The 52,902-nt window shown below is 60.7% G+C and carries 66 protein-coding genes; 4 read left to right on the forward strand and 62 right to left on the reverse strand.

The annotated features are described in order from the left end of the window. Positions 1-206 precede the first annotated feature (206 nt). On the forward strand, positions 207-794 hold the full coding sequence (locus SB772_RS10505; protein ID WP_410833189.1) for a YSC84-related protein: 588 nt from the start codon (positions 207-209) through the stop codon (positions 792-794). A 231-nt stretch (positions 795-1,025) separates the two neighbouring features. Here SB772_RS10505 and SB772_RS10510 read toward each other — a convergent pair whose 3' ends face one another. The 15 genes from SB772_RS10510 to SB772_RS10580 all read right to left on the reverse strand — a co-directional run bounded on the left by SB772_RS10510 (position 1,026) and on the right by SB772_RS10580 (position 14,051). Beyond that, complete coding sequence (locus tag SB772_RS10510) at positions 1,026-2,093, reverse strand: glycosyltransferase family 4 protein (RefSeq protein ID WP_410833190.1); 1,068 nt, start codon at positions 2,091-2,093, stop codon at positions 1,026-1,028. Positions 2,094-2,347: 254 nt separating this feature from the next. Next, positions 2,348-3,514, reverse strand: coding sequence for an AAA family ATPase (locus tag SB772_RS10515; RefSeq protein ID WP_410833191.1), 1,167 nt, complete (start codon positions 3,512-3,514; stop codon positions 2,348-2,350). 67 nt (positions 3,515-3,581) lie between these two features. After that, complete coding sequence (gene otsA, locus SB772_RS10520; RefSeq protein WP_410833192.1) at positions 3,582-4,994, reverse strand: alpha,alpha-trehalose-phosphate synthase (UDP-forming); 1,413 nt, start codon at positions 4,992-4,994, stop codon at positions 3,582-3,584. 287 nt (positions 4,995-5,281) lie between these two features. Continuing rightward, on the reverse strand, positions 5,282-6,505 hold the full coding sequence (locus tag SB772_RS10525) for a mechanosensitive ion channel family protein (protein WP_410833193.1): 1,224 nt from the start codon (positions 6,503-6,505) through the stop codon (positions 5,282-5,284). Positions 6,506-6,619: 114 nt separating this feature from the next. Then, entirely contained in the window at positions 6,620-6,976 is a 357-nt protein-coding gene (locus SB772_RS10530) for a Rap1a/Tai family immunity protein (protein WP_410833194.1), read from the reverse strand. A 226-nt stretch (positions 6,977-7,202) separates the two neighbouring features. Beyond that, positions 7,203-7,943 (reverse strand): ankyrin repeat domain-containing protein, encoded by a 741-nt coding sequence (locus tag SB772_RS10535; RefSeq protein WP_410833195.1) that lies wholly within the window; start codon positions 7,941-7,943, stop codon positions 7,203-7,205. A gap of 52 nt (positions 7,944-7,995) precedes the next feature. After that, entirely contained in the window at positions 7,996-8,787 is a 792-nt protein-coding gene (locus tag SB772_RS10540) for a TatD family hydrolase (RefSeq protein WP_410833196.1), read from the reverse strand. Positions 8,788-8,821: 34 nt separating this feature from the next. Beyond that, a complete protein-coding gene (locus tag SB772_RS10545; RefSeq protein ID WP_410833197.1) occupies positions 8,822-9,337 on the reverse strand; it encodes a GNAT family N-acetyltransferase in 516 nt (171 codons plus the stop codon). Between the two features lie 82 nt (positions 9,338-9,419). Next, positions 9,420-10,463, reverse strand: coding sequence for a DNA polymerase III subunit delta' (locus tag SB772_RS10550; RefSeq protein WP_410833198.1), 1,044 nt, complete (start codon positions 10,461-10,463; stop codon positions 9,420-9,422). A gap of 95 nt (positions 10,464-10,558) precedes the next feature. Beyond that, positions 10,559-11,179, reverse strand: coding sequence for a dTMP kinase (gene tmk / locus SB772_RS10555; protein WP_410833379.1), 621 nt, complete (start codon positions 11,177-11,179; stop codon positions 10,559-10,561). Further along, positions 11,179-12,189 carry an endolytic transglycosylase MltG gene (mltG, locus tag SB772_RS10560; protein WP_410833199.1) on the reverse strand — a complete coding sequence of 337 codons (1,011 nt, stop codon included), beginning with the start codon at positions 12,187-12,189 and terminating at the stop codon, positions 11,179-11,181. Before mltG ends, tmk begins: the two co-directional genes overlap by 1 nt. A gap of 162 nt (positions 12,190-12,351) precedes the next feature. Further along, entirely contained in the window at positions 12,352-12,657 is a 306-nt protein-coding gene (locus SB772_RS10565; RefSeq protein WP_410833200.1) for a hypothetical protein, read from the reverse strand. A gap of 5 nt (positions 12,658-12,662) precedes the next feature. Beyond that, positions 12,663-13,244: a hypothetical protein gene (locus SB772_RS10570; protein WP_410833201.1), complete on the reverse strand. Its 582-nt coding sequence runs from the start codon at positions 13,242-13,244 to the stop codon at positions 12,663-12,665. Between the two features lies 1 nt (position 13,245). Further along, positions 13,246-13,728, reverse strand: a complete 483-nt coding sequence (locus SB772_RS10575; RefSeq protein ID WP_410833202.1) for a glycoside hydrolase family 108 protein — start codon at positions 13,726-13,728, stop codon at positions 13,246-13,248. Continuing rightward, entirely contained in the window at positions 13,725-14,051 is a 327-nt protein-coding gene (locus SB772_RS10580) for a hypothetical protein (RefSeq protein WP_410833203.1), read from the reverse strand. The genes SB772_RS10575 and SB772_RS10580 overlap by 4 nt, the downstream gene beginning before the upstream one ends. A 238-nt stretch (positions 14,052-14,289) precedes the next feature. Here SB772_RS10580 and SB772_RS10585 point away from each other — a divergent pair, with 238 nt between their 5' ends. Further along, complete coding sequence (locus tag SB772_RS10585) at positions 14,290-15,561, forward strand: hypothetical protein (RefSeq protein WP_410833204.1); 1,272 nt, start codon at positions 14,290-14,292, stop codon at positions 15,559-15,561. On the opposite strand, the gene SB772_RS10590 is transcribed toward SB772_RS10585, so the two are convergent. Continuing rightward, positions 15,551-17,074: a hypothetical protein gene (locus SB772_RS10590; protein ID WP_410833205.1), complete on the reverse strand. Its 1,524-nt coding sequence runs from the start codon at positions 17,072-17,074 to the stop codon at positions 15,551-15,553. The genes SB772_RS10585 and SB772_RS10590 overlap by 11 nt on opposite strands. 179 nt (positions 17,075-17,253) lie before the next feature. On the opposite strand from SB772_RS10590, the gene SB772_RS10595 reads away from it, so the two are divergent. Continuing rightward, complete coding sequence (locus SB772_RS10595; RefSeq protein ID WP_410833206.1) at positions 17,254-18,360, forward strand: acyltransferase family protein; 1,107 nt, start codon at positions 17,254-17,256, stop codon at positions 18,358-18,360. Positions 18,361-18,407: 47 nt separating this feature from the next. Here the strand turns inward: SB772_RS10595 and SB772_RS10600 are convergent, their stop codons facing one another. The 46 genes from SB772_RS10600 to SB772_RS10825 all read right to left on the reverse strand — a co-directional run bounded on the left by SB772_RS10600 (position 18,408) and on the right by SB772_RS10825 (position 51,750). Continuing rightward, positions 18,408-19,214 (reverse strand): hypothetical protein, encoded by an 807-nt coding sequence (locus SB772_RS10600; protein ID WP_410833207.1) that lies wholly within the window; start codon positions 19,212-19,214, stop codon positions 18,408-18,410. Positions 19,215-19,217: 3 nt separating this feature from the next. Beyond that, positions 19,218-21,077, reverse strand: a complete 1,860-nt coding sequence (locus SB772_RS10605; protein ID WP_410833208.1) for a hypothetical protein — start codon at positions 21,075-21,077, stop codon at positions 19,218-19,220. Positions 21,078-21,149: 72 nt separating this feature from the next. After that, positions 21,150-21,545: a hypothetical protein gene (locus SB772_RS10610; protein ID WP_410833209.1), complete on the reverse strand. Its 396-nt coding sequence runs from the start codon at positions 21,543-21,545 to the stop codon at positions 21,150-21,152. Between the two features lie 73 nt (positions 21,546-21,618). Continuing rightward, positions 21,619-21,807 (reverse strand): hypothetical protein, encoded by a 189-nt coding sequence (locus SB772_RS10615; RefSeq protein ID WP_410833210.1) that lies wholly within the window; start codon positions 21,805-21,807, stop codon positions 21,619-21,621. After that, positions 21,804-22,190 carry a hypothetical protein gene (locus SB772_RS10620; RefSeq protein WP_410833211.1) on the reverse strand — a complete coding sequence of 129 codons (387 nt, stop codon included), beginning with the start codon at positions 22,188-22,190 and terminating at the stop codon, positions 21,804-21,806. Before SB772_RS10620 ends, SB772_RS10615 begins: the two co-directional genes overlap by 4 nt. Beyond that, positions 22,187-25,489: a host specificity protein J gene (locus SB772_RS10625; RefSeq protein WP_410833212.1), complete on the reverse strand. Its 3,303-nt coding sequence runs from the start codon at positions 25,487-25,489 to the stop codon at positions 22,187-22,189. The genes SB772_RS10620 and SB772_RS10625 overlap by 4 nt, the downstream gene beginning before the upstream one ends. Before the next feature lies 1 nt (position 25,490). After that, the gene (locus SB772_RS10630; protein WP_410833213.1) at positions 25,491-26,069 is read right to left on the reverse strand and encodes a tail assembly protein; all 579 of its coding nucleotides are present in this window, start codon (positions 26,067-26,069) and stop codon (positions 25,491-25,493) included. Continuing rightward, complete coding sequence (locus SB772_RS10635) at positions 26,066-26,815, reverse strand: C40 family peptidase (protein WP_410833214.1); 750 nt, start codon at positions 26,813-26,815, stop codon at positions 26,066-26,068. The genes SB772_RS10630 and SB772_RS10635 overlap by 4 nt, the downstream gene beginning before the upstream one ends. Beyond that, a complete protein-coding gene (locus SB772_RS10640; RefSeq protein WP_410833215.1) occupies positions 26,815-27,495 on the reverse strand; it encodes a phage minor tail protein L in 681 nt (226 codons plus the stop codon). The genes SB772_RS10635 and SB772_RS10640 overlap by 1 nt, the downstream gene beginning before the upstream one ends. Before the next feature lie 3 nt (positions 27,496-27,498). Then, positions 27,499-27,837: a phage tail protein gene (locus tag SB772_RS10645; protein WP_410833216.1), complete on the reverse strand. Its 339-nt coding sequence runs from the start codon at positions 27,835-27,837 to the stop codon at positions 27,499-27,501. Further along, a complete protein-coding gene (locus SB772_RS10650; RefSeq protein ID WP_410833217.1) occupies positions 27,837-31,079 on the reverse strand; it encodes a phage tail tape measure protein in 3,243 nt (1,080 codons plus the stop codon). The genes SB772_RS10645 and SB772_RS10650 overlap by 1 nt, the downstream gene beginning before the upstream one ends. Beyond that, on the reverse strand, positions 31,072-31,506 hold the full coding sequence (locus tag SB772_RS10655; RefSeq protein ID WP_410833218.1) for an HK97-gp10 family putative phage morphogenesis protein: 435 nt from the start codon (positions 31,504-31,506) through the stop codon (positions 31,072-31,074). The genes SB772_RS10650 and SB772_RS10655 overlap by 8 nt, the downstream gene beginning before the upstream one ends. A 2-nt stretch (positions 31,507-31,508) precedes the next feature. Further along, positions 31,509-31,757: a hypothetical protein gene (locus SB772_RS10660; RefSeq protein ID WP_410833219.1), complete on the reverse strand. Its 249-nt coding sequence runs from the start codon at positions 31,755-31,757 to the stop codon at positions 31,509-31,511. 44 nt (positions 31,758-31,801) lie between these two features. Further along, a complete protein-coding gene (locus tag SB772_RS10665) occupies positions 31,802-32,221 on the reverse strand; it encodes a hypothetical protein (RefSeq protein WP_410833220.1) in 420 nt (139 codons plus the stop codon). Positions 32,222-32,265: 44 nt separating this feature from the next. Further along, positions 32,266-32,901 (reverse strand): ubiquitin-activating E1 FCCH domain-containing protein, encoded by a 636-nt coding sequence (locus SB772_RS10670; protein ID WP_410833221.1) that lies wholly within the window; start codon positions 32,899-32,901, stop codon positions 32,266-32,268. Positions 32,902-32,969: 68 nt separating this feature from the next. After that, a complete protein-coding gene (locus SB772_RS10675; RefSeq protein WP_410833222.1) occupies positions 32,970-33,371 on the reverse strand; it encodes a DUF3168 domain-containing protein in 402 nt (133 codons plus the stop codon). Then, positions 33,364-33,729, reverse strand: a complete 366-nt coding sequence (locus SB772_RS10680) for a phage head closure protein (RefSeq protein ID WP_410833223.1) — start codon at positions 33,727-33,729, stop codon at positions 33,364-33,366. The genes SB772_RS10675 and SB772_RS10680 overlap by 8 nt, the downstream gene beginning before the upstream one ends. A gap of 16 nt (positions 33,730-33,745) precedes the next feature. Further along, positions 33,746-34,351, reverse strand: coding sequence for a head-tail connector protein (locus SB772_RS10685; RefSeq protein WP_410833224.1), 606 nt, complete (start codon positions 34,349-34,351; stop codon positions 33,746-33,748). Between the two features lie 54 nt (positions 34,352-34,405). Beyond that, positions 34,406-34,855 carry a hypothetical protein gene (locus SB772_RS10690; RefSeq protein ID WP_410833225.1) on the reverse strand — a complete coding sequence of 150 codons (450 nt, stop codon included), beginning with the start codon at positions 34,853-34,855 and terminating at the stop codon, positions 34,406-34,408. Between the two features lie 67 nt (positions 34,856-34,922). Then, a complete protein-coding gene (locus SB772_RS10695; RefSeq protein WP_410833226.1) occupies positions 34,923-36,314 on the reverse strand; it encodes a phage major capsid protein in 1,392 nt (463 codons plus the stop codon). A 159-nt stretch (positions 36,315-36,473) separates the two neighbouring features. Continuing rightward, entirely contained in the window at positions 36,474-37,175 is a 702-nt protein-coding gene (locus SB772_RS10700) for a S49 family peptidase (protein WP_410833227.1), read from the reverse strand. Between the two features lie 206 nt (positions 37,176-37,381). Next, on the reverse strand, positions 37,382-38,863 hold the full coding sequence (locus SB772_RS10705) for a phage portal protein (RefSeq protein WP_410833228.1): 1,482 nt from the start codon (positions 38,861-38,863) through the stop codon (positions 37,382-37,384). Beyond that, positions 38,863-39,057 carry a hypothetical protein gene (locus SB772_RS10710; RefSeq protein ID WP_410833229.1) on the reverse strand — a complete coding sequence of 65 codons (195 nt, stop codon included), beginning with the start codon at positions 39,055-39,057 and terminating at the stop codon, positions 38,863-38,865. Before SB772_RS10710 ends, SB772_RS10705 begins: the two co-directional genes overlap by 1 nt. Before the next feature lie 3 nt (positions 39,058-39,060). Continuing rightward, positions 39,061-40,731, reverse strand: coding sequence for a terminase large subunit (locus SB772_RS10715; RefSeq protein WP_410833230.1), 1,671 nt, complete (start codon positions 40,729-40,731; stop codon positions 39,061-39,063). A gap of 4 nt (positions 40,732-40,735) precedes the next feature. Continuing rightward, the gene (locus tag SB772_RS10720; protein ID WP_410833231.1) at positions 40,736-41,059 is read right to left on the reverse strand and encodes a hypothetical protein; all 324 of its coding nucleotides are present in this window, start codon (positions 41,057-41,059) and stop codon (positions 40,736-40,738) included. Between the two features lie 319 nt (positions 41,060-41,378). Next, positions 41,379-41,699, reverse strand: a complete 321-nt coding sequence (locus tag SB772_RS10725; RefSeq protein WP_410833232.1) for an HNH endonuclease — start codon at positions 41,697-41,699, stop codon at positions 41,379-41,381. Positions 41,700-42,210: 511 nt separating this feature from the next. Then, positions 42,211-43,299, reverse strand: coding sequence for a tyrosine-type recombinase/integrase (locus SB772_RS10730; protein ID WP_410833233.1), 1,089 nt, complete (start codon positions 43,297-43,299; stop codon positions 42,211-42,213). Positions 43,300-43,314: 15 nt separating this feature from the next. Next, positions 43,315-44,031: a hypothetical protein gene (locus tag SB772_RS10735; RefSeq protein ID WP_410833234.1), complete on the reverse strand. Its 717-nt coding sequence runs from the start codon at positions 44,029-44,031 to the stop codon at positions 43,315-43,317. A gap of 167 nt (positions 44,032-44,198) precedes the next feature. Continuing rightward, positions 44,199-44,816 carry a hypothetical protein gene (locus tag SB772_RS10740; RefSeq protein ID WP_410833235.1) on the reverse strand — a complete coding sequence of 206 codons (618 nt, stop codon included), beginning with the start codon at positions 44,814-44,816 and terminating at the stop codon, positions 44,199-44,201. After that, positions 44,809-45,273, reverse strand: coding sequence for a hypothetical protein (locus tag SB772_RS10745; protein WP_410833236.1), 465 nt, complete (start codon positions 45,271-45,273; stop codon positions 44,809-44,811). Before SB772_RS10745 ends, SB772_RS10740 begins: the two co-directional genes overlap by 8 nt. Continuing rightward, on the reverse strand, positions 45,267-45,614 hold the full coding sequence (locus SB772_RS10750; protein WP_410833237.1) for a hypothetical protein: 348 nt from the start codon (positions 45,612-45,614) through the stop codon (positions 45,267-45,269). Before SB772_RS10750 ends, SB772_RS10745 begins: the two co-directional genes overlap by 7 nt. Before the next feature lie 12 nt (positions 45,615-45,626). Then, positions 45,627-45,854, reverse strand: coding sequence for a hypothetical protein (locus tag SB772_RS10755; protein WP_410833238.1), 228 nt, complete (start codon positions 45,852-45,854; stop codon positions 45,627-45,629). Between the two features lie 25 nt (positions 45,855-45,879). Then, positions 45,880-46,434, reverse strand: coding sequence for a hypothetical protein (locus SB772_RS10760; protein WP_410833239.1), 555 nt, complete (start codon positions 46,432-46,434; stop codon positions 45,880-45,882). A gap of 22 nt (positions 46,435-46,456) precedes the next feature. After that, on the reverse strand, positions 46,457-46,642 hold the full coding sequence (locus tag SB772_RS10765) for a hypothetical protein (RefSeq protein WP_410833240.1): 186 nt from the start codon (positions 46,640-46,642) through the stop codon (positions 46,457-46,459). Continuing rightward, positions 46,639-46,830: a hypothetical protein gene (locus tag SB772_RS10770; protein ID WP_410833241.1), complete on the reverse strand. Its 192-nt coding sequence runs from the start codon at positions 46,828-46,830 to the stop codon at positions 46,639-46,641. Before SB772_RS10770 ends, SB772_RS10765 begins: the two co-directional genes overlap by 4 nt. Continuing rightward, positions 46,827-47,099 (reverse strand): hypothetical protein, encoded by a 273-nt coding sequence (locus tag SB772_RS10775; protein ID WP_410833242.1) that lies wholly within the window; start codon positions 47,097-47,099, stop codon positions 46,827-46,829. Before SB772_RS10775 ends, SB772_RS10770 begins: the two co-directional genes overlap by 4 nt. Next, on the reverse strand, positions 47,096-47,809 hold the full coding sequence (locus tag SB772_RS10780) for a phage antirepressor KilAC domain-containing protein (RefSeq protein ID WP_410833243.1): 714 nt from the start codon (positions 47,807-47,809) through the stop codon (positions 47,096-47,098). The genes SB772_RS10775 and SB772_RS10780 overlap by 4 nt, the downstream gene beginning before the upstream one ends. Beyond that, positions 47,806-48,918 carry a hypothetical protein gene (locus SB772_RS10785; protein WP_410833244.1) on the reverse strand — a complete coding sequence of 371 codons (1,113 nt, stop codon included), beginning with the start codon at positions 48,916-48,918 and terminating at the stop codon, positions 47,806-47,808. The genes SB772_RS10780 and SB772_RS10785 overlap by 4 nt, the downstream gene beginning before the upstream one ends. A gap of 37 nt (positions 48,919-48,955) precedes the next feature. Continuing rightward, positions 48,956-49,306, reverse strand: coding sequence for a hypothetical protein (locus tag SB772_RS10790; protein WP_410833245.1), 351 nt, complete (start codon positions 49,304-49,306; stop codon positions 48,956-48,958). Positions 49,307-49,414: 108 nt separating this feature from the next. Beyond that, complete coding sequence (locus SB772_RS10795) at positions 49,415-49,681, reverse strand: helix-turn-helix domain-containing protein (RefSeq protein ID WP_410833246.1); 267 nt, start codon at positions 49,679-49,681, stop codon at positions 49,415-49,417. Positions 49,682-49,745: 64 nt separating this feature from the next. Further along, complete coding sequence (locus SB772_RS10800; protein ID WP_410833247.1) at positions 49,746-50,063, reverse strand: hypothetical protein; 318 nt, start codon at positions 50,061-50,063, stop codon at positions 49,746-49,748. Then, positions 50,060-50,329, reverse strand: a complete 270-nt coding sequence (locus tag SB772_RS10805) for a helix-turn-helix domain-containing protein (RefSeq protein ID WP_410833248.1) — start codon at positions 50,327-50,329, stop codon at positions 50,060-50,062. The genes SB772_RS10800 and SB772_RS10805 overlap by 4 nt, the downstream gene beginning before the upstream one ends. Positions 50,330-50,333: 4 nt before the next feature. Next, positions 50,334-50,489 (reverse strand): hypothetical protein, encoded by a 156-nt coding sequence (locus SB772_RS10810; protein ID WP_410833249.1) that lies wholly within the window; start codon positions 50,487-50,489, stop codon positions 50,334-50,336. A 199-nt stretch (positions 50,490-50,688) separates the two neighbouring features. Continuing rightward, entirely contained in the window at positions 50,689-51,057 is a 369-nt protein-coding gene (locus SB772_RS10815) for a hypothetical protein (RefSeq protein WP_410833250.1), read from the reverse strand. Between the two features lie 171 nt (positions 51,058-51,228). Continuing rightward, positions 51,229-51,525 (reverse strand): hypothetical protein, encoded by a 297-nt coding sequence (locus tag SB772_RS10820; RefSeq protein WP_410833251.1) that lies wholly within the window; start codon positions 51,523-51,525, stop codon positions 51,229-51,231. Beyond that, positions 51,526-51,750 carry a hypothetical protein gene (locus SB772_RS10825; RefSeq protein WP_410833252.1) on the reverse strand — a complete coding sequence of 75 codons (225 nt, stop codon included), beginning with the start codon at positions 51,748-51,750 and terminating at the stop codon, positions 51,526-51,528. A 69-nt stretch (positions 51,751-51,819) separates the two neighbouring features. Between SB772_RS10825 and SB772_RS10830 the strand changes: the two genes are divergently transcribed. Then, complete coding sequence (locus tag SB772_RS10830) at positions 51,820-52,359, forward strand: helix-turn-helix domain-containing protein (protein WP_410833253.1); 540 nt, start codon at positions 51,820-51,822, stop codon at positions 52,357-52,359. Positions 52,360-52,902: the final 543 nt, after the last annotated feature.

Raw genomic sequence — 52,902 nt, forward strand, 5'->3', positions numbered from 1 at the left:
ACGCGCTGTCCAGGCGGATTTAAACGCTCGCTTACGGTCGGTCAAATTTACAGCACAGAGCCTTGCAATTCGGCGCAAAGCCCCGCCACATAAGGCTTTTGGCGACACCCTCATGCATACCCTTTACGCTTGCCTGTGATATAACAGAAAGGCAACCCGGCAACACGTACGGGGGTTGCGCCCAGGAACCATGATGGAGAAAAACGATGCAAAGACGAAACTTCATGCTGAAGACCACCGCTGCGCTCGCTCTCGGAGGCCTTGCACTCACCGGTTGCACGACGAGCGGGAGTAGCCATGACACATCCTCCACTGACGTATCCAAACGCAAGTCGATCGATGCCAGCGTCGACGGCACCATGTCCCGGCTGTTCACCACGGTGACGGGTTCGCGCGAACTCGTGTCGAAAGCGCGCGGCGTGCTGGTGTTCCCGTCGGTGCTGCAAGCAGGCTTCATCGTCGGCGGCCAGTATGGCGAAGGCGCGCTGCGCGTGGGCGGCGGCACGGTCGGCTACTACAGCACGGTTTCCGGTTCGCTCGGTCTGCAGGCCGGTGCGCAGTCGAAGGCCATCGTCTTCCTGTTCATGACGCAGGACTCGCTCGACAAATTCCGCAATTCGGACGGCTGGGCGGTAGGCGGCGACGCATCCGTCGCGCTGGTGAAGATGGGCGCGAACGGCGCGATCGACTCGACCACGGCGACAGCGCCGGTCGAAGTGTTCGTGCTGACCAATGCCGGCCTGATGGCCGATGTGTCGCTCCAGGGCACCAAGGTATCGCGCCTGAAGATTTAAGCGCGCTGCCGGTCCGCGGCGTCTGGGGTCTGTGTTCCATCCGCTGGTTTCGCACGCAGCGGTGGCCGGGGTTGGGCGCAGTCCGCGTTTCATCAGGCAGACACGGGGTTGCGTGCCTGATGCGCACAACGGCAATAAAAAACGGCGATGCGTGCTGCACCGCCGTTCTTTTTTACGCTACCGCCGCCTCGACTCAATACAATTCGACGCGACTCAACGCAAGAACGCAAGTCAGCTCCCCGACGTATCGATCACCTTGAAGCGCGAGCGTTTTTGCGCGCGAATCACCGATTGATACGCGTCCACGTACTGCTGCGCCATCCGGTGCGACGTAAAGCGTTCCTCGAAGCGTTGCCGAACGCCCGTCCGCGGCACCTTATGCAGCCGATTCACCGCCGCCACCGCGCCGATCTCGTCCTCGACGATGAAGCCCGTCACGCCGTCGTCCAGCACTTCGGGCACCGAGCCGCGATTGAACGCGATCACCGGCGTGCCGCACGCCATCGCCTCGATCATCACCAGACCGAACGGCTCCGGCCAGTCGATCGGGAATAGCAGCGCATGCGCGCCGGACAGGAATTCCGCCTTCTGGTTATCCGCGATTTCGCCGATGTACTCGACGTACGGCAGGTCCAGCAAAGGCCGGATGTCGCGTTCGAAGTACTCATGGTCGGCGGCATCGACTTTCGCGGCAATGCGAATCTGCATCCCGCAGCGGCCGGCAATCCGGATCGCCGTGTCGACACGCTTTTCCGGCGAGATCCGGCCGAGAAACGCGAGGTATTTCTGCTCGACCGGTTGCGGCGTGTAGAGGTGCTCCGGCAAGCCGTGATAGACGGTGGTAAGCCACCTGGCCTGCGGCAACGGATGACGCTGCGCGTTAGAAATCGAGATCACCGGCGCGGTGTTGAAGGTGTCGAACACCGGTTGCTGCTCGGGCAAATCGAGGCGGCCGTGCATCGTCGTGACGAACGGCGTGTCCTGGCGCTTGAAGACCGAAAACGAGTAGTAATCGAGGTGGAAATGCAGCACGTCGAAATCTTCGGCCTGACGGCGCACCAATTCCATCAACAGCATATGGGGCGCGATGCGGTCGCGAATGCCCGGGTCCAGACGCAGCGCGCGCGGCCACACCGGTTCGAGCTTCGCGCTGGTGACGGAGTCGCCGCTCGCGAACAGCGTCACGTCATGGCCGAGATCGACCAGCGCCTCGGTGATGTACGATACGACGCGCTCCGTGCCGCCGTATAGCTTCGGCGGCACCGATTCGGTCAAGGGGGCGATCTGCGCAATCTTCATTTTTTGTCTCCGTGAACTGGCGGCTTTAGCCGCCTTTCGGCCTGCAGCGGTGCGCATGACGGGCACCTTGGCGACGCTGGGTATGGCTGCGCCGGTACCGCGATCGACGCAACGGACGCCGCGCGTCCACCTGCACCTTCCGCATCGGAACATTATTCACCAGGATGGAACGAAAAGCCCTTGGCCTTTCAATTCCTCGGCGCTGTTACATTCACTTACATCCGGCGCCGCGCCTTTTATGCGCGTCATGCCCGTTATCGTGCCGGCCACTTCCACGCCGGCAGGTCGCGATCGTCCGCATCCGCGATACGCGTGGCGCCGAAGTGTTTTTCGAGCACGATCGACTGACTCCCGTCCTCCCGTTCGAGCGCCGCGATCAACCGCGCCGCATGCGATACCACCAGCACCTGGGAATGCGCACTAGCCCGCGCGATCAGGCGCGCGAGCGCCGGCAGCAGATCCGGATGCAGACTCGTCTCCGGTTCATTGAGCACCAGCAGCGCGGGCGGACGCGGCGTCAACAGCGCCGCGACCAGCAGCAGATACCGCAAGGTGCCGTCCGACAGCTCGGCGCCCTTCAGCGGCCGCAGCAGGCCGTGCTGCTGCATCGTCACTTCGAAGCGGCCGTCCTGGGTGGCGATGTCGAGACGCGAACCCGGGAAAGCGTCGTCGATGGCCGCATCCAGCGCGGCCGGATCGCCGATCTCGCGAATGGTTTGCAAGGCGGCCGCGAGGTCCGCGCCGTCATTGGACAGCACCGGGGTGTGCGTGCCGATCTGCGGCAAGCGCACCGCTGCTTCGGCATCCGTGCGGAAATGGTCGTAGAAACGCCACGAGCGGATCTGCTCGCGCACCGTGATCATCTCCGGCGCGGTACGCGGGTCGGAGAACTCCGTCATCATGCTGTCGAAGCTCGCGACGGGCTGCGCAATGGTCAGCCAGTCGCGTTCGTCATCGCGCGTATGAATCGCCGGACCGCGCCGGTCGACCAGCAGCGCCGACGGCCGCAACACGGGACCGCTCCAGATGCACTCGCGCTTGATCGTGGGATCGAGCGGGAACCGCGTGGCCCCATCGAGTGGCGGCAAGCCCAGATCGATCGCATAGCCGAATTCATCGCCGGAAAAACCGAGCCGCAAACTCACCGGTTCCTTGCGGCGCGTGCCTTCCACCGCGAATTCGCCAGTCAGCATCGCGCGCGAAAAACGTTCGGGCCCGGCCCATAAAGTCGATTGCAGGCCACCCTCGCGCGCCAGCGACGTAATCACGCCGCCGCGCGCGGTCTCAGCCAGCAGCCGCAGCGCGCGATACACGCTCGATTTGCCGCTGCCGTTCGCGCCCGTAATCACATTCAGGCGGCCGAGCGGCACGATCAACTCGCGCAGCGACCGGTATCCCGCGATAGCTAAAGTGGTCAACATGCCGCCGCCCATGGGTCAAGCGCGCGCCGCGGCACGCCCGGTAACGCAACCTCGTTCATACGCACCATCAGTGATGCCCGCCTCCCTTACCCGGTTGTTGCACCGGCACGCCGCGCAGATCGTTCAGGAACGTATCGCGCCACACGCCGAGATCGTTCTTGCGCAGCGCCGCCATATTGATCTCGTGACGCCGCTGGCGCGCATCGAGCGGCATCTGCAAGGCGCGCTGCAAGGCCTCGCACATGCCGATCGCGTCATGCGGATTGACCAGCAGCGCGCCGCTCAGCTCCGCCGCCGCGCCGGCGAAAATCGATAGCACCAGCACGCCCGGATCGTCCGGATTCTGCGCGGCGACATACTCTTTGGCGACCAGGTTCATCCCGTCGTGCAACGGCGTGACAAAGCCGATCTGCGACTCGCGAAACAGCGACATCAGCTTCCAGCGGTCGTACTGCTGATTCAGATAGCGGATCGGCGTGTAGTCGAGGCCCGAGTAACGGCCGTTGATGCGCCCCGCTTCGTATTCCAGATCCTGACGGATCTTCTGATAGGTGGCGACGTCCGACCGGGTCGGCGGCGCGATCTGCACCAGCGTGACGTTGCCGCGCCATTCGGGCGAGCGTTCCAGCAGCTGCTCGAATGCACGAAACCGTTCGACCAGTCCCTTCGAATAATCGAGCCGGTCGACGCTCATGATCAGCTTGCGCCCCTCCAGACTCTGTTTCAGGTCAAGCACGTGCTGACGGCTTTCATAGCGTTTCGCCTGTTCGGCAATTTCGTCCGGAAACACGCCAATCCGATAGACGCCGGTGCGCAGCTTGCGGCCGAATGCCTCGACGTGACCGTCCCCGCTCAGGGTGCCGCGCGCATGGCGCGTCACGTAGTCATGAAAGGCGAGTTGATCGGTCGACGTCTGGAAGCCCAGCAGGTCGTAGCACGACAGCGACTTCACCAGCTCTTCGTGCGGCGGAATGTTGAGCAGAATCTGCGGCGCGGGAAACGGAATGTGCAGGAAGAAACCGATCCGGTTCGTGATGCCTTCAGCGCGCAGCGCTTCGGCGAACGGGATCAGATGGTAGTCGTGGACCCAGATCACATCGTCGGGTTCGAGCAGCTTGATCAGCTTGTGCGCGAGCCACGCGTTCACGCGGCGGTAGCCCGCATACTCGTCGCGCTCGTAGCGCGCGAGATCGTTGCGGTAGTGGAACACCGGCCACAGCGTCGCGTTCGAAAAGCCGCGATAGTACTGGTCGTAGTCCTTGCGCGTGAGGCCGACGGTCGCAAACGTCACCGCGCCGTCCTGCTCCAGATTCGGACCGGCATTGGCGACGGTTTCGCTCACCACGTCGCCGCTCCAGCCGAACCACACGCCCCCCGCGTCCTTCAGCGCGCCGAACACGCCGACCGCAAGGCCGCCCGCCGATCCTTTGGTTTCCGTCGGCGTTGCAACACGATTCGACACGACGATCAGTCGGCCCATGCTGGTTGTCCTCCCTGGTTCGCGCGGCGCGGCAGGTGCGCTTCGAGGCTTTCGGGTGCTTCGTTTCAGGCGCTTCAGCCACCACAACACGTTGGGTGACGTAAAGCCGGCCAGGCAAGCGAAGCCGCGCCAGATTCGTGGATTGGATGGACTATTCGACCACCTGGGTGCCCGATCGGTTGCACTCATTTGGCACACGCGTTGGCACATCGCCCGAGACATGCGGTGGCACACGCGCCGACAGCGCAGTGGCACCCCGGCAAGCAGCCGCACGCGAGCGTCTCCAGCTATGCCTTTTCCTTGGGCTGGTACTGCGGACCCCTCGTCTGCGAATGGCCGGCGCGGCTTGCTACCGGATCGGCTTCCGTGTGCGCCACGGTACTGCCGGCGGGCGTCTGCATGCCGCGCGGCACCCAGCCGAGCGGCTCGCCTTTGCCGGTTTCCATCTCGGCCGATACGTCGGCACGCGCCCTCGGCAAGTACTGCGGATAGTGCTTCTGAATGAAGTCGAGCAGCCCCTCGCGGACCCGGCAGCGCAAGTCCCAGTTCAGGCCGGAATCGAGCGAACTGACCAGCGCGCGCAGTTGCATCGAGCGTTCCGTGCCGTCGGTGACTTGCAGCACCTGCACGCGGCGATCCCACTCGAGTGCGCCCTCGACGATGCGTGCCAGCTCCTCGCGCAGCGGCGCGAGCGGCATCCGGTAATCGACGTACAGAAACACCGTGCCGATGATCTGCGAACTGCTGCGCGTCCAGTTCGAGAACGGGTTCTCGATGAACCATTGCAGCGGCACGATCAGCCGCCGCTGATCCCACAAACGCACCGACACATACGTGCCGGTGATTTCCTCGATACGCCCCCACTCGCCCTGGATCACCACGACGTCGTCGAGCCGGATCGGTTGCGAGAGCGCGATCTGCAAGCCCGCGATCAGATTGCCGAGCACCGGCCGCGCCGCAATCCCGGCGACCAGGCCGGCGACACCCGCGGACGCCAGCAAACTGGCGCCGATCTGCCGCACGCTCGGAAACGTCATCAGCGCGCCGCCCACGCCGACGATCATGATCACCAGCATCACCGAGCGCGCCAGCACCCGCGCTTGCGTATGGATGCGGCGCGCCTGCAGGTTGTCGGCGGTATCGAGCGGATGGGCCTGGATGATCGCCTCGCCGATCGCCGCCGCCGAGCGCACCGACAGCCACGTGAGCGCGCCGATCAGCGCCATCGCGGCGGCGTCGCGCAGCGGCGTGATGAACATGAGCGTGTCTGGCGCCTCCCACCAGACGGCTTCCAGCACGAGGATCACGAGGACGAACAGCGACGGTTTGTCGATGTAGCGCAGCACGACGCTGGTGAGCGGATACGGCCGTGCGAGCCGCGTGACGATGCGCGCGCCGATTCGATGGACGCCGACGGCCAGCAGCACCGCGATCGCCGAGACGAACAAGGCGCCGGGCCACGTATGCAGCGGCGCTTCCGCGATACGGCTCAATTCGTCGAAAGTGGGCATGAAGGGCGTTTTCCTGGGCATCGAGCCGGCTTGAAACAATACCGATCCAGCCGGCCGAACCGCCAGACGTGCCCGCTGCGAGCACGCAAGCGTCAGCCGTGATTCAAAGCAAAATCAATTGCCGCTCTTGCAAGGAAACGCCTTGCCGAGCCCTAACGAGATCGCCGTACTGGCGTTATAGCCCGCGACGATCGGGTTTTCCGCGATGTATTTGCGCACCGCGTCGGTCAACTGCGCCGTGCGTGCGTCTTGCGGCAAGCAGAAGTACTGGCCGACGCGCGGCCCGGTGGTGCCGCCGATCGCGTCGATCGTGTTGAAGATGCCGTCCGCGGCGCCTTCGATATACGCGGCACACGCACTGCGCGACGCCACATCTGTCTTCGTGCACAGCTTGTTGAGGTCGCCTCCCGTAAACGCTGCTGCCGATAGCGGTACGGCAAGCGCGCTGGCGAAAATCAAAGCCCGCAGCATGGTGTTCCTTCCAGGGTCGTTTATCAGGCGGTCTCGTGCCGCATCGAAACGGCGCGCCATGGGGCGCGCCAAAGCCGTTATTCTGCACTGTTTTGCGAAGCGGCAGGCGTGCCGGCAGCCGGATCGCCGGATCGCCGGATCGCCGGACCGCCGGACCGCACTATCTTCAGGCAAACTTGCGCGGTCCGGTGATCCGGCGGCCAGTGCTCCGGTTTTTCCGCGCGCTTTATTTCTTCTGCATTTGCTGCAGGCGCGCGGTCAGCCCTTCGACCACGTCCGGTTCCTTATAGGTCTTCGCGAAATCGAGCGCGGTCAGGCCGATCTGGTTCTTCACAGTCAGGTCCGCGCCGTTGTCGAGCAACAGCTTGACGGTCGACACATGGCCGCCGCGTGCGGCCATCATCAGCGGCGTGGTGCCGTTCGGCGAACCGGCGTCGATATAGGCCGAATGGCCGAGCAGCAGCTTGACGATGTCGTCGTGGCCGTTCGCGGCCGCATAGTGCAGCGGCGCCCAGCCTTTCTTGTTGACCTCGGCGTCTTTCGCGATCAGCAGCTTGACGAAGTCGATGTCGCCGTTGAGCGCCGCCATCATCATCGCGTTTTCGCCGGCCTTGTCGAGGATCTCGATGTCGGTCTTCGGATTGGCGATCAGCGCGGCGCCGACCTTGTCCGACTTCTCACGCGCGGCCAGCACCAGCAGCGGGATGCCCTGGTTGTCGACGCTGTTCGGGTCCATGCCCTTGGCAAGCAGCTTGTTGACGCCGTCGACGTCGTCGAACTTGACCGACTTGATCAGCGAGTCGATCGGCGCCGCCTGAGCCGGCGAGGCGATCACCGAACCCAGCGCGGCGCAAGCCAGCGCGGCGGCGAGCACGGCGCGGGACACGCCGCGGCGCGCCGGACCGTAGGCGTTTTGCGCCGCCGAAGTCTGTTCAAACGCTGCAATCGAAGTCGTATTAGTTCTCATATTTTGCTTTAGGAAACTTCCCTATCCTATTGATATCTTTAAATTTTATAAATCACACGCCGGCCGGCGCGGGGATCTTGAAGAGCCGAAAGAAGTTTCGCGTGGTCGCGGCGGCCAGCGCCGTATCCGGCATCTCGCGTTGTTGCGCGATGAACCGTCCGACATAACTGACGTACGCAGGTTCATTGGGCTTGCCGCGATACGGCACCGGCGCGAGGTACGGCGAGTCGGTTTCGATCAGGAGCCGCTCGAGCGGCACGCGGCGCGCGACGTCCTGCACGTCGGTCGCGCTCCTGAACGTAACGATGCCCGACAGCGAAATGTAAAAATTCTGCGCCAGCGCCTGTTCGGCGACCGCCCATGGCTCCGTGAAGCAATGCATCACACCGCCCGGCTCGCTCGCGCGCTCCTCGGCCATGATGCGCAGCGTGTCTTCCGCCGAGGCCCGCGTGTGGATGATCAGCGGCTTTTGCGTGGCGTGCGCCGCGCGGATATGGGTGCGAAAGCGCTCGCGCTGCCATTCCATCCCGGCGATCGTGCGGCCTTCCAGACGGTAGTAGTCAAGCCCCGTCTCGCCGATCGCGACCACCTTCGGGTGCCCGGCGAGTTCGATCAGTTCGGCGAGGCTCGGCTCGCGCATATCCTCGTGATCCGGATGCACGCCGACCGACGCATACACGTTCTCGTACTGACTGGCGATCTCCAGCACGGACGGCAGCGTTTCGAGATCCACCGACACGCACAGCGCATGCGTGACCGAATGGCTGCGCATGTTCTCCAGCACCTGCGGCAGGCGCTCGGCGAGTCCTTCGAAGTTGATATGACAGTGCGAGTCGACAAACATGGTGATGTCCTGCTGATAAATAGATCGGGGTGAATCAGGCGGCGGCCGTGCCGAGCCGCTTGCCGAGAATCACCAGATCGCGCTCCATGCCGTCCAGCACCGCGACGCGCGGGAGCAGCCCCCACGTGTCGAAACCGAAGCCGCGGAACAGGCGCAGGCTCGCTTCATTGTGGCCGAAGATAAAGCCGAGCACCGTATCGATGCCGAGCGCCGGCGCCGCCGCGAGCGAGGCTGCCAGCAACTGCTTGCCCAAGCCCTTGCCGCGTGCGCGTTCGTCGAGATAGATGCTGACTTCGGCGCTGCGCTGATAGGCCGGGCGGCCGTAGAAGTCCGAAAAGCTCAGCCAGGCGATCACGCTGCCGTTTTGCGGGTCTTCCACCACCCACAGCGGGCGCTTTTGCGGACCGTGCGCGTGAAACCAGGCCACCCGGCTTTCGACGCTGACCGGTTCCAGGTCGGCGGTGACTTGCCGCGACGGCACGGTCGAGTTGTAGATGGCGACGATCGCGGGCAGATCGTTGAGCGTGGCATCGCGGTAAGAAAGACTCATGGCGCTATGTGAACTTGAGATGGAAGGTGAAACCCGGACCGGCCAGGCGGCGCGGCGCGCCACCAGGGCCGGGCGGCAAAAATCAACAGGCTGACGCGAACAGCTCGCGATAGCCGATAAACAGTTCCTCGAACACCAGCCGCGCGTTCAGCGGATGGTTCTCCACGGCGCGCTGGCGCGTCACGGTCCGCATGAAACGCGCGAACGCGCTGGCGTCGGCTTGCGACGCGCAGCGCGTCAACGCCGCCGATGCCTGCGGAAAATAGCGCGGCGCGCCGGCCGTGCGCTGTGCCAGCAAGTCGTACATCCAGCGTTGCAGCCAGCCGAGCACCAGCGGCACCGGCAGCTTCTGCAGCGTCTCGCCGCAGGCGAAGGCATCGCAATCCGGGCCGGCGGCCAGTTGCTTCAGGGTCCAGTCGCGCAGCGCGCGGTTCTCGTCACTTGCAAGCGCGAGCGCGGTGAGCGGCGCGCCGCCGGCTTCGGCCAGCAACGCGGGGGCTTCGGCCACGCCCTGCGCGGCCAGCCACCGGGTCGCCACGTCCTGGGCGGGCGTGGTCATCGGCCATTGGCGGCAGCGGCTGATGATGGTCGGCAGCAAGCGGTCGATGCGCGCCGACACCATCAGGAACACGACGCCCGCCGGCGGTTCTTCCAGCGTTTTCAGGAGCGCATTGGCCGCCGCGACGTTCAGCCCTTCGGCCGGATACAGCACGACCACGCGCGCGCCGCCGCGATGCGAGCCGACCCCGACGAAATCGAGCAAGCCACGGATCTGCTCGATCTTGATTTCCTTGCTGGGCGCGCGGGTTTTCTTGCCTTCGTCGGCGTCGGCCTTGTCGGCTTTTTCGTCGGCATTGCTTGCGAGGCCCGCTTCGGCAGCCAGCGCTTCGGGCACGACGATCCGATAGTCCGGATGATTGCCCTGCGTGAACCAGTTGCATGCCACACAGGCGCCGCACGGCTCGCCATTGGCCTGCTGCGCCTCGCATAAGAGACCCTGTGCCAGATGCTGGGCAAAGCGCAGCTTGCCGATGCCAGCCTGCCCATGCAGCAACAAGGCGTGCGGCCAGTGACCGCGCAACTGTTGCAGGCGATTCCAGTCATCGGCTTGCCACGGATAAATCATCGTTTCTCTTTTTAATTCAATCGGTTGACGGCGCTTGGTGAGATATTGCGCGAATCACGGTCGCCGTTATAATGAAGAACTATATTAATTAAAAATCAAAGACTTGCAATCAACTCTTCAAGCTGCTTCTGAATTCGCGCGATACTCTGCGAAGAGTCAATGATAGCGAACCGGTACGGCGCCTCTGCCGCGCGGCGCAGATATTCGGCGCGAGTACGGTTGAAGAACGCCACCGATTCGCTCTCGAAGCGATCCGGGTCGCGCGCCGCGCTGCGCCGTTCGTTGGCGATCTCGGGCGGCAGATCGAACAGCACCGTCAGATCCGGCTGAAAGCCGCCCTGCACCCACCGCTCCAGTGTTTCGAGCTTGTCGCGCGGCAGACCGCGGCCGCCGCCCTGATAGGCGAAGGTCGCGTCGGTGAACCGGTCGGACAGCACCCAGTCGCCGCGCGCCAGGGCCGGCTCGATCACATCGGCCAGATGCTGGCGGCGCAGCGCGAACATCAACAAGGCCTCGGTTTCGAGGTCCATCTTCTGATGCAGCACGATTTCGCGGATCTGCTCGCCGAGCGGCGTGCCGCCCGGTTCGCGCGTCATGACGACCGAGCGTCCGCTCGCCGCGACTTTCTGTTCGAGACGCTCGCGAAACCAGGCAAGATGGGTGGTCTTGCCGGCACCGTCGATGCCCTCAAACGTGATGAATTTGCCGCGCGCCATCATTGCCCTCGAATGTATTTGTCCACGGCCTTGTTGTGATCGCCGAGGGTGTCAGAAAAGATACTGCTGCCGTCGCCGCGCGATACGAAGTACAGCGCGGTGGTTTGCGCCGGGTTCAGCGCCGCTTGCAGCGACGCGACACCGGGCAGCGAGATGGGCGTAGGCGGCAGCCCCATCCGGGTGTAGGTATTGTAGGGAGTGTCGGTCTGCAGGTCCTTCTTCCTGATGCGGCCGGTGTAGCTCTCGCCCATCCCGTAGATCACGGTCGGATCGGTTTGCAGCGGCATGCCTACCCGCAGACGGTTCGCGAACACCGCCGCGACCAACGGCCGGTCCAACTGCTTGCCGGTTTCCTTTTCGATGATCGACGCCATCGTCAACGCATCGTACGGCGTCTTGTACGGCAGGTTGGCCGCGCGCGCGGCCCATGCTTCGTCCAGACGCAGGCGCATCAGGCGATAGGCGCGGCGGTACACGTCGAGATCGCTGGTGTTCTTGTCGAACAGATATGTGTCCGGAAAAAACAGCCCCTCGCCGTTACCGATCGACGCCTCCGGCGCGCCGATCGCGTTCATCAGATCGGCGTCGCTCATGCCGGCCGTGTCGTGCTTGAGGGCCGGATTGGCGTCCAGTTCGGCGCGCATGCGCTTGAAAGTCCAGCCTTCGATGATCGTCGCGACGTATTCGTTGACGTCGCCGCGGGCGATTTTTTGCAACACTTCATAGGGCGTCACGCCCGTCTTGAACTCGTAGTTGCCGGATTTCAGCTCGCTTTGCAGCCCGAGCAGCCGCGTCATCATGACGAACAGTTCCGGCTCGACCGGCACGCCGCCGCGGTTGAGTTGCGTCGTGACGCTGCGCAGGCTGCTATGCGGTTTGACGGTGACATCGAGTTGCGCGGGGGTCAAATCGAGCGGGCTGTTGGCCCAGTGATATCCGCCGGCGATGGCGGCGGCGGCCAGCCCAACGACGATTGAGCCGGCGACGAGACATTTCTTCAGGAGGGACACGACAAGGAACGATTGAGGTTTAAACAGCAAGCAATTGATTTATAACGCAAATGTCTCGCGCCGGTCAGCCTTGAGACAGTGCCAGTTTGTAGCCTTTCAGCCCTTTTCGCCTCGTATTGTATAGATGTGGGCGCAATTTGGTCACACCCGGGTCAGGCTAGATCAGGCCTTCAACCCTAGCCGGTAATTCCGCGCGACCACAACCGCCTCGAAGGCCGCGATCGCTGCGCACACGCCAAGCGCCAACCACGGCAGCGCATACCACCAGAGCAGCCACGTCAGCAGCGCCACGACCACCTCCCACGCCCCGAAATACCAGCACACGCGTGCGACGCCCGGATGCGGCCCGAGGATCACATTGACCTCGGACCACTGTGCCGGGTTGCGGGCGATCCGGAGCGTCTGGAGCCAGTCGAGCGACAGCGCGACCACCGCGGCGAACAAACACGGAAAGACGAATATAGCCATGATGGTCAGCCCCGGTTATCGGTCGGAATCATCGGGTTTGCCTGCATCTTTCCGCGGAAGTAGCTGGCAATGCCGAGCACCGGCGCCATCGTGCCCATGACGGCCGCCTCCGAGCCGAGCATGCCCGGAAGATAACTCAGCACCAGCGGCTCGACCTTGAAGAACATCACGCCGAGATAGGCGGCGCCGACCGTCAGGCCGGCCATCACGGCGAGAATCCCAAAACAGAACCCGACAAACGGCCGCCAGCTATACGTCGGCCAATGGTCCGCCTTCGCCTCGGCCTGCATGGTTTGGTTCACGGCCAGTGTGTCTGCGGTATCGGCAGCCAGTTCAGCTTTCGTGACGTCGGCGGCGATCTGCGCAATATGCTCCTGCTGATCGAGCACCGCCTTCTGGAACTGCATCGACAGGTTCGGATCGGCCTGAATCGCGGCGAGCGCAGCGTCGGGCGCAGACTGCCCGGTGACTGTTTGGGCAATGCCGACGACATGCTTCGCTACGTCTTCAGCTTTTGCGCCGCCGAGCCAGCCGGCGATCATAGGCGCGAACTGCGCGAGCGCCATTGCGATAGGGATCAGTGGCATATCAGGAAGCTCCTTTCATGAGGTTGTTGGCAATACGGCGCGCCCAGCCCTTGCCGAAATCCAGCCAGGTCTTTAGCGATGTGAAGTAGTTCAGGCGAAGCGCGTTCCAGCGCAGGACGAAGCGCAGCGGGTCGACGGCCTGCACCGCGGCAATCGTCGACGGGCCGATCAAACCGTCGACCTTCGCGCCGGCGGCGCCCTGCATCCAGATCACTGGGTGGCCGCCGTTGTAGTTCGCGTCGAAGATCTGGAACGCCACGCGCGCGTCGAGCTCGTCGAGCCGCAGTGGGTCCCAGTAGAGTTTTTTCGCGATCGCCTTCGCGGTGTCGCGCGGAAGGTCACGCATCGCACCGGCGTACCCATAAGCTCGGGCAACGCGTTGCGTGACTCCCCACATCGTTTCACCGCCCGGGTCGGCCGGCTTGTTCGAGTAGCCGCCCTCGTTGCCGATTAGGACATCGAACGCGTCATCAAAGCTGCTCATCGGCCGAACCCCTTTGTTTGAAAAAACGCGTACGCCAGCGCGGCAAGCCCAAGCGACGCGATGCCGCCGAGCGTCCACTTCCCAAGCGTTGCGAATTGTTTGTCGAGCCACTCGGTCAGCCCTTCTTTGAGCGCCTTCTTAACCTCTTCCTGCGACATACCTTCGACGGGCATTTGTATGGCTCCTTGTAGAAACGAAAAAACCGCCCGGAGGCGGTGTGTGATGTAACGATGGCGTAAAAAAGCCACCCGGAGGTGGCTGTGTGATGCGACGGGAGCAAGCACTGCCACGGGCAGCGCGCCGACGGAATCGACGGTTGTCAAGATAGTCAGTCGGAAGGATGTCCGATTAGATCAATGTTTTGTCATCAATCAGCGCAGCAAAAAAAACAAAATACGACCAGTTGGAAACACCGCATGAGTGTCCGGACAAGCGATCGTCCCTGACCTTCTGTCACTTTCCGCCATTTTTCCGATGGAGCGTCTTGACGCAAAAAAATGCCGGGGAAATAGACTCCGTGCAACGCCATCGAACTACAGCACAACAGGATACGCGGGGCAAATGAGAAAATTTCGAGGGCTGTACATATCTATCGCCGCGTGGGCTTTCGTCCTTAACACGTTCCTGATGCGGCCAGCAGCTCTTGGGCAGGAGTACGTTTGGGTGGCGATGGTGCTCAGCCCGCTCATCCTTGGAGGCTACCTCCTCTCTCGCATGCGCTCCGTACGTAGTATCAACAGCTCAGATCGACGGGACATACTGTTCATAATTAGCGCTCTGATTTTATACTGGCTATACGAGGCTCCTATCGGAATAATAGGCGACTCCGATCAAATATTGCTCGCAAAGGAGTTACTGTCGAGCATTATTGTTGTAATTTGCTATGGCGTATTTCTTATCGAAAGAGAAGCAAACATTAGGTTTTTTCGAGCCTTTTCAACCATACTAGCATTACTCGGCTTGTCCGCGGCAGTAACATTTGCGTTGGCACTATTCGTAGGCACTGACGCGCTATATTTGTTCCCTATAACAGTGAAAGGATACGGAGCCACCGACCCCGCTGCCGGTGAAGCCGTGACAGGTGCCGTTTATTTCCCAATGTCCATGTTATATGGAATCTATTCGACCGGGGATGTCGATCTGAACCGATACAGCAATTTTTTCCGCGAAGCCGGAATATACCAAGCTGTTTCTATTTTCTTTCTGGCGTACGAGAGGCTTACCCGCCGTTCGCGCTGGAGGACGGCGGGCCTTATCGCAGGCTCCATATTGTCTTATTCGACAATTGGGCTCTTACTCTTACCTCTCACTGGCGGCCTGGTATATATGACCAGGAGAAGGGTCGGCATCAAGACTTTTATCGTCGTCAGCATAGCCGGAATTGCTGCTGTTTTGTCTCTTATTTTCACGCCGGGCGTTGGCCTTACCGATAAATCAGATAGCCATAGCACATCCGTTTCAGATAGATCTGATGCAATTTGGCATGGAATCGCCGCGATCACAACAGATCCTGTCGGCGCCGGAGTCTATAATCTACACTCCATGCAAAACAGCGGTATTTGTCTATTGGCTGCCATTGCATCCATTGGAATTATTGGATTTGCAATTCAATGTGTAATCCTTTCAGGAATCCGGCCGGGGGGCAAGCTGATTAACCCCAAGGTAATTGTCTGTTTCCCGATCTTCATCACGGCATTGCTGTCTCAGCCCATCGCAGGCGCTGGAATGAGTTATATCCTTTCGATGGTCGCGGTACCGGCGGTGGCCATGGCTACGCGGCGCCGCTCTGCACCGACATCTGCATCCATAGGCTTAGTCCAGCCTAATTCCTGACAACGTTGCTGGACACGGCACTCTTCGTGGCGTTAATCGGCACGAGGCATGAAGCCACTGTGTTAGAGGATATATTTGAAGGCCCAACCGAGGTGATACATTCCGAGAATTTGGCAACGTAGTTATTTGCTATCGTTGCGTCCACCGTGCCGCGGTCGGGCAAAAGAATTCCCACCGTACCGCTGGCACTCCCAGCGCCTTCAATGTGGTTGCCGCTAACCACGACACGGGTTGCCGGGGCAATATCTTTACTTGCGCCTGGATGCACTAATACCTCGATCCCATTGTTAAGCCCCTCCACAGTCACACTATTTCCAATGACCGCGACGGATCCGCTCGCGTCTTCGATATGTAGAGTACCGTTCGAGCTGTTTGCATTGGACGTGACCGTGTTGCCAAAGACGGTGACCTTCGATGCGTGGGCAATGTTTAGTGGCAAGTCCAGCAAGTAGGCTTTCGGTTCGATAGTGTTGCCATCGATGACAACGTCCGAAACCATCAAATGGGGCGTGTTTATGCCGATCGTTGAATCAATAAGCGTGTTATTGAAGATGTGGATGTGCTGAGATGGCTTCCCAAGAGGGGCTGTCCTTACATTTCCATCGATCCCTTGCTGATTATTGAGCTGCACGCCATAGCTGCATCGCTCGAACTGATTTCCCTCCACATAAAGGCCTGTCAGGTCGGTGCCAGCAAACCATGCTCCATAAATGTTGGCCTTTCTCCCCGATCCATCAGCGGTTTCGCATACAACTCGGTTTCGGTAGAAGCGTTGGTTAGACGCGCCGCTCTCACCGTTATATATGCCCTGCATCGTCGAGGGACCGCTATTTGAAAGGTCAAACACGACTTCGGTGACAAAGGTGTCATTGCCACCCCAAGTGAAGGCGTTTGGGCTTGCAGCACTGTTCATGGCAAAGATGAGCGACGCGCCCTCACCGACGCTAGATACGCCACGGGCGTCGATTTGCCCAGTTACCTTGTACTTTCGACCACGTAAAAAGACAGCCGCGTGGGAAGCCCTGGCCGCCGCGTACATTCTGTTCAATGCGACCGCGTCGTCCGTTACCCCGTCGGCCTTGGCTCCATATTGGAGCGGGGTAACATCGCCCGGCGCTTGGGCTAAAGCAGTCGCATGAGAAAATTCGGCTGGCGTTGCAGCGTGAGCGCCAGAAATCAGGCAAGTCGCGAGGACTATAGAGGACTTTAAAGATTTCATTCTCACCATCGCACTCTTGTCATATTTTGCCACGTCGAGAATTGTCCGAATACCTTTGCCCCAGATCCGTCTAACCAAGCTTCGCATATATTCCTCTCGCCTTAATTGGATGGAGTGTACCGATTTTCTGAAGCATCGATCCGCCAACATGAAGGGTAAGCACTCGCGAAGATGGATCGGCTGTTCGCTCCTCAGTGTGTCCTTGATTTCATGTACTTGTTCAACGGTCATTTCAGGTCCGTAAACGAGAACACCGCCCAAGGCGGTTGTGTGGGGTTGGAGCAGATCCCACATCGTCCGAATCCTTCAATCTTTTGGCGGATGCGGGTGCGCCTGGTATGAAACGATTTAATCTTTGGGTGCTTTTGCGCTTTGTGCCCACGCGAGCGACGGCATCCAAAATTCGGAAACGCGCTGGACCAAATTTGGCGACGTGATCGATTTATCAACCGTCGCCCTACCGGGGATCGCACTTGCAAACTAACGAAAACAGGTATGCCACGCTAGATGGCATCCGGGGGATTGCCGCACTCTTCGTCGTCACGGGGCACTTGCCATACCTGTTCGCCATCGCCGGATTTAGGCACGCGTTTCTGGCGGTCGACCTGTTCTTTGTGATGAGCGGCTTCGTGCTCGCACGCAGCTACGAGGACAGGCTGCTGAGCGGCCACACGAACACCCGGTCATTCATGCGAGCCAGAGTGCTGCGCCTCTACCCGCTTTATATCCTCGGAATCATTGCCGGAGTAGCATCGGCATTCCTCGACGATTTCTATGTGGCCTGCACTGCCATCACCGTCCCGAAGTCGATCGCGTTAGCACTTGCACCGGCCGCCTTCATGCTGCCAGCATTCGTGAACATCGACTTGTATCCTTTCGACCGCCCAGCGTGGTCATTGATGAACGAGCTGATTGCCAACTACCTCTACGCGCGGTTCCTGCCCCGGCTATCAAAGCGCACGATCCTGCTTGTTGTCAGCGTGACGTGGCTGATGATCGTGTTCGTGACGAGTTGGAGAACACTCAACGCCGGTTTTACCTGGCAGAGACTTCCTGTCGGGCCGGTTCGGGTCATCTTCTCTTTCCTGATCGGCGTGCTGATTCACCGCGGCGCGCCTACCACGCGCACGGTAAGCAACGCCGCCGCGCTCCTGATTATTGCGGTCGTCGTCGGCACGCTCGCCCTCGACGTTCCCCGACGCTTCGACGCCCTGTATGTGATCGTGTCCGTCACCGTGATCTTCCCGGCAGTCGTGTTCGCGGCGACACGTTTCGAACCGCAAGGCTGGTTTAGGAAGGCGTGCGCGGCAGGCGGCCTCGCGTCGTATGGGATCTATGTCCTACACGCGCCGCTTGGCGGAATGCTCAACACCTTCGGTTTGTGGGTGCTTGGGTTGAAACCCGAGCAGGTCGCCATGACAGGCTTGCCGTTTATCCTCGTCATTTCGGCCCTGGCGATCCTGCTCGATCGTAGCTACTCACCCGCAATTCGACGCGCTCTCACAAAGGGATGGATCTCACGCCGTGCGAGAATGACAACCCCGGCCACGCCACAGGAAACGCAGCCCAGCACCACCTAGCGCAGTCTCCAGCGACTCGCCCGCTGAGCCGCTGAAGCGGGAGGGGATCAAGCGTACGCGCCGTTACGGATGGCATAGTCAGCAGCAACCTGCGCAGCCGGATCCGCGCCGGATGCGGTCAGGTCTTCCATGTAGGCCATGTAGACACTCCCCTGCATCTTTGCGCCGCCGATACCCATGCTGTGCGTCGATGCGTCCTGCAACGTTGCGGTGGTGCCGAACGAAAACTTGAAGGCGTTATTGACGAACACTTTTACTACCGCCCCGCTGCCCTGTTTCTGCCAGGAGAGCGCGAGCTGCTGAGGTGACCCGAGCGTGAAGTTGGCGCCGAGCGCCGTCGGGACAGGACTGTTCGCCTGCTGGTTTGCAACAATGCGCGGAGATTTGTTATCGCTACCTGTATCGATATTGAACAGGCAGTTTTGTGAGTCAATCTGGAGCCCCCATATGGGCGCGAACGCATTGGCGTTTGCTGGAGCTGCGGCCAGCTTCAGCCACATGATCGCAAGCCAGTCATCATTGCTCACGTGCATGTCATACGTCGAACCCAGGCCGAGGCTACCTGCGGACGTGTTTTGACCTGGAAAGGAGATGCCGCCATTGGCGCCGACGTTGGTCAGGTTGAAGGCGGTATTTCCCGCGGCCGCGACGGCAGCCGTCGGGGCGCCCGTGACAAGGTTGGTAAATAGCGCACCCGCACTCATCACCCCGGTTGCATTCGCATTGCAGGCCGGGTTGCTGAAGTCGAACAGGAGCTTTGACCCCGCGTTCATGATGCCGTCCGGATACCAGAACGGCAGATCGGTCGGCAGGGCTTGGGATAGATTTAAAAGAACCGGGTTAATGGTCGGCACGGTTTACCACCCCTTTGATTGAATGAAAGCGTAGATCGCGTTAGCCACAATGGCGTATCCGGCATCGTTAAGATGCAGCGCGTCCTGCGTGCTGGTTGCCGTGTAATAGGCGCGCAGCGACGTCGGCGGCACGTCGTTCGTCACACAGCGTTGATCCTCTATGCTGCCCGTCGCGTTGTTGATGAGGGTGCGCCGGACGTCGATATAGTTGTTCGGGTAGGTCGCTGCCAGGACCGCGTTGATCTGCGTGACGATCTGGTTGTAGCCGGTCTGCCCGACATACTCGGTCGAGAAGTCACCATTCAGGACGGACAACACGACAAAGCGCTTGTTGAGCGGCTTCAGGAAAGCGATGCCCTTCGCAACATCGCTGAGCACCTGCGTGGGATTCGCGTAGTTATTGCGCCCCCACCAAAACACCTGTGGGTTCAGGTCCGTGCTCCACGTATCTACGTAAAACGGTGCAGAAGGACTGACTGCGACTGCCGATCCAGCGGTATCGCGCGTGAACGTGTAGTTGAAGCTGTTGTCCATCGCCAACGTTCCATGAACGCCAGCCCATGTCCCCGTCCACGTGAGCGCGACGTTCGCAAGATTGCCGATCGCGATAGCCGTTGAATCCCGCGTAACCGAGACCGCGCCGCTCGCGGGAATCGAGCCGCCCGCCGGAATGAGATTGGGGTTATAGGAACCCTGGCGGAATGCGATCTGCCAGGAGGTTTGCCCGCCGATCCCCTGTTTGTTGACGTAGATATTGAGCAGGGGGCCAAGTGTGACCGGATACCCCAATCCACCAACGCCACCAACGCCCGAACCCGTGCCCGCCGTCAGACTGTCGCCAAACGAGGAGTATTGGGATGCAACCGGGAACACCGGATATTCGGGGCCGCCGCCGAGCGGCTGGTAGTAGTGCTTCTTTGGCAGCCCAACGACGCGCTTGGCATAGATCACGTTGGTGCCGCTAGCATCAAGACGCGGCGCATAGTTGGCACCAGCCGTCGTGAGTTGTTTAACCACCCCGGTCGTCTTGTTGTACGACCATATCTGCGGCGTGCCACTGACATCCTTCACGTACGCCGTGAAGTTAGCCGTATCGAAAATGTCCGGACTGTCGATCGGCATATCGATCTGCGCCTTTGAGAAGCGCTCGACTCCGTTCGCCTGAATGCCACCGGTGATCCGCCCGGCCGCACCGAGACGGGCAAGCGCCCAATTCCCGAACTGGCCTGTCGTGCGCGCGTCGATCGCGTTGAGGCTGTTCGGCCCGAGCGGCAAGACACCCTCAGTCGCACCGAGTCCGATACCGTAGAACCCGTCACTTCCCTTGCGGACAACCAGGCCATTTTTAGAACCGACTGTCCTGAATTTCGCGGTGAACGTGCCGTCCGACAGAATGGCGCGGCCAAGACGGTTATTGCCATCCTTCGCGCCCTCAATAACGGTAGGATTGCTACTCGTCAGCGTATAAAGCGACGCGCTGGGAATGTAGTTCTGAAAGACTGCGGTCCCGGCATTGTTGAGATACAGCGCCAAGATCTGACCGGTTCCCGCTACGGTGACATAGAAGTATTTCCCTGTCGTCACACCTGCGAGACCGGCGGTCGTCGTCGCATAGATGCTGTTTGCTGCGGCTGCAATGGCGGCTTGCTGGATGGTGGTCGTTGCATTGGCCGCTGCCGCAGATGCGCTGCTAGCAGCCGCCGTAGATTGCGCGGAGGCAGTATCGGCGCTGGATGATGCCTGGGCTATCGCCGCATTCATGTCGCCAAACTCCGTGGCGATTTGCTGTGCAGATGCGGCGCTTTGGGCAGCGGCAGTGGCGCTTTCGGATGAACTCGCTTGTGCTTGCAGCACGTCAGTCACGACCGATCCGGCAGGACCAATGCTAAGTATCTGCGTCTTCGTGCCAACGGTTACCGTTATGCTTGCCATGGACTAGATCCCCGTAGTTGCGCTAGGTGACAAGTACGCATCCCCTGCAAGCAGTCTGATGACCTTTCCCGCAGGCGATTTGATCTCCAGATCCCATACGCCCAATTTGGCGCTCCGCAGACCATTAACGATGTATTTCACCTGGGTATAGTCGATAACGAGAGCGGATGACAGCGCCGCCGCGATGTTGGCAACACCTACGCCCAACTGCTGCAACGTGATTCCACTGGTGTTGTCGAGCGTTATCGCTGCGGCCGTCGCGCCATAGTCCGACCTCACCTGCAGCTTCGCCGTGTACGTGGTCAGATCGGGTGCGGACCCGTCATCTTCCGTGTAAGCAAATGTGATAGGCAGATCGACGCCCTGCTCAATCAAAATATCCAGTCTTGCGGCACTCATCGGCCCCTCGCAGAGATAGCGGAAAACAAAAAGCCGCCCGAAGGCGGCTTTGCAATTTCAATGTAGGCTGCAATCAGGTCTTAGGAAACCTGGCCTTGACGGACTTACAGCTCTCGATCCATTCAGTGGTGCTATCGGGCAGTTTTACGCCCTGCTGCGCCAGCGCGTCGAATCCCTTCATGATCGCGTCGATCTGGTCGCCGATCGGCATATAGGCTTTCTCGCGTAGCGGAGCAGGATCGACCTCGTGGTGAATCTTCATGCCTGCGTCACCTCAAACGTTGCGTCTAGCATCGGCCACGCCGACACCTTCACCGCATAGGTTCCCGGCTGTGTGAATGACAGTTCAACCGTACCGTCGGTGACGGCGTAGTCAGTCGCATCGACACTCACGACGGCCGAGGCCGGCACGTTCTTCAGCGTCATGCCGTCCAGCGTCGCGGAGTTTGCAGGGCGCGGCGTGATGGCACCGGCCACAATATAGTCAGTTGCCGGATATCCGACGCCCTCCACGATCTGACCGCCTTCTGGCACCACCTGCACAGCTAGCATGGATTGCGGGACTGAGCCGAAGTACAGGATTTTTCCGGCCGCATCTGCCGCCAGAAATAAGGCGTTGCCCGCGATCGTTGGGATGTCCGTCATCGCTTTGCCTCGAAAATAATCAGCGAGCAGTTGGCCACTGCTCCCGAACCGCTGATGGAAACGGTGTAGGAGCCTGCTCCAGGCTGGATCACTATTGCATTTGACGCGTCAGTTGGTCCGCCGTCGCCGGAAACCGTGACACTTTGGCCTGCGATAGTAGCCGTGAATGTGCCGTTCAACGGCTGGCCACCCAAAGCCGGTGACTGGAATCCACCGACAGACGCAAACAACTGCACTGTCATAGTCCCGCCCGAAGACTGGTATCCAACCGCCGAACCGTTGCCAAGGCCGCCCCATGCCGCCATCGTCGACACAGCATTGCCAGCAATGCGCAGCGTATCAATCTGGGCTGTACCGATTTTCGCCGTGGTGATTTCCGCATCGCCAATTTTTGCGTTCGTTATCTGGCCATTGCCGATTTTCGCGCTGGTAATTGCGGCGTCACCTATCTTTGCTGTGCCAATCGCTGCGTCCTGGATCTTTGCGCTGCCGATCGAGGCATCTTCGATGAAGGCAGAATTCATGAAGACCTGACCGCCCTGAATCACAAACGGCGCAGAAACTGCAGACCCATTCGGATCGAGCACTGCAAAGCGGCTTGCCGCAACAAGCACCTGCGACTCAATGACCCCGTTGTCGTTCTCGACGCCCGTCCCGATCGCCGCGACGTATGTGCGGCCGCCGACGGTGAGCGCGGTCTTGATCGTGTACATCGCCGCGAGTTCGCTCGTGATCGCATTGGCTTGCGCAACCGCGCCGGCGCCAGAATTCACTTTGTCGAGAAGCGCCTGCGCGAGCTGAGTCTCTGTAATTTCCTGCGTCAGATACGCCAGAATGGTCGAGGCATCCGAACTCGATTGCCCATGCACCCCAGCTGCGGCACTATCTGGAAACCAGTCGCCGACGTTGCCCGTCGTGTCGACCAGTCGCCCCCAAAAATACAGGTCGTATCCTGCCGCCAAGCCCAGAAGTTGCGCCTTGCTCGTCGGGTAGCTGTACCGGCCGAGTGCGGTCGCTGAAGCAAAGTCCGACGTATGACTGTAATAGATCTCCGTGTATGCCGTGTCTCCGGAACCGGTCGGGAACGACCAGTCGAGCTCAATTGCAAACACTAGCGCCGTCGATGCGATCAGCGACGCCAGCACCGGCGGAGGGCTGGTCTTCCCGGTCAGTGTCGTAAGCGACGAATATGCTGGGATCGACGTGACGCCCATCGCATTGACCGCACGCACACGCGCCTCGTACGCGCCCTGATAGATTCCGATCACCTCGGCCTGCAGGCCCCCGGTCGGATTGACGGAAACCCAATCGCCGTTGTCCTTTCGCCACTCAGGCAGATATGAGACGGCATTCGCCGCGGCGTTCCATGCGACGACCATCGTGGTCTTCGAGATACCCTGGTCGATAGCTGAATACGTCGACAGCACAATGTTTGTCGGCGGCGGCTGAACCGAAGGTGGAACGACCGTGATCGGTCGCGCCTTAATCTGCGCGCCATTGTCGATCGCGGCATACTTGCTCGGCTCGTGCTGCGTCGCGTTGACCGTATACGTGATCTGGCCGTTGTCCGAAGACTCCTGAATGCTCACCACGCGAAACAGTTGCGAGGCGAGATCCGTACTCTCCAGCATCCAGATTGCGCCACGCACCGGCGCCGAGTCGTATGCAGCCGTCAGTTCGATTTCGTCGCCCGATACCGAGTTCACAGTTCGCGCCTGCGCGATGCCAGACGGCAAAATCGTCGTCAGCGTATCCCCGGGTGAAGTGGTCGGCGCTTTGTCGAGCGTGATCTTCACACCGCTCACGCCGCGGACGCGCCCCCCCATCCGACGACCAGCCTTCGCCGGATCCGCAATCGCGATGATCTGGCCGGGCGCGCAAAGCGTCCCGTCGAGCCCGACTGCAAACGATACCGTGTCCGTCTCGTATCGACTGGTGACCAGCGTCCACAGTCCGAGCCGGTGCGCCTGGCCCTGTGATGTCGTGCCGAATGCGGTGATTTGCGCCTTCGTGACACCGTAGCGCGCGATTCCATCTTCGTCGAGCACCGGCTCGACGGTCTGTTTGTACTGATTCGCCGGATCGTTCCAGCTTATGAGCGCAGTCGTATAGCGCGTCTTCAACGCCGAGCCCACGTATTTGAACTGACCGCCGACGACATTCGCGGCGGTGTACACGTACACCGGATCGGCCGGCATATCGGATGCCGCCACCACGGCACCAGGTCCCCAGTACGCAATGCCGCGAAACGTAGTCGCCAGATCCTGAAGCACCTTGTAGGCATCAGCCTGAGACTGGATCACGCAGTTGCAGGTAAAGCGCGGCTCCTGCCCAGTCTTGCCGTCGGACACCATCACGTCGCAATACTGCGCAATCTGGTAAAGCCCCCATTTGTCGACCATCGAAGCATCAACACGGTTGCCAAGACCATAGCGCGCATTCAGCACCAGGTCGTAAAACACCCATGCTGGGTTATTCGACCACGCGGTTTTGAACGTGCCATCCCAGGCGCCGGAGTATGTCCGCGCCACAGGGTCATAGTTCGTGGGAATGCGAAGCAGCAGACCTTGGATGTCATATGCCCGCGTCGGAACGGTACTGAACGACTGTGCATCGAACGACAAGCCGATAATCGCGCTCATCGGGTACCGGAGTTTGCGGTCGATGACCTCGGTGATTGCCTCGATGTTGATGGTATCGGCGATCAGGGAGCTGTGAGCGTTCGGCGTTATGCGGCGCACGCGGACGAGCCAGCCTGTGGTCGCCGCCGGCAGATCAATGCGGACGCTTCGTTCGTAGAGCGTTGTCGTCTTCCCATCAAATGCGCCGGAAACGACCTGCGAATAGGACCCACTGTCTGTTGCGAGATCGATTGCATACTCGATGCGGTAACCAGTCACATTCCCGGTCGATGCATCCGATTTTTGCAGCGCAGGCACGCCGAATCGCAGCCGCACGGCTGTGAGCTGCGTATTGCTGATCGCGTGCACCCAAGGAGTGTCAGACGTCAGCGGTGTCGCGACTGCGGTTTCATTCTCGACGGCAGGAAAGCCCGGTAGGTAAGTCTGATCCTGCGTGCCGGTACGCGTGTCGACGCTATAGTTTGAGAAGTTAGTTGAGCCGTCCGAATTCTCGATCGGCGTGCCGTCGAGAAAAACTGACTGGAGACCGTTCACGAGCCCTGCAATCGGCCCCTCTGACACGACATCGAGCACCTTGGCATAGGCGATCGAATGCAGACTATCGGGCGACTGCGTCGGCGTGCTGCTCGATCCGCCCTTCGAACCTTGAATGTGCATGTCAGTTCTGATCCTGGGCGTAGATTCCCGAACTGATGACCTTGGAGCCGACGATCATTCGGCCGTACACCAGCGGCACTGGCTCACCCTGCGCGGCGCTGTTGATCGGCCCGTTGAAGTAGTAGGACGTCCCATTGTTCGTCGTTCCGGCCAGGCCGGTCGTCTGTGGGCTGAGCATCTGCATGATGCCGCCCAGCATCATCGACGCACCCATGCCGATCAGCGGCGTGCCGGAACCGCCGTAAATGCTAATCACAGCACCAACGACGATCAGGACAGCCCCAAGAATGGTCTGGAACAAGCCGCCGGTCTTGCTCCCCATCAGGATCGGCGCAATACGGATCTCATCTTCGCCGACCGGGTGCGACAGTTCATCCTCGGCGAGATTCTTGCGGCCGTTGAACACCGCGAACGTCAGGCCATTGTCCTTGGCGTTCATCATGAATTTCTCGAATCCGGGAATAGTCACGCACAGCGCGCGCATCGCCTCGCGAGTTGACGCGACGGCTAGCCGGTGAACGCGTCCAAACCGTGCGCCGACAATGCCGTACAGACGAACCGTTCGGAGTTTTTCGCTCACGCTGCCTCCCTGTATCGCAGCACGGTGCGCAGGCTGTGCGCCCACATTCCGCCCCACACCGTGCGACCTGACAGCCGGCCATGCATGTGATGCAGCAGTACGCCGTCTCCGAGGTAGATGCCGGCGTGATTCGGCACACCGTTCTTGCTGCGGATCTGCATCAGCAGCACGTCACCGGCCAGCAGATCGGCCGCTTGCCCCATGTCGGCAAACCCGGCCTCTTCGAAATTGTCGAGGTACAGATTCGACTTCCCGTCGTCCCACCATCCATCGAGTCGCTCGAATTCAGGCAGATTGACGCCGCGCTCGAGGCGGTACCAGTCACGCACGAGCGAATAGCAGTCGAGCGCCCCATGCGTGAACTCGCGCCCGATCAGAGGCGCGATATAACCACTCGGCTCGAACTCGCACCAGTCGTCGACGCCGATCGCGCCATCCGCCTGAGCGCCCACCGAGACGATCACCCACTTGCCGATGCCGCTGCGCTCGCACATCGTCTTGTCGGCCATGCTCGGGCGCGCCGGCGCGCCGGGATGCGAATGCACGAGCGCGACGACTGTTCCGCGATCCTCTGCCGCCGCGTAGTCTTCCGGCGACATCGCAAAGTGCTCAGACGGCGTGGCCGCGACGTTCCGGCTCGGCATGTAGGTTTCCACGCCGGCCACGAGCACCAACAGCCCACAGCACTCGCGCGGGTATTCCGCGATCGCGTGCGCGGCGATCGCATTTTTGATCTGCTCGTTCATCAGGAAAGGGTGTCGCTAAGGAAACCGCCCCATGGGAGCGGGTTATTGACGCCGAATCGGCATTCGCAACCACTGGTCTTCAGACTGCAGCGGTCGAGAGCAGGATCGCTCACCGGCTGGTCATTCTTGTCGAAATATGCGATACCGACGTAGCCACATTCCGGCCCGCGGTATTTGAAAGAACAAAGGCCCGCGATCTGGCGCGCGGGCAACTGCTGCCCGCCGAAGTCGAGTGCCGACGACAGCATGAAATCGACCTGAACGTTCGTTTCGCTGCTCTTCTGCTCGATGTACCAGAGCTCGGGCGCCATCTCCTCGCTAGGGTCCGCCGTCGGATTGCCCGCCGGAAAGTTGGCTGCGTCGAGGTATTTCACCAACGTTCGGCGCCGGCGAACTTTCGCGCCCACCATATCCGCCAGATACACGCAGAGCGCCGACACCGTCCCGTCGATGTTGGCGACCGACAGGGTCGGCGATGGCTGTTGGGAGCTCGAAGTATGTTCAAACCCCGTTGCCTCGATAGGCCATGCCCTATATTCGTTCCCCTGCCACCAGATCGATTGCGATTGAAGGTGGCCGTGAAATCTGAGCACGTCGCCTCCGATCGCCGTGCAATCGACTTCGAAAAGCTCGATCAGCGCCCCCGGCTCGAGCTGCTGAATGTCGGAGGTGATCGTCATGGCTTATGCCGCAAAGGTTTGATTGAACGTCGCAGAAAGCGTGTACACACCGCCGTCCTTCGTCGGTTCGGAGTAGTTCTCACACGTGAAAAGCCCCGGGTCGCGCAGCGGTGGCTGCCAATAGAACCCGGATGACCCATCGTGAGCGTCGAGGAAGGCAACAATGGCGGTGATCGTCTCGGCATTGTTGATGAATGTCAGACTGAACGAGGAAGCGCGATTATTCAGGCCATCCTTCACGCGCTGCGCATACCCATCGCCAAATTGCGCCTTGCGCACCCGGAGCGTCGCGCTGCCCGAATAGTTAGCGACCGTCGGCACCCATTCAAATATGTCGATCATCAGGCGACACCGTTCTGGATCTTCCAGAGCACGCCGCCCTGGCGCCGCTCATCCTGCAATAGCGATTGGACAGCCCGGCGGATCTTCTTCCCGAGTTCAGCCGAGTTTTGCTGATTGGCGGCCGGGTCGCTTCCGCCATCCATCGTGACCGGAACGGTGATGTTTATGTCCCCGCCACTGCTGCTCGAGCCGAGGGCGTGATTCGGTACGATGGAGCCGGACGAACCGGGCGTGAAAAGCTCGGGCCCCTTCTCACCGACGAGATATGTGCTTCCACCCGCAACCGGACCGCCGCTTGCGCGCGCCGGCAGACTGGCAAATGACGGCATCACTGCCGATGGCCCCATCAGCGAAGATGAGTAGCTCGATCCCATGACGCCAGAAGCCGCGCTGGCCGCCGTCGAGGTCGTCGCGAGCGTTCCGAAGCTGTTGGCGATGCCTCCGCCAATCATGCCCGCCACCATGTTGAACAGGCCCGAGATCGCCGCACGGGCCTGCATACGCACGATGTCGGCGATGATGCTGTTAGCGAGGCTCGTGAAACTCAGCTTGCCCGTTGTCACGAAATTGGCGATCGAGTCTTCCATGCTCTTCGCCATATTCGTGAAGGACGAATCGACCTGCGCGGCAACGTTGTTCGCGCTGTCCGCATAGTTCTGGATCGCACGCGATGCGCCGGTCGTCCAATCCTCATTGGCGGCAAGGATGTCAGCCGACGACTGTCGCGCGATCTGGATGGAACTGTCGTAATAGGCCTGCGTAGCCTTCAATTCAGCGTTGTACTGGTCCTGCCCAATCTTGTTTTCGCTCAGCGACTTCGACAGTGCTGCGACCTTCTTGTCATAGTCCTCCATGAGCTTGATCTGAGCGTCATAGTCGGCCTTTGTGTTGCTGCCCATCGACAGACCGGTGAGCTTCATGGATGCCGCAGCCTGCTGCGTCTGGAGCTGCTGCTCCAGACTGTCAGCATAAACCGCCACCGCAGTAGCCTCCTTCGCTGACATTTTGCCGATGTCATCGCCGAACTTTTGGTAGTTGGCGGTCATCTGCTGCTGGAGCCGCTGAATGTCGTCAGCATATTTTCGGTATGCCTCGGTGTTCTTCTTGCCTTCGGCGATTACCTCTTGCTGCCTGTCGATCTCGATCCGTTTTTGCAGGGCGGATTGCTCAGCAACATAGCTTTGCGTCAGCGCGTCCTGCTCGCTGATGACGCCTTCCGCTCGCAGCGCCTTGATGTGATCGAGCGACGAGCGGACCGCGTCCTCGATGATCTTCTGCTGATTTGCGAGCGCCGCCAGGTCGGCATTTATGCCATTTTCGTTCGTCTTGGGCGACTTCCCCTTATGGTCTTTGTCCTTGTCATTGATCTTCTGTTCGTCGGCAAGCTGCTGCTCCCAGCTGAGGCCGAGCGGCGTCGCGATGGTGTCAATGTATTTCTGAATCTCCCTGGCGCGCTTCTCGGCCGGCGTCGCAAACTGCGCATTCCAGGTGTCATAGGCATGTTTGCCGTCGATCAATTCCTGTTGCTGACGATCCTGACGTGCCTTGTCCCGAGCGTCCTTCTCCGCCTTTTCCCGCGTAGCAATCGCTTTCTGCAGGTCCGCCTCGTCTTCCGGCCCCCACTGGTTGATCGGTGAGCGCGCGGCCTTGTTGGCCTGCATACGCGCGACCACTTCTCCCGGCCCAGCCGCGGCGCCGAACTGGCCGACTGCCTCGAGCGCACCATTGATCATCGACTTGATGTCGCGCCACCCCGCCAGAATAATTCCTTCGTTCTTCGAGATTTCCTTTGTGCGTTCGTCCATCGCAGCCGAAAACGCTTCTACGGCAACCTGTGCAGCGCCGGTCGCGTCACCCTGTTTCTCAAGCGCGGCGATCTGATCGTAGGTCGATACGGTCAGATAGTGATACTGGTCGTTCAGCTTGACGGACGCCTTCACTGGATCTTCAGCGAGCTTCGTGAAGTCGTCGACCATCTGCTTGACCGACACGCTCGTGTAGGTCGCAGCGTCGGCCGCTGTCCTGCCGAGGTTTGCGATTTCGTCGCCGGTCAGCCTGCCGGTGGCGGCCAATTCCGTTACTGCGGTTGCCGCAGTACTGAATGTGGCGCCCCCTGCGGTCGCCGCAGTCGCCATGTTCCGAAGCTGGTCAGCCGTGACGCCGGCGTAATCACCCGTCAGCGCGAGCGCCTCATTCATTTTCCCGTTTTGCTGTGCGACATACAGCATCGCACCGCCGATCGCCACTACGGACAGCGAAATCGGATTCAGCAGCAGATCAAGCGCGCCGGCGAGCGACAGGAACCGCGTGAAGGATCCGGCAAGCTTCGTATAGTTGCCGTTTGATGCCTCGCGACCGAGCACCATCAATTCAGCCGTAACGCCAGACGTTGCGCCGCTCGCACCGTGCGCCGCCGCCGTATCCACGGCGTACATCGCTGCCATTTCTTCGCCGAGCGCGATCTGTTGCTTACGCAGCTCGATTTCTTTGGCGATCGCTGCAACCTGCGCAGTTTCGGCTTCGGTAAAGCCCGCCATCTGCGCGTCATAGACCGCCATTTCTGCCGCGGATGCCGTGAGCGCCGTAAGCTGCCGGCCGAGCGCCTCGGTAACCTTGGCTGCACCCTCGCTGATCACGGTGGATGCGACTTCGAATTGAGCAGCCACACTTGTTTGCGCCGTTGCCGCCGCATCTGCTGATACCGCGATACCAGCGTTCGCCCTTTCGGCCGCCGTCGCGGCCGCCGCCATCGCGTCGACGCTCGCAGCGTAGCGGTCGGCCGCCTCCGTGCTACTGGTTATCGCCGCCGCAGACTCGAGTGAAGCAGCAACCATTGCCGAAATGCGGGCGGCAGCCGCTTCGGCACTCTCGCCGACCGTCGCGGTCGAGCCAGCGGCCAGCCCATTTGCCGCGTCGATCGCATTCATCTTCTCGATGTATGGCGCGATTGCGTCGGATACGCCCAGAAGTGATGCTTTGTACGCGAGCAGCTGCCGCGAATTCATCCCGTACGTGTCGGCCATCTTCGCCGCCTGCTGCACAAGCGAGTTGATCGCCCGCTCGCTCGCCTTGCTGCCGTTTTCATTGGCTTCAGCGATCGCGGCCTGTGCAATCAGCGTACGTTGCGCCGCAGCTTCCTGCGAAGCAATAAAAGCTTCCATGCTGCGCTGCGCACGCTGAACACCGCTTTCAACGCCGGTGGCATCGAGCGAAACGCGGATCAGTGTTTCTTTGTCAGCCACCTGTCAACTCCGTTACTTTTCGCTGGAACACTGCATCAACAGCCTCGGCCGCAGCGGTCTTTTTCGCTTCGTACGATGGCCGCAGGAATGGATTCGCCGCCATTTTTGATGTACCCGCCTCAACGAAGCGGCCGTAAAAAGCCTGCTTGCTCCATGTCACGATGTAAGAGGCAATCCGCCCTTCGACGGACTGCTCTTTGTCATAGGCAATCAGAATGTTGTCGCGCAGGAAGCCCGGATAGATCTCTGTACCCTTCCGCTCGTATGTGCGGATGCCGACGGGCACACGCAGCTTCATTTCATCGAAATAGACGCGCGCGCCAGCGATGGCCGCCTGTCGCAACACCGACTCGCTCGTGACGTTGTCGAGCGCCCGCAGCGCGTCAGTCAATGCCTCCGGGTTTTCAACGACGAAGCTCTTTGCCATCGCTACACCTTGCCCGGGAACATCATCGACAGAATGAGGTTCCCCTGTGCTTCAGGGTCATCCAGCAACACAGGCTTCGTTTCGGCCACATCTGCCTGCCGCGACTCATTCCACGTCATGAAGTCGAGCGGACCCCACGGCTCAGGTTTGACCTTCGAGTTGCGGTTCACGTTTGCCAGCATCGATGCAATGGTGCCGGCACGGAGATCGTCGTAATGGCTCCCGCGGTGATCAATCTGGTAGGAGGCCATGTACTCAACGAACTCCGCGCTGGTAATCCGCTGTTGCAGCTCCCTTACTGGGATGCCGAAGTCGATGCTGAGCTGGAGCCAGAATCGCCGCTCGGGGCGGCTTCGGAGTTTTTTACCGCGGTCTCCACAGCAGCCGGCTCCATGCCGTTGATGCGCACGGCAACCGCCGCAATTCGATCGAGCACGGCGGTTCCCTGCGCGCGCAGGTTCGCGACATCGGACTCGTCCAGCACGAGCGCGCCGGTTTCATCGACGACGGTGGCGAGCAGCAGATCGGCTTGGGACTGGCTGATCGGCACCTTGCCGCCTTCCTTCTTCGCGAAGAAAGCATCGCGCGCGAGGCCCGACATTTCCGACACGAGAATGGAAACGCCGTCGCCCCACTCGGGTACGTCAACGGATTCGGTCTTGAGGTGTGCGGCGCCGAGGATGGCGACCTTCGTTTCTTTGCTGAGAATGGGCACGTTATGTCCAGTGTGTTGTGATGGGGTTTGACGCGGGTCGCGGGTTACGCGTAGACCACGTCACCGGTGATGCGGATCGATACGCCCGTGACTTTCAGAACGGCATCGACCGAGCCATCGAGGGGGCTATTCTTCACGTAGCCCGAGAACGTTGCAGACTTGCCACCCGGCACCACCAGCTTGAACGACTTCTGCGTGCCAGCACGTTTCGCCGCATCGCAGGCAACCTGTCCGGCATCGGTGAAATCCTTGTTCACATCGAACGTGAAGTGCCCGAAGTCCTGGATACCGAGCAAGAATTCCTTCGCGACGCTCGACATGTTGGTCGTGTCGATTTCGTTCGCCTGGCCGTCAAAGCCCTTGAAGTTCAGCAGGTTGTTGATTGGCACCCATTGAACCGGGGTTGCCGTACCGCCGTTCGTGTACGCTGCGCCACCGGTTGTGTCGACGTCAACCGCGTACGTGTTGGCCGTCACGTTCTTGATGACCGCGGTAACTCCGTTCAGCGCGGTGTTGCCGGCTAGCGCAGCGAACGTCACGACGTCGCCATTCGAAAAGCCGTGAGCAGCCGACGTTACGATCGTCGGATTGCCAAGTGCAAGGCCGGTGATGTTCTTGGCCGCACCGGTCGTGCCCGAGACGGAAAAGGTCGATCCCTGAGCGGAAATCGCTGTATTCATTTTCAGACCTCACAAACGAAATGGCCCGCTCAGGGCGGGCCGATAGAAGGGGAAAGCGGTGTTCGGTGTTACGGGGTGAACCAGATCGAAAAATCGAGGCGTGAACCGTATAGCTTTGTATCGGGCTCGTACACACTTACCGGAGCGCCAATGCTCGTGGCATTTATCGGCGCGACGGTGAGCGCATCAATCGCGCTCTGGATGAGCCGGATCGCGGGTGCCCGGTCATCCGCCCAGGCGTTCACCTGGACCCGCGCGTTTTGCAACGCCACGGTGTTGCTCAGGTAGTTCGTCGACTGGCCGCCGACAGCCTGATACGTGAAGTACGGCCGCAGCGAGCCAGACGGTGCTACGTCCGGATAGCAGCGGAACGTACCGTCGGTGTTCGCTACGAGCGATTTCAGCGCATTGAGGACAATTAGCTCTGCTGAGAGCGCGTTGACGGAAATCGCGCCCGCAGAATCAGCCATTATTTATGCCCTCTTTTGCTTGAAGCATGACGAGACGGTTTCGCTCGTCCTGATTCATCGACGCGTTGATGTCGAACACGCGCGACCCAAACAGCACGCGCATCGCGGCGACGTCTTTCGGGTTTTGCAGCTCGGGGCGATATCGCACGCTGATCGTATGCGTCACCTCCGCTTGCACGGCCTGCGCGGCGAGCAGCTCGCGGCCCGACATCGGCGAGACCTCACCCCAGCACTTGAATGCATCCGCCCAGACATTGCGCGGCTGGCCGAGGTCGTCTTGTGACGCTGATTTGACCTGGAAGGTAAGCCGGTGCCGGAGATTTCCGCCCCGCACCAAGTAAGTGTTAAATCCGGCCATGTCAGAATTCGGATGATCAGGCAGTGACGACGCGGAAGGAATCCAGCATCAGGTCGAAGAACGGCATCGGATCGACTTTGATCGAGCGCTCTGCGACCACTTCTTCGCGGAAGGAGTACATCGAACCAACGCGCAGCAGCATCCACTGCTTGATGCCCTGCGGCACGTCAGCCGCGGCGCCATAGCCTGCGGTGTAATTTACGGTCACAGCGCCGATCTCCGGGAGCGGGATCGGCCAGATGCGGCCGAACGCAGGCGTAATGCGCGCAGGGAGCGCCGTCAGATCGGCTACGATATTTCCGTCGGTGGATCGCTGAATGCTGTTGGACGGCGCGTCGAACGCAACGGTTTGAGAAGCCCCGGACATGTCGCGGTAGACGATGGAAGCGATTGTCTGCACCTTCCCCCGATCGAGCTGCAGGCAGATCGGGAAGTAGTCGAGCGCCAATTGCCACGACTGCGTGATGAAACTGCGCCCGGTCAGCGATTCCGCGAATTGGCGCGCCGCCACGATCAACGCCGTAATCAGGGTGTCATCGTCGGCGATGTCGACCTTGAGATGCAGCTTGGCCTCGTCGAGCGAAATCGGTTCGGCGGCCGGCGGGACGGTTTGAACTAGCATGGCGACTCACGAAGAAGCGGCCCCGAGGGACGGGGCCGCAGGCGACGGACTGCTTTAGACGATCTGTGCGACCGCGGCCTGATTGAAGGCCGAAGCCGACGCAAAGCGCGGGGCGATACCCAACAACTTGCCCGCAATCAACGAGGCCGCCGTGCCGACGGTCATGGACAGGCGCACGTAAGCGAAGCCGTTGGTGCCGTCCAGATCGTTGTCGGCGACCACTTCGATGTATGCCTGCTTGCCGTCACCGCTTGCCTTGACGATCTGATTGATCGCCTTGTTGGGGACGTCCTTGACGTTGGTGCCGATCGCGTCGGTGGCTTGCTGGACTTTTGCATCCAACGTCGCAGCGGCACCCATGACGCCAGTCTGAATTTCGGCGCAGAGGCGATGGAAGTTGGCGGCCGACACCCAGCCCGTGGTAACCGTGCCGGCCGCCTGGCTGACAGGGTCGATGGTGGCGAGCACCGAGACGCTCTCGGTGTACTTCATATTTGCGTTCATGGAGAAACTCCGAATGGGATGCGTGAGAGGGAAGTGGGCAATTCGCCCACTCCGTTTCGAGCGCTAATTAGCGCGCACCGAGCGTGACGAAGTAGCTCCGGGTGTTGGAGCTCTTGCCGGCCGGCGGCGTCATGGGGGCCTGCATCACCGGCTGACCGTCGATCCGGAAGATGAACCGGAACGCCGTCGCATTTGCATCGAAATACAGATGCATCGACGTGGCGGTTTCGACGCCGCCGGCCTTGGTGATCGTGCGATATCCCTTGAGCGAGATCAGCGACAGATCCGACTGCGAGCTGAACGCTGCGGCATGTTCCGACAGGATCAAGGGACGCCCGTTGAGCGTGCCGTCATAGCCGCCTTCACGAATCCCCGTGCCCGGCGGCAGAAAGATCGGGATCTGGCCGACCGTCATACCCTCCAGCGCCGGCAGAATGTCAGGGTTGCCGATCCAGACCGCGTTCTTAAGTTGACCCGTCATCAGACGGCTGCGCATCTTGGAAATGTTGGGCTGAGTGAGCGTGAGCGTTGCCTGCCCGGTTTCCTTCGCGACCACGACCAGTGCATTGCTGTTCATGCAGCCCTGCGGCTGGCCACCGCCGGTGCCGAACAGGATGGCCTCGTTGGTCTTCCACTGAATACGCTCGCTGGCCAGCGGCGTCAGATACGTGCCGAGGGCCGGCGCATCTTCCAACAGCTCATTGGTCACCGGAACGAGCACCATCAACTCTTTCAGGCGCAGCATTTCGGTGCCAAGCGCGAGCTTGGACTGTGCGTTAGCCGAGCCTTCGCCCTTCCAGTAGGCTTGCACACCGGAGGTGCTCCACGGCGTCGTTTCATCCTTCGGGAAGACCATGCTGTTGCTTGACACCTCAGTATTGAGCGTCATCGGCACCAGCGAGCCGTCGTCCAGCGACAGGCGCCAGATTTCCTGCGAGAACTGTGGGGGCACCGCGAAACCGCCGTCAGCACCGTTGCTTTCGTTGCCGTACGTCGTGGGGGCTGCCGCCATCATGCCAAGACGCCGGTCGAGCGTGCCCATACCAGACGCCGCCATGGCTGCGCCGCGGATGGCTTGTGTGAACTCGCCGAAGCTGCGGAAGCCACGGCGCGGGTCGCTCATGACATTCTCTTCGACCGAAATGCGCAAGCCGGCCGGCAACACGACGGTACCGACTGCAGTGGAAGCGGGCGGCGCATTCGCACCGGCCGCGCCGCCGCTCATCGGCGGCATCACAGCCTGCAAACCGGCTTCCTCGGCGATCAGTGCCTGCTCGCGATCGATCGATGCCTGTGTGGCAGCGATGCCGTCGCGCATAGCCTCGTACTGTTTGGTTTCGTCGTCGGTCCAGGCGCGGCTCTCAGCCTGGGCCTTGGTGTCGGTTTCATCGTTGAACCGGCGGGCGCCGGCCACCAGTTCAGCCTTCTTCGCCTGCAGTGCGCGGAGTTTGACGGACATTTTTATGCTCCAGAAATGCAAAAGCCGCCCAAAAGGCAGCCAGAAATGACAAAGCCCGCACTCGGCGGGTCTACGGGATTGCACAACGGCCCAATGGGGCCACGTCGTCAGGTCAAAGGACCATCCGACGGGTGGGCCGTGCCGGCCCTGATATCAAGTTCAAAGAGATAGCAGTTCAATTTCATTGCGGTTGGCCTGCGCGGAGCGGCCGGCGGGGCGTGTGCTTTTGGCATTGCGCTGCATCTGGCGAATGACCTGTTCCATAGTCATGACGCCATCTATCATGCCGGCAGCAAGCGCGGCATCCGCGCCCAATACGCGCCCCTCGCCCATGCCGTTACGCACCGAATCGATCGGAACGCCCCGCCCCTTGGCGACCGCTTTCGTGAACGCGCCGTAGTAATCCTGCGAGCGCTGATCCTGATAGGCGACAGCCTCGGGTGAGAGCCCATCTGCGTTGAAAGGGCTCAATTCCGTTTTGTATTTGCCAGCGCTGAAGAGTTTGATATCCACTCCCGCCATCTCCAGCGCCTTTGCGACGTTCTGATAGCCGGAATACACGCCGATGCTGCCCACTTCGCCGCCGGGGGCGCAATATGCCTCGGTGCATTGGGACAGCGCCCAGTAACCGGCGGATGCGGCGAGGCTCTGCGCGACACCGATTACCGGCTTCGATGCCTTCACGCGGTTGATCGCATCACCCAGTTCGGATGTGCCATATACGCTTCCGCCAGGCGTGTTGAAAACCATCAGCACTTGCGAAACCGTGTCGTCGGTCTCGGCATCCCCGAGCTGCTGCATGACCGCGCGAGAACTGACACCGCCATCGCATACGTCAATGTCGCCGGGCCATTCGACCATCGCGCCGAATACGCCGATGACGGCGATGTTACTGCCGCGTCCCGCGCTCTGGCGTGCCGGTGCCGCCGCAGCCGCCCCGTCTTTCGGGCCTGCCGGAGGCAAATCACCCGCATAGTGAGAGGCGAGCACGCTGGCATATGCCGCCATGCGTTCGGGCATCATGGCCCAGGGGTGGGACAGTGCCCAGGCGATCAGATGCGCGCTTCTCATGAGACATCTCCAAGACTTAAGAGGGCAATCGTCAACTGCTCCTCGGTATCCGACGGATCGGGTTTCCAGACGGCAGCCTGCTCTTCGGTGATGCCGAGGGCATCGGCCAGCAAAGCGGCCGGCACGGGCTTGCCCGCGACCAGACGCCGCGCCATGCGTTCGGCATTGCCGCGAACCACGCGCGCAAGCCGTGCAGAGGCGTCCGATTGCTGCTGATCGTCGTCGGCCGGGGGCGGATTTTTCTGCGGTGTCCGGTTGGGCGTGCCGCTGCTGCCTGCTGAATTCGGATCGCTTCCGTCGTCATTGACGACGGTCATGTTCAGCGGCATCAATGGCTCGTCAAGGCCATCGATCGGGTCATAGCCCTCTTCCTCGCGCCCTTCGTTGCGGAGCATGACGCCCGCATTAACCAATGCACTAATGCGCTGAGCGCGTGCGTTGCCATCGCCGCGCATCATCGGCTTGTGATCGAAATCCGGCTCGAGATCCGAGTCGGGACCGAGCAGATTGAAGCAAAGCGAGTATTCCCACTGCCGCGCCCATGGCAGCATCGTGTCCGTCCAGAATTCGATGGACTGCTGCTCGATGTTGCTGAAAGTCGCCTTGGTCAGGTCGCCGATCTTGTGCGGCGGGACGCGGAAGATGCGCGCGATTTCCGTCGTTTTGGCCTGGCGGCCTTCAATGAACTGACTATCCTTGTTCGTGAGGCCGAGTTCGTGAAACTTCATGCCGCGCTCAAGCACGGCGACTTTGCCGCGGTTCGAGCCGCCCTGCATGTCCTGCCATGAATCCCGAAACTGCTGCTTGACTTCCTTGCTGGCAAAGGTGCCCGGATATTCGATCCAGCCGCCGCCTGGCTTCGCATCGTTGGCGAAAAACTTCGTCGAATAGGACTGCATCGACAGCCCTTCGCCGATGGCATCGCGCGCCAGCGTGATGAGACTCAGGCCCATGTAGCCGTCATCGCTGAGGCCACGCAGATGCCAGATGTCGTGCCGACTGTAATAGATGGTCTGACCGCTTTGGTCGACGTAGCGATACCGGTAACTGCCGTTGTCCAGCGGCTCGATCGACATGCGATCCGGATGCAGCGGAAGCAGTTCAAGAATCTCACCGCGACTGTTTGCACTGATCTGGCAGAAGGCGTTTCCGCGAAGCGCCAGATGGCCCGCCAGCATCATTCGCCACTCATACGGCGACTGAAAGCGGTTCGGGGCTTTTTCGATCAGCTTGTAAAGCCAGTGATTCCGCTCTTTCGTGCGACCGCCGCCGACTTTCGGCTTGTACAGCTCGAACGGCATGATGGCGAACGACTCGGCCAGCACGCGCACGCAAGCCAGCACATCCGGCAGCGTCATGGCCGATGCAGGCGTCACGCGTGCGCCGGCCGACGTGCGATAACCGACTGGCGCAAACCAGAAATTCCCCCACGGGGATTTATCGGTCGCGACATCGGCGCGGATGTGCGAGATGAACATTAGGTCGACTCGCCAGTGTCAGATTTCGGCGCCGACGGCTGCTCCCAACCCGCGAGATATGCCGCGGCGAGAGTCAGGCCGATCAGGAGCGCGCCGGCTATGGCAATGCCCCACCCGGGATTGATGATCACGCCGCCAGCGAGGACCATTGCCCACCCGAGGAAAAGACAGATATTGAAAACTTTTACATTCATTTGTCACACCACGATGAGTTCATAGTCTTCGCCGATCACCATGGCGCCTTGCGGGTTCAGGCTCATCAGCGTGATGGCATCGAACGCCGCCATAAGCGGGTCAATTTTTGCCGTGCCGCTGGCCTGTTTCGTGATGTTCACGGCATTGCCGACTGGGACGACACGTGCATTACCTACACACCAGGCCATCATCCGCTGCCCGCCATGGACGAGAACGCCCTCCGCGAGCTTGCGTTCGGTCGTCTTGATTGCACCGGTCATCTTCCAGCCCTGCGAGATGCCGATCACCAGATCCTCGGGGACTCCCGCCTCGGCAAGCGCATCGAGCACGCCACCGATGCCGGCGGGGTCGGCGCCGACCTTATCTAATAGCCCGGCCTCATGGATGGTCGAGACGATATCCGCGACGTCGCGCACGTCATCGCCGATCAGCCCAACGACCGTCAGATCGCCTTCTTTCTCGAAGTCGCGCAGCACTGGCTCGATCTCTTTCCGCCGCTCGAACACGGACGGATGCGCCCAGGCGTGCGTCCAGAGCAGCCAGCGACGCGTCACTTTCTCGCGGCCGACCACCGCGAGGCCAAGCAAGTCGTCCAGGCCACCGCCGTCGATACCGACGTCAATAATTTCGGACCGCTCGATCAGTTCGTCGAGCGTCAGTTTCGGCACTGCTGCAGCGGCTTCCCAAAATTCCGCGCCAGCCCAGCGGTCAGAGCGCAGCGCGAGGCCGATTTCGACGTTAGCGTGCTTCGCCAGGAAGCCGCGGAACGACGCTTCGCCGCCTTGCTGTGCTTTCTTAAACTCGCGCTCGAGGAACTCCTGATCAACCGAATAGCCGAGGTTCGGATTGACCATGCCGAGGTTCTCGACCTTCAGGTGCTCCTTTCGAGCCACCATTTCAGGCGGGTGCTCGAAGATCACCGGTACAAATCGCCTGTCTTCGATCTTGCCGTCGCGCACGTCGCGCGCGTATTGCAATTTCTGGCGGAAGACACCCGCCGGCGGGTCATCCGATTGCGTTGTCAGATAGATGACAAAGCCCTCGGGTCGCGACGCGAGCCCACCAATCGCCTCGCGCAGCATGTTCTCGGCGTCGGCCTGCTTGCCGAACAGCCACAACTCATCGACCAGCGTGCCGACGCTCTTTTTGCCGCCGACCGTGTTTGAATCGGCTGCGACGACCTTCAGCGTCGCGCCGGTGCTGCGGTGCGTGATCGTCTTGATGTGGGTTTGGACCTGCAGCAGGTCGTCCAGATCCTCATCGTGCTTCACCATGTCCCGGCTCGGCGCGAAGCTGTTGTTCGCGACTTCGATCGTCGGCGCCAGAATCGAGAATTCGGCCGATTGACGCCAGTTCATGATGACGGACGTCATCATGATCCCGGCCGCGATCGTCGACTTCGAGTTCTTCTTCGGCAGGCAGATGAACCATTCGGTGATCAGCCGCCGGCCGCTCTCCTCGTCATAGGCCCCGAAGATCGAGGCGACGAGGTCAAACACCCACTGCGCACAGGACTCGCCGAAGGTCGGGCTTCCCGGCGCGTCGACGATCTTGAGCTGCTTGAAGACAGCCAGCGCCTGCTCGGCTTGCTCCGGAAAGATGGGCGGCGGAATGATCGACTCGCCGCGCTTGAGCCTCTCAGCCCAGTCCACGCAGCTCGTTTCCCAGTCCATAGCGTCACTTCCGGTTGTTCACGACCAGTTTCGGCGGGGCTGTCGTTGCGAACTTGTTCGCCGCCTTCTTCGCCCGATCGGCCTGCTCATCCTTCTTGCCGCCTTCGCCCCTCTTGGAGTAGAGAAACGGCAACGTCGCGGAAGCGGCGCGGACCTGTACCACCGTAGCCTCGACGCGCCCGAACGCAATGTCCTGCAGCAGAGTCAGCACGTCACTGCCCTTCACCGGCACAGGGACCGCTTTCGCCGGCTTGAGCGCGCCACCATGCGGCTGCGGCTCCAGCATCTCCTTCTTCGCGGCACGGCGCGGCGCGACTTTCTGCGTCACCGCTTCAGCCTTCGGCTTCCGGCCGGCGCCGGGGCGAGCACCACCTCGGCGGCTCGTCGCCGTTTGATTTTCGGCGGGTTTGATTTCCGCACTTGGCGACTTGGGCTTCCGACCGGCTCCAGGCCGCGAACCACCGCGCCCATTTGATTTGCCAGTCATTTGATTTCGCCTTGTTTGATTTCCGAGAGGTGTTTAAACGGGGATTTTTTGTCCGCGTGCGGGAACGGTCGGTTTCCCATCATCCGAAACGCTAGAGATTCGATGCCCCCACCCCATTCGTCGCCGCAGAGGCCATCAGCACGCCGCTGGGCGGCTTCGTTCAGACTCCCGCTCGTGCGGACGCCTCTTGCGCCGTCTTCGCCTTGTGGCAGTCATCGCACAGCAGGTTCAGATTTTCATCGTCGTTGCTGCCGCCCTGCTCAAGCGGCACATCGTGATCGACCTGATCGCGCCATGGGAACCAGGCGAGGCCGCACCGCTGACACGTGAACTGCTGCTCGACTGCGATGCGCTGCCGCGTCTTGACCCACTGTCTGCCGCGGATGCGCGGCGTGGTGCCAGCCTTCGCCTCAAGCATCGGAACGCGACTGAGCGTCTGCGCTCGCACGCGCGGCTGAAGCGTTTGCAGCTTCCGACTCATCGCACGGCATCCGATTGAAGATGCACCCATCGGCGAGCTGTTGCCATCGGGTGCCGCGAATAAAAAAGCCCAGCTATCGCTGGGCGAATGCCGACTCTCATCGACATGGAGGAGACTGGTCGAAGGCTAAGCGCGCTGTCCGCATGGCGCAGTGGCCGTCTATCGACGCGCGCGACCGGTTGCTTCGCCTTCGCGCATGACGATTCACTATCAGGGAGACGATGAAGCCACGACCGTTCGCGGTGGTTAGGCGCTAATCACCCTCTGATGGTGTGATCCAGTGCGTCGACGCGGGTCTATGACGGGAGTGAATCGCCATGCGTGAGGGCGAAAAAAAGCCCCGAGCGGCGGACCGTCGGGGCTTTGGAGACACTTATACACAGTGTCAGATTGGGGGCTATTTTACCGTCGAAAATTCCTTCGTCAACCGAAATCGTTCGGAATCCCTCGAATTTTGGGAACGCGCATCGTGCGACGCGGCGCTACCGGATTACTGATTGGAAATGCGCTTTCAAGGACTGGTGCGGTTCTCGCAACCAGCGGTCGCCACTTTCTCGCCAGCATCTTCATGTTTTTCGCCGGAAGAGCTGAGTCCGAAACGAGCGGCTATGTGGCGCTGTCCCACTCGGGTGAGCTCAGGATTCGGTTCGAGGTAGGCGGCCGTCGTGAGAATCGACTTGTGTCGCAGCACGCGTTGGATTTCCTGAATAGGCGTACCTGCCTCTCCAAGCATGGTCGCGAAGGTACCGCGGAGACGGTGCGGCGTGATGTGCGGCGCACCACAAGCCTGATTGGCCCGGAGCATCGCGTTGCGCATGAATCCGGGCGAGAGCGGCCGTCCATTTGGCTTGCTGATAATGAGGCCGCTCGCTTGCCGTCGAGGCGTCAGGTAGTCGAGCAGCCAGTCCGGAACTGGAATGGGCACCGATTTCCGGTCCTTCGTCTGGCCGGGTGCGTAGCTTTGACGCTCCCAATCCATCCATTCCCAACGTGCGGTGATGATCTCGGACTCGCGGAGGCCAAGGCCGATTCCGAGGCGCGCGGCGACCGATACCACGTCGCGCTTCCCGTTTTTATCGATTTCATCCAGCCAACGAAGGGCGAGGTTGGGCGGCAGTATTGCTCGAGGCTTCTTCTGCACCTTCAGCAGACCGACATCGAACGATACATCCTTGATCATCTTGCGGCGTTTCGCCCAGTTGACCAGCAGCTTCAGTGTCTTGACCCATTGGTTCACGCTCGCTGGCGCATGATCCTCTGCGTACGACCGCCGCGCGACCTCGACCGCTTCCGTGGTCAACTCGCTGATGCGAAGGTCGGCGAGATCGAACATATGGTGACGGCAGAACACGCTAATGTTCTTAACATGCGCGGCGCTCTCGGCCCAGGAGTTTGCCTCGATCCAAAGCGCCGCCAGTTGACGAAGCGTGGGAATGACGGATCGGCCAGGCGTGCGCAGCAGTGCGGCCTCAAAAGCGTCGTCGGCGATCTCTTGAGCCTTACGTTTCGCCTTTTGGCGTGTGGTGCGCTGAACACGCTTGCCGTTGAGGGCGAATCGATAGTGCCAAATGTCGCCCACCTTGAAGACCTCAGGCTTCATGTCAGATCCCGGAACTCAGACTTCGCCGATGAAATCGAGCGAGGAAAGGAGTCTGTCCGCGTTCTTTCGCGCCGTTGAGATCAAGCCGTCGACCGCCGGTACCGACTCGGCTGCATTTCCGACATTGGCATATTCGGAGCGCGCACGGTCGGTGCGACTGACAGGGTGAATGGCCGGCGTGCCGTTCATCCATTCCTTAATGATTCGCCAGTGCGCTCCAACAGTCTTCTCGGTGACGCCACATTCCTTAGAAAGAGCCTTGATCTCAATCTTGAGCCCGATCGCCTTCTCGACGAGGCGTCGGCGCAGACGATAGTTCGACAGATGGCCGGCAAGCAGCGTCTGCGCGAATTGCTCAAGGGTGCGGACCGCATCGTTCCAAGTTGGATTCGGCGTGTAGCCGGAGCAGCAAGCATTCGTGCACGTACACGGCATCGACCGCGGCGCGAAGCGAGCAATGAGCACCGCGACCTCAATTTCAGGCATCTGCTGCAGCTCGTACCAGATCATTCCCGCCTGCGCGGCGCCGTCATTGCCCGACAAGCCTTTACCCGTGCGACCGCCGGGCGATGCCATACGATCCGCGAGCGGGCGCCCCTGCTGTTGCATCGAATAGTTGAAAGCGAAAATCAGCGCATCTGCTGCCGTGCGAAACAGTTTTTCAGGCTGCTCCCGCTCAGACACCGCGGCGCCCATGCCTTGATCCTGCGCAATCCCCGCATTACTCATCATCCTCTCCTTTGTATTGCCAGCATCGCTTTCCGTATTTCCTGCCTTTCCTGCAAACTCTCTTCAGTGCGCTGAGATGGTCTTTGCGCAGCACCGCATGCACACAACCGACACATCGCTCGCCCCGTTTTCGCTCGAGCACGTCGGCTGGGTCGAGGAACTCCCATTCCTCAAGCGGCGCGGTCATCACCCGCGCGCGGCGACAGGCCGAACAAAGCGACCGTGAGAGGATCAGGCCGAGCCAATTTGCCTTCCCGCTCTAACCGTTTGAACGTTGTGCGCGCGATCCGCGCGGCAGCGAGATCAGGTCTTTCGCGCTTCATCCGTTTCCAGTAATCGCTGTAGATCTCTGCTCGCGGCTTGCGCGCCGGCTTGGGCTTGTCCTCTCCGGCGCCGGCAGCATAGATCGGCGCGTGCGGCCCGTCTTTTCTAGGCGCCCAGCCGACGATCCGGATTTGCGAGCGGAAATGCTGGATGAACGCGCCTGCGGTCTGATTCGACACGCCCGCACGCGCCGCCAGATCGATCCGAGTGCCGCGCTTTTTCTTGATGACCGCCCAGAGCGCGACAAATGCCGGCCGTGTATCGGACTTGCCCCGAGCCTGGCGACGCCTCGGCAGCCTGAGTGCGTCGGCGCGCATCTGCACACTGCGCTCCGAACGACCCGGAAGGCGTGCAATGCTTATCTTCAGCGGAGTGCGCAATTTCCAGATCTCGCGGAGGATCTCGTCTTCCCATTCAAGCCATTTCATCGCGCGGCCGCACCGCGCGCGCTGTACCTCAACCATCGATCTCTCCCACAGATTCGTCAGGCGTACCATCGCGGACGGTCGACCATTCCCTGTATGCGCGCCGCCACGTCGAGTACTTCAGCAGCTGCGGTGCGCCGCCGAAGTCGAGCCAAAAGTGACAAAGGCCGCACCCTGGCACCGTGTACCTGTCGTCCGCTTTGCGCTGCCCGGCTTTCCCGTGCGCGCCCTCGTTGCTATGACACGGGACGATCGTGTCTTCGCGCTCGAGCTGGTGACAGACGCCAGGCACGCGCAAATAGCAGATCTGATCACGGCAGGCATTGCGCATCTTCGCGTCATGCCACGAGCGTTTCTTCCGCGCGCGGCGCTTGATCGGCGATTTGACGAGGATCTTCGCGCGTGTAAGCGAGCTGTTCGGCGCCGGGCGTTTGCCGATCGGTGCGCTACGCTTCAGTGGCGTCCTGCTGATGAGCGGTTTCTTGCGAGTCAGCATGGATCGCCTCGCAGCTGCAGCACGTCGTCGATGCGAACGCGATTACGATCAGGCGGAAATTCCGGAAGCGGCACACGCTGATTGAAATGCAGCGGCACGCGCAGCTCCACTTCGCCGGTCTCTAGCCTCGGCCAGTCTTCAGGCGGCGTAATCCATGCTGGCAGGTGCACATACGCGGCATAGCTAACGCGCAGGCCTCGGCGCAAGCTGTTGCGGAACTTCCACGGCGAATATGCGAAAGAACGCGACAGCTCGACGACGTCGCATTCGATCAGGCATGGCGGCCGCTCACGCTGCGGCACGCCATACACCGCGAACGACGCCGGGACGATGAACGTCATCCGCATGGCTCGTCAGGCCGGCGTGATGTCGAAGTAGTAGTGCTCGCCGAGATTGAACTGCTCGAGCGCCGCGGGATTGTCGACGGTCATTTCGAACGAGCCGGACGGCGTGGCCTTCTGGAAACGCTGATCTTCCGGAATCGAGGTGTCATACATTGCGGAAAACTTCAACGTCTTCGACGTCGGGCTCCAAGCATGGGCAGTGACGGATTGCAATTGAAACTTGGCTCGAACTGACATGTGATGCTCCTGGGTGGTTAGGTGATCACCAACTGCGGCTGGTGAGGTCTTCGACGCGCCAGCCATGGCGGCCCGCACGTTGAATAGCGAAAAATCGGAAGGGATACTGCGCGGCCGCGATCTTGGTCTTGGCGCGCGCGTCATCGGTCCAGCGCCCTTTCACCTCGTGGAATTCGAGCTGACCGGCGGCATTGATGACCGGGTAATCGATTGTGATGAACGTGTTGTCGGCGAGACGTAGCTTGATGGCCTCGAAGCGGTACCAGAGAATCTCGCCGGCATGCAGCCGCGGCGCAAGCTGATCGAGCTCGTATGCAGCCTCGGTTTTATTCTTTTTGCCGCGCGGAAGGCGGCCGAGCTGCTGCATGCGTTCGACCGGCGACAGCGCGCGCACTTGATCACCGGCTGCCGCTGTGCGGTCGTATGCCTGCAACATGCGTGCGACGGGTGTATCGAGCGGAGACGGCCCGGCCGATGCTAAACGCGCCGCCGCCCCGGCGATCTGCTCGCGGATCCGCGCAGTACCGACGCGACCGTCGGCAATCACGCTCTCCGGGAAGCGGACTGTGCCCTTGCTCATGTGCGTGGCGCCCCGGTCGTCTTCATGCTGAAACCTCGCGGTCGCCGCCGCACGACAGCGTTACCGGCGTGGGCGAAGGCTTATGCGCGTCACAGTATTCACGCCCTTCGTGCTGCCAGTGCGCCTTCACGCGCGGGCCGAGCTTCCGGCATACGCAGCAGTAGCGCCAGCCGCCCTGCTCGACCATCGCTTTCGTGATTCGCTTCATTTCTGGCCCTTCACATAGGCGTCGTGAACCTGTGCGGCAAAACTACCGACATGAGCCGCGACGGCATCAGCAAGATGCGGGGCCTCCGATGCTGCGCGGGAAACGACATACGACACACAGAACGCTATGAAGACGATGCATGCGACAAGCCCGACAAGGGCGCCGATGAGGGGTGCGATTTTCTTCAAGCCGTTATCTCCTCGGTGGTTTCTTCGGCGATAGGGACGCCGCTGATCGGGCGCAGCCACGCATCCAGCAAAAAGCACTCGCTGACCGGCCCAGAACGGTGAAACCATGGTGTTTTGAACTTGCACCACCATGTCGGACGCTGATCCTTCGTGGGATCGTCGAACGCCGGCCGAAGCCACAGCACCTCGACCACCATCCCGTCGAGCGTCTTCGTCGGCCACTCGCCGGGCACGACGACGAACGCCAGAATGTTTGGCTTGCAGTTCACGCCGGTACCTCGCTGCGCTCGCGTTCGAGCAGCTCGGCGATGCGTGCGAGACCTTTCGCCGTTACGCGCACCTGCGTTGTGCCCCAGTCCGTTCCGTCGTTGCGCTGGCCGGTGACGACCTTGTGTTCGAGCATTCCGCTGTCGAGGCGCGGCTGGAACGCGAGCCAGCGGCCACCGTCCGGATGGCGATAGATCCAGCGTCGCTCGACGAGCCAGGTGACGAACTTCTTCGGCTTCAGTTGCAGGCTCTTTGCCGCTTCGCGCAAGCTGTATGACCCTTTCGTTTCGGTTGCGAATCGGTCAAGCGCGGCGCCCTTCGGCGTCAACTCGTTGACCGTCGATTGGAGCGCGATCACCTTCTCGTCGTAGCCGAGGAGCAGCGCGCGCAATTGAACGGGATCGTTGAGGGCGCGCAGCGGATCCGCCGGCGCGACGACGTGCGCTTCGAGTTCCTGCCACCGGTCGACGAGCCGCGCCGTGAATTCGGGCGAGAGCTGCGCGACGATTACATAGCTGTCCCGCTTGCCGACGAGGTACTCGACAACCGAACGGCCCGCAGTCGGCTTTTCCTGCATTGCAGGAGAAGCAATCACGCCACGAGCGGCGAGGCGCTCGATCGCGACTTTCACGTTGTCGTGGCGCGATTCGACGAGTTCAGCGATCTCGCGGCTCGACATGGTCGGTTCTGCGATGGTCAGGTTCGTGTTCATGCGCAGAAGTCCGCAGGCATGAGAGCGTCGCCAAACGTCGCGACGGCGAATTCGTAAAGTCGCTGGTCGTTGAACTTCTTCGCGTCGCGCAGCACGAAATCGACTGCGCTCTTTTCCTTCGATGCATTCACGACGAGCACGCGGTATGACGCGATTGCTTCGTCGGGGAATCGGGGCCGCACGCCGAGCGCGGCGCCCTTAGCCTCGATGACCTCGGCGATCACGGATTCGTACCAGGGCGATCCGTCGCCGGTCGTCGCAGCGGCAGTGGGCCTCGGAGCCAATGCGTCGTCGATGAACGTCGAGATGAATCCGGCGTAGGTCGGGCGATCGTCGCGGTCGCGCTTGCGGGCGGCGACTGCGGCCGAGTGCGCCAAACGAAGCTTCTCCGGCGTTACGCCTTTACCGACCCACGTCAGCACGTGAACGCGATCGCGGGTTCGGTCGATCGCCAGGTCTTTGCCGCGCTCTAGCTCGAGGCTGATCAGCAGATCCGTGAGCTCGCCGTCGGTGTTCTGGGGTTCGTCTTTCGAATTGGCAGCAGCAGCGAACTTATCCACAGCATCGGTCGCGCGCGTTGCTGCTGTAGTCTCTGCTGTAATCTCTGTACCGTTAACGGAATGGGAATCTCCCTTCCCGCCAGCGAGGTTTTCCCCATCCGGCGGCGTGGGAATTTCAGATTTCGCGGAATTGTCTTTTCCCATTTCCCGAGATGGACTTTTCCCATTTCGGGAGGTGGACTTTTCCGAGGTGCCCTCTGAGATCTTTTTGACCTTCCGCGCAGGTACCGGCGACGAGAGAATCAGCTCAAGTGCATCCTCGTCGACGCGAAAATAAGTACGGTGCTCAATACGCTTTGCGGTCTCAATCAACACGCCGGCGGCACGCAGTTTCGTGCGCGCAGCGCGCTGCTCCTCATAGGACAGGCCTGTTTCCTCCTCCAGCTCGTCGACGGTCTTATGGACGCCAAACTCGCTCGTAGCCTTATCCTGCCAGTAGAAGATCTGACAGAAGAACACGGCCGCGTTCACGCCACCGAGATAGCGGGCGAGGAACGGGTAATAGGCGATCGGGCGACCGAGTTCGCGAAGGACGTCAGCGACTCTCAATTTGACCTCCCGTGGAGGGAGGTCAAAGCGACTGTTGCTAGCCGCCGTGAATTTCGCAGTAGCCGCCAGCCTTCGATGCCTCGAGCCACGCCCGAGGATCCACGTAGCGCTTGCTTGACGCGACGGTGAGCTTGCATCTCTTCTTGCCGCGGGTGGTTCCGCAGCAGCGAATCCGGCCGCTGTAGGCGATCCACTCCTCGTACTCCGGCATGGATAGCCCTGTCGCGCGGCAAGCCAAAGATGCGCCGTTGAGAATGCAGTCCGCGATGTCCGCGAAACTCACATCCGACTCGACCCAACCGTCGAGGGCCGCATAGCCGGCGCGCGTATGGCAACCCACATCGCTCGCAAGCGTCAAGGCTTCGATTATCTGTTCGCGCGTCAGCATCGCTTTGCTCCGTCGTGAAAACGCCATTTTGTGGCACAAATGCCCCGCGCAACAGATTGCCGCCACCCTCCGGATAGCTATCGAACACCATGCCGGCAAGCTTCCCGCTCATACTCGGGGCACCTCCGTCAAGTGCAGGCGATAGACGTTCGAATCCGCACGGCGCAACTGCCGTTCGATCAGCCCAGCTTTCTCCAGTGTGTCAAGCGCCGTGTAGATCGTGGCCGAGGAAACGCCTACGGCCTTGGTGATTACTTCAATCGTAGGCGAGCAGCATCCGTCATCACCGGCCCGGCCAGCGAGAAAGAGCAGCACCAGCTTGGCGCTCGGCTTGAGATCCGGTTTCCAGGCGAGAGACGCCAGAAGTAGGCTCATGCAATCCACCAGAACTGCGCGCGCCACATCACCGATGCGTAAATGACGAGGATCGTATAGGCGCTCATACCGGTTCCTTCCGCTTGACCAGCACTTCGATCGGCGGCAGTTCCACCGCCTCCGGCGTCTCGATTCGCGCGTAGAGCCCCGCCAGCTTCAGCAATGGGATAACGGCCTTCCCAGCCTCGGTAAGCCCGAATCGTGGGAAATCGCCCTCGGTCGTGCGCTCGCAAAGGCCTTTCGCGATCAATGCGCCACCGGTGTTGAGGTAGCCCCATGAATAGCCGAATTGATCCATGTGACAAAGCATCTCGGTCTGTCGGCGCGACAGTGACAGGTGGAATGCGCCGCCGGTGACGTAATCTTTGAATTGCTCGCTCATGCAGCTGCTCCAGATGTCGCGACGCGTACGCGGTAGATGGGCTTGTCGTCGACCGTTACGGTCTCGACATATCCCGCTTCGGCGAGGTGCTTGAGCTGCTCGCGCACGCCGCTATCCGAGATGCCGCACATGAAGGCAAGCCGTTGCACGGTCGAATTCGCGTCGCCCGTCGATTGCACAGCGAGGTGCGACAGCGCGAGCAGAACCAGCTTCTGCATGCCGCGCAGTTCGATGCGCCAGGCGAGGTTTGTCAGGTGGTGGGACATGCGTTCAATGGCCCCAAACGATTGCGACAGCGATGAGCGCACTGACGAACGTCATGCCAAGCGCGCCGCGCGATCGCGTGAGTGTCGGGAAGAACGCTGCCGTGACACCGACAACGGCGAACGCCCGGATCGCCAACGTGCAGATCTGATCTGTGGTCATGCAAAGCTCCTCTGATCGATTACAGATCTCTCGGCGGACGGTCGCTCAAGAATCTGAAGGCCATCGAACGACAGCGCGAGTCCGTCCAAGGGGTCGTCCAGATACTGAAAGAGAAACGCACCTGACTTTTCCGTCACAAACTCGACATGTCGCCCCGACGGAGCGATAAACACCTTTCCCACATCACTCTTTCTGAGATTCATGCCGCTACTCGACCCATCGCTTCCTGGATGAATTCGCCGAGTGCCTGGACGCTCAGCCGCTTGTATTCCGCACGAGCCTTCTCCTCCTGGAGAAGCAGCCACTGCCTCGGGTATTCGCAACCCGTGAACATGCAGAACAAGAAAACCTTTGATGCGGGAAACGGTCGCCGACCGGTGATCAGATCGGCGAAGTGCGGGTAGTGGATCCCGCAGTTGCGCGCGAGCGTCTTGCGGTCGAACCGCCTGAGCCCAATCTCCAGCGCCTTCTCAAGGCATTGTTCGAACGTCATCTGTTCGATGACGCTATCGGGGAGACGCACCGCCTCTACATAAGGCGCGAAGATTCGGATCTCTTGTTGTTTCATGATCGTCGCAATAGTGAAAAATCATCGTTACCCGGTTGATTACCCAGTTGCTTACCCAGTTAGCTCGGGAAGAAAATTTTTTGCATGAACTCCATGCAAAAACTCAAAATGAACCAGCTAAGCACTACTTATGGTGACGATTTGACCCGTCTCCCCCGCTTACTTATCCGCTCAGATAACCGCAGCACCGCCGCGCAGCGGCATGTGTGGCACTACTCCATTTGCTACAGCGTGCGCGAACTGGATCAGATCGTCGCTCGCCAGCACTTCAACGTGCACACCGATGCTGACAGAGCCATCGGCGTGGCAGACGTCCGAACCAGTCGGCGTCTTCACCACGTAGATGCCTTCGCGGATCGCATGGCCTTCGTCGAAAACGAATCGTCTTACGGGCTCAGCAATTTCGGGATAACGGTCGACGGCGCAGAGCAGCTCGTCGATCACAGAGTGCAAGAGACGCTGATTCATTCAGGCCGCTTTTTGCGCCGAGGCGCAGTAGTCGTCCGGCACCCGGGACCAGTCAAACTCCGGGCGCGCAAGCCGCAAAAACTTCATGCGCGGCTTCGGAATGCCTTTCCATTTCCACTGAGAAACCGCCCCAGGATCTATCTCGCACAACGACGCCACCGCGACCGTTCCATCAAGGCCGTCGATGATGAGGCAGGCAATCGGGTCGCGCATGTCGGGATTCATGACGCCATTTAAGCAAACTCAAATTCACAAGTCAAGTTCACTCAAACAAAAATGTTTAAGCTAGCTCAAATGAAAACATTTATCGACCGCCTAAAGGAAGCCGTTGAGCTGCGCGAGCGCGAGACTGGGGAGAAGATCCAGAAGAAAGAGCTCGCCGCCGCTGCGGGCGTGACATCGTCCGCCGTAACGCTTTGGTACAAAGGAACGACCGCCAACGTCAAGGCCGACGCAATGTTCCGGCTTGCGCGCTTTTTACGCGTGCGTGTTGAGTGGCTGAAATATGGCCGAGGAAGTATCAAACCTGATAGCGCGGAGCCCGAGCTGTTTCACGCGGAGCCAGGAGATTGGTCTGCATTGATCGAGCCCGCATTGAGTCCTGATGCCAAAAAACTTGTCGAGCGCATCATCGCCGCCGACCAGGACAAGCAGGTGGCCAAAGAAATATGGAAGGCGATGTCGGCCATCGTTCATGGGCTGACCCACGAAACACCAGACGCCGACACGATTTCGGGGCCCGACGCCATCCTTATACGAGCCGTTGCTGAAGCGGGAAAACTCCCGGGCAACAAGTTCGCGGCGAAAAAGAGCCGCTCGAAGATTCACGAATGACGGCGGGAAAATAAAGCCGCCCGAGGCGGCTTATGTTCGACCAGTGCTATCCGCACTGGGTCGCGTGCATCTCACTGACGGCCTATCCTTCGCGTCTGTGCAAGCATTAGGATCAGCTGGTCGACCAGCTGATCCGCATCGCGTGGATCTACCTGTAACCCGCTATCGATGCGACCGTCTTCATCTACTTCAATCAAGATGTACGAGGTGCCCTTGACGCGTCGCACCGCGGCCGATCCGGATGCCGTCATACTCTTCGCCGAAAGCGTCTTTGCTTTGCACACCTTCCCCTGAAGGTCGCTCGAGCTTCTTTTCGGTTTACGATTTGAATCGACAGCTATACTCATTGTGTAGGTCTCGTGGTAACAGCCCCAGTCGTGCGCCGCCAAGCTTCGCGGCCGGGGCCCGTCTTTTCATGGCCTTAGCGGCCCTCTCAGATTCTCGTGCCCCAATCGCTCTTCTGTTCGCAATAATTCGCTCCTATACAGGTAGTGCAAAAACCGACACAAACTGTGTCGGTCCGCCAATTCTCATGCGCCCGAT

Source organism: Paraburkholderia sp. SIMBA_030 (assembly GCF_046535245.1).
GTDB lineage: Bacteria > Pseudomonadota > Gammaproteobacteria > Burkholderiales > Burkholderiaceae > Paraburkholderia.

What these genes read in the sequence shown, in the direction of transcription:
- SB772_RS10505 (WP_410833189.1), top strand. Translation starts at nt 207, where the DNA reads ATGCAAAGACGAAACTTCATGCTGAAGACCACCGCTGCGCTCGCTCTC.
- SB772_RS10510 (WP_410833190.1), bottom strand. Translation starts at nt 2,093, where the DNA reads ATGAAGATTGCGCAGATCGCCCCCTTGACCGAATCGGTGCCGCCGAAG.
- SB772_RS10515 (WP_410833191.1), bottom strand. Translation starts at nt 3,514, where the DNA reads ATGTTGACCACTTTAGCTATCGCGGGATACCGGTCGCTGCGCGAGTTG.
- otsA (WP_410833192.1), bottom strand. Translation starts at nt 4,994, where the DNA reads ATGGGCCGACTGATCGTCGTGTCGAATCGTGTTGCAACGCCGACGGAA.
- SB772_RS10525 (WP_410833193.1), bottom strand. Translation starts at nt 6,505, where the DNA reads ATGCCCACTTTCGACGAATTGAGCCGTATCGCGGAAGCGCCGCTGCAT.
- SB772_RS10530 (WP_410833194.1), bottom strand. Translation starts at nt 6,976, where the DNA reads ATGCTGCGGGCTTTGATTTTCGCCAGCGCGCTTGCCGTACCGCTATCG.
- SB772_RS10535 (WP_410833195.1), bottom strand. Translation starts at nt 7,943, where the DNA reads ATGAGAACTAATACGACTTCGATTGCAGCGTTTGAACAGACTTCGGCG.
- SB772_RS10540 (WP_410833196.1), bottom strand. Translation starts at nt 8,787, where the DNA reads ATGTTTGTCGACTCGCACTGTCATATCAACTTCGAAGGACTCGCCGAG.
- SB772_RS10545 (WP_410833197.1), bottom strand. Translation starts at nt 9,337, where the DNA reads ATGAGTCTTTCTTACCGCGATGCCACGCTCAACGATCTGCCCGCGATC.
- SB772_RS10550 (WP_410833198.1), bottom strand. Translation starts at nt 10,463, where the DNA reads ATGATTTATCCGTGGCAAGCCGATGACTGGAATCGCCTGCAACAGTTG.
- tmk (WP_410833379.1), bottom strand. Translation starts at nt 11,179, where the DNA reads ATGGCGCGCGGCAAATTCATCACGTTTGAGGGCATCGACGGTGCCGGC.
- SB772_RS10565 (WP_410833200.1), bottom strand. Translation starts at nt 12,657, where the DNA reads ATGGCTATATTCGTCTTTCCGTGTTTGTTCGCCGCGGTGGTCGCGCTG.
- SB772_RS10570 (WP_410833201.1), bottom strand. Translation starts at nt 13,244, where the DNA reads ATGCCACTGATCCCTATCGCAATGGCGCTCGCGCAGTTCGCGCCTATG.
- SB772_RS10575 (WP_410833202.1), bottom strand. Translation starts at nt 13,728, where the DNA reads ATGAGCAGCTTTGATGACGCGTTCGATGTCCTAATCGGCAACGAGGGC.
- SB772_RS10585 (WP_410833204.1), top strand. Translation starts at nt 14,290, where the DNA reads ATGAGAAAATTTCGAGGGCTGTACATATCTATCGCCGCGTGGGCTTTC.
- SB772_RS10590 (WP_410833205.1), bottom strand. Translation starts at nt 17,074, where the DNA reads ATGTGGGATCTGCTCCAACCCCACACAACCGCCTTGGGCGGTGTTCTC.
- SB772_RS10610 (WP_410833209.1), bottom strand. Translation starts at nt 21,545, where the DNA reads ATGAGTGCCGCAAGACTGGATATTTTGATTGAGCAGGGCGTCGATCTG.
- SB772_RS10615 (WP_410833210.1), bottom strand. Translation starts at nt 21,807, where the DNA reads ATGAAGATTCACCACGAGGTCGATCCTGCTCCGCTACGCGAGAAAGCC.
- SB772_RS10620 (WP_410833211.1), bottom strand. Translation starts at nt 22,190, where the DNA reads ATGACGGACATCCCAACGATCGCGGGCAACGCCTTATTTCTGGCGGCA.
- SB772_RS10625 (WP_410833212.1), bottom strand. Translation starts at nt 25,489, where the DNA reads ATGCACATTCAAGGTTCGAAGGGCGGATCGAGCAGCACGCCGACGCAG.
- SB772_RS10635 (WP_410833214.1), bottom strand. Translation starts at nt 26,815, where the DNA reads ATGAACGAGCAGATCAAAAATGCGATCGCCGCGCACGCGATCGCGGAA.
- SB772_RS10640 (WP_410833215.1), bottom strand. Translation starts at nt 27,495, where the DNA reads ATGACGATCACCTCCGACATTCAGCAGCTCGAGCCGGGGGCGCTGATC.
- SB772_RS10645 (WP_410833216.1), bottom strand. Translation starts at nt 27,837, where the DNA reads ATGATCGACATATTTGAATGGGTGCCGACGGTCGCTAACTATTCGGGC.
- SB772_RS10655 (WP_410833218.1), bottom strand. Translation starts at nt 31,506, where the DNA reads ATGGCAAAGAGCTTCGTCGTTGAAAACCCGGAGGCATTGACTGACGCG.
- SB772_RS10660 (WP_410833219.1), bottom strand. Translation starts at nt 31,757, where the DNA reads ATGGCCTCCTACCAGATTGATCACCGCGGGAGCCATTACGACGATCTC.
- SB772_RS10670 (WP_410833221.1), bottom strand. Translation starts at nt 32,901, where the DNA reads ATGAATACAGCGATTTCCGCTCAGGGATCGACCTTTTCCGTCTCGGGC.
- SB772_RS10675 (WP_410833222.1), bottom strand. Translation starts at nt 33,371, where the DNA reads ATGGCTGATTCTGCGGGCGCGATTTCCGTCAACGCGCTCTCAGCAGAG.
- SB772_RS10680 (WP_410833223.1), bottom strand. Translation starts at nt 33,729, where the DNA reads ATGGCCGGATTTAACACTTACTTGGTGCGGGGCGGAAATCTCCGGCAC.
- SB772_RS10685 (WP_410833224.1), bottom strand. Translation starts at nt 34,351, where the DNA reads ATGCTAGTTCAAACCGTCCCGCCGGCCGCCGAACCGATTTCGCTCGAC.
- SB772_RS10690 (WP_410833225.1), bottom strand. Translation starts at nt 34,855, where the DNA reads ATGAACGCAAATATGAAGTACACCGAGAGCGTCTCGGTGCTCGCCACC.
- SB772_RS10695 (WP_410833226.1), bottom strand. Translation starts at nt 36,314, where the DNA reads ATGTCCGTCAAACTCCGCGCACTGCAGGCGAAGAAGGCTGAACTGGTG.
- SB772_RS10700 (WP_410833227.1), bottom strand. Translation starts at nt 37,175, where the DNA reads ATGGTCGAATGGCCCGGCGACATTGACGTATGCGATGGCGGTGTCAGT.
- SB772_RS10705 (WP_410833228.1), bottom strand. Translation starts at nt 38,863, where the DNA reads ATGTTCATCTCGCACATCCGCGCCGATGTCGCGACCGATAAATCCCCG.
- SB772_RS10710 (WP_410833229.1), bottom strand. Translation starts at nt 39,057, where the DNA reads ATGAATGTAAAAGTTTTCAATATCTGTCTTTTCCTCGGGTGGGCAATG.
- SB772_RS10715 (WP_410833230.1), bottom strand. Translation starts at nt 40,731, where the DNA reads ATGGACTGGGAAACGAGCTGCGTGGACTGGGCTGAGAGGCTCAAGCGC.
- SB772_RS10725 (WP_410833232.1), bottom strand. Translation starts at nt 41,699, where the DNA reads ATGAGTCGGAAGCTGCAAACGCTTCAGCCGCGCGTGCGAGCGCAGACG.
- SB772_RS10730 (WP_410833233.1), bottom strand. Translation starts at nt 43,299, where the DNA reads ATGAAGCCTGAGGTCTTCAAGGTGGGCGACATTTGGCACTATCGATTC.
- SB772_RS10735 (WP_410833234.1), bottom strand. Translation starts at nt 44,031, where the DNA reads ATGATGAGTAATGCGGGGATTGCGCAGGATCAAGGCATGGGCGCCGCG.
- SB772_RS10740 (WP_410833235.1), bottom strand. Translation starts at nt 44,816, where the DNA reads ATGGTTGAGGTACAGCGCGCGCGGTGCGGCCGCGCGATGAAATGGCTT.
- SB772_RS10745 (WP_410833236.1), bottom strand. Translation starts at nt 45,273, where the DNA reads ATGCTGACTCGCAAGAAACCGCTCATCAGCAGGACGCCACTGAAGCGT.
- SB772_RS10750 (WP_410833237.1), bottom strand. Translation starts at nt 45,614, where the DNA reads ATGACGTTCATCGTCCCGGCGTCGTTCGCGGTGTATGGCGTGCCGCAG.
- SB772_RS10755 (WP_410833238.1), bottom strand. Translation starts at nt 45,854, where the DNA reads ATGTCAGTTCGAGCCAAGTTTCAATTGCAATCCGTCACTGCCCATGCT.
- SB772_RS10760 (WP_410833239.1), bottom strand. Translation starts at nt 46,434, where the DNA reads ATGAGCAAGGGCACAGTCCGCTTCCCGGAGAGCGTGATTGCCGACGGT.
- SB772_RS10765 (WP_410833240.1), bottom strand. Translation starts at nt 46,642, where the DNA reads ATGAAGCGAATCACGAAAGCGATGGTCGAGCAGGGCGGCTGGCGCTAC.
- SB772_RS10780 (WP_410833243.1), bottom strand. Translation starts at nt 47,809, where the DNA reads ATGAACACGAACCTGACCATCGCAGAACCGACCATGTCGAGCCGCGAG.
- SB772_RS10790 (WP_410833245.1), bottom strand. Translation starts at nt 49,306, where the DNA reads ATGCTGACGCGCGAACAGATAATCGAAGCCTTGACGCTTGCGAGCGAT.
- SB772_RS10795 (WP_410833246.1), bottom strand. Translation starts at nt 49,681, where the DNA reads ATGAGCCTACTTCTGGCGTCTCTCGCCTGGAAACCGGATCTCAAGCCG.
- SB772_RS10800 (WP_410833247.1), bottom strand. Translation starts at nt 50,063, where the DNA reads ATGAGCGAGCAATTCAAAGATTACGTCACCGGCGGCGCATTCCACCTG.
- SB772_RS10805 (WP_410833248.1), bottom strand. Translation starts at nt 50,329, where the DNA reads ATGTCCCACCACCTGACAAACCTCGCCTGGCGCATCGAACTGCGCGGC.
- SB772_RS10810 (WP_410833249.1), bottom strand. Translation starts at nt 50,489, where the DNA reads ATGACCACAGATCAGATCTGCACGTTGGCGATCCGGGCGTTCGCCGTT.
- SB772_RS10815 (WP_410833250.1), bottom strand. Translation starts at nt 51,057, where the DNA reads ATGAAACAACAAGAGATCCGAATCTTCGCGCCTTATGTAGAGGCGGTG.
- SB772_RS10820 (WP_410833251.1), bottom strand. Translation starts at nt 51,525, where the DNA reads ATGAATCAGCGTCTCTTGCACTCTGTGATCGACGAGCTGCTCTGCGCC.
- SB772_RS10825 (WP_410833252.1), bottom strand. Translation starts at nt 51,750, where the DNA reads ATGAATCCCGACATGCGCGACCCGATTGCCTGCCTCATCATCGACGGC.
- SB772_RS10830 (WP_410833253.1), top strand. Translation starts at nt 51,820, where the DNA reads ATGAAAACATTTATCGACCGCCTAAAGGAAGCCGTTGAGCTGCGCGAG.